This is a genomic window from Lutibacter litoralis, from assembly GCF_014646675.1.
Lineage (GTDB): Bacteria > Bacteroidota > Bacteroidia > Flavobacteriales > Flavobacteriaceae > Lutibacter > Lutibacter litoralis.
The window spans coordinates 115344-173014 of record NZ_BMNS01000007.1 but is presented as its reverse complement, the minus strand read 5'-3'; the positions used below and the strand labels follow the sequence as shown (position 1 = coordinate 173014).

The window sequence follows — 57671 nt, the reverse complement described above, 5'->3', positions numbered from 1 at the left end:
AAACAGGTCCCTTTTTTCTGGTTCTCGTTCTTCGTCAGATCCTTTCCAAGGCTCATTAAAAGTTTCAAAAACAAAAGTTAGTATTTAAGATTTTCATCTTTATCCCAAATCCCCCAATAGGCTCCAACATCTCCTTCTGCACCAGTTTTCCATGATTCATCAAACGATGAAAAGTAGAAAACATCAATATCCTCTGCTTCAGACCATTGTTGTGTATTTATAAAATATTTCATGGCATTTTCAAAAGAAGGCACTGCACCATAAAAAACTTGCCCTTTATTTGTCCAACCTGTCTCTGTGATAATTACTTTTTTTCCTTTTGCAGCACTCATGGCTCTACGGTACATATCTTTCATATATAATAATGAATACTCCAATTTACAGCCTTCCCAATAAGGATAACAATTGGCAAGTACCACATCACAAGTTGCTGTAATTTTTGGACGATGTTCAAACTCGTAATACGCATCAACATACCCTACAGGTACGTTTGGAATTGCTTCCTTCACTTCCAATATAAATGCCAATAACTCTCCTTCTGTTAAATCGCCTCTGTACATTACTTCATTTCCTACAGCCGCAATATCAACATATCCTTCTTTGGAAATTTTAATAAGATTGGTTATTTCCTTTTTGTTAATTTCATCATTATCACCTAACCAAGCGCCTACCAAAGTTTTAATGCCATATTCATGTGCTATTTTGGGAATTAATTCATTTCCATCAGTACAAGAAAAAGAGCGAATCCATTTTGTATATGGTTTAATAATCTCCATTCTTCTTCTAATTTGTTCTTCTGTAATAATATCACCTGGTTGTTGACCTTCTTCATATGGGCTAAAGCATAACCCATGCATCCCATTATTTAAAGCTTTTGAAAAATAACTTTGTAATTCTTCTTTCGATTTATTTTCGTGGTTAATTCCCGCTAACGATAATATTTTTTCTTTTCTAACTGACATATTTTATGTTTTAAATCCCTTAAACTGCTAATTTTGATCAGAAACACTTTTATAAATTTCTTTTACTACTTGATACGTTTCTTTCTTATTTCTATCTATATCTACAATACCCCAATATTCTTCATTTGGGGTGCCATCATAAGGTACACCACTACTATTTGGCGCCCAACCACCTGGATCTTGGGTGTCTGTATTTCCTGCTTTCCACCATCCATCGGTAAAAGAAAACAATGTAACACCCAAACAAATATCAGACGCTTTAAAAACAGCTTTTAAAATATTTTTATTCGCATCTGCTTGTACTTTTTCATTAATTCCTTGCTCGTAACCATCTTTTGGAATAGTCATATAACTATCTCCACCTGCTTCAGATAAATACATTGGTTTTGAACTAACAGTACTCCATTCTGAAAAAATTGTTGAAGGATCATCCCATCGGTACACATTCAATCCCCAAACATCAATATTAGGACTTAAAGAAAGTGCTAATGCGTCAGGTAATTCTCCATGAGCTGTTGTCACAGGGTGCGATGGATCATTTTCATGAATTAATTGAGCGGCATTATTCATAGCATTATACCAATTTTTTAAATCGCCATCAAACCATTCTGGGTGGTAGTTATACTCGTTACCAAGTTCCCACATTAAAATAGCACTATGACTTTTATATTTATTTACATAATTGATAAAAGTACCTGATAAAATATCATAGTTACCTCCTTGATTGTATCCAAACCCTATAATAACTTTTAAGCCTGCCTTATGAATTTGATCCAAAACAGCCTCATCATCAATTGGAGCATACACTCTTATTGTATTTATTCCGGCTTCCACCATTAAAGCTAAATCTTCCTCAAGATTGTTAAAATTTCTCTGATCACTTCCCTTTGGAACAGGATGGTAGCAAATCCCTTTAATTATATAAGGAATTTCATTTACCAATAATTGTCTGCCAGAAACAGCAATACCTTCTGTTTTACATGAATAGAATATCGAAGCTATCAGTATTAAAATACTTATAAAAGCTTTTCGTTTAAATTTATGCATCCTAATAATATTTATATAGTTAATAGACTATTTTATGGGGTATATGTTAGTCCTTTACATTTTTCAACCAACTCTTTTACTTGCTGATGGGTTATTTCACCATGTGTAATGTATGGATATTTAATTAAAGGATGTTCTACCATAAAACCCTGATACTCTCTTATTTCAGCTTCATCTCCCTCAGTTACAATACCTCTAATCCAATTTGGCATGTATTCCAATAAAATTTTACGTGTTTGTTTGTTGTTCCAGTATTCTAGAAAAAAGGTATATTCATCAAACATTAAAGGTACTTGCTGTGTTGATTGTAAGTTAATAGTTTCAGACAATTTAATAGCTCTTGAAGAAGTTGCTGCTGAAATAACATATTCGCCACTTTCAGCAATCCACAAATTTCTTTTAGCATCAAAATAAGAAAAATCACGACCTTCTAACTTAAAAGAAACTTCTTTTTCTTCACCTGGTGCTAACTCAATTTTCGCAAATTTCTTTAGTTCTTTTTTAGGACGTTGTAATGTGCTTTTTGTATCTGAAACATACAATTGAACAATTTCTTTTCCAGTAACTTTGCCTGTATTTTTAATGGTAACACTCACGGTTAAACCTTCTTTATCTGTGGTGTTTTTTGAAGACACTTTTAAATCGCTGTATTCAAAACTAGTATAAGACAATCCATAGCCAAAAGGAAATAATGGTTCAATTTTTTGTTCATCATAATAACGATAACCAACAAAAATACGTTCTCCATAAAGTACATCACCTTGTTCTCCTGGAAAGTTAAAAAAGGCAGGAGTATCTTCTAAACGCATTGGAAATGTTTCAGCTAATTTTCCTGAAGGATTTACTTTTCCAAATAACACATCTGCAATTCCACCAGCACCTGCTTGACCGCCTAACCAAGTTTCCAACACTCCTGAAACATTTTGAATCCACGGCATTGTAACCGCACTACCATTGGTAAGTACAACTACGGTATTTTTTTGAAGAGTACCAATTTCGTCAATTAATTTATTATGTGAAAGAGGCATATGAATATGCGTTCTATCAATTCCTTCTGATTCATATTGCAATGGTAAACCAGTAAATACCAACACAACATCTGCTTCAGAAGCGACTTTTTTAGCTTCTGAAATTAATGACGTATCGTTATCATCTGCTAAATTGTAACCTTGCGCATAGGTTATTTCAATACCTTCTCCATATTCATTTTTTATAATCTCCAAAACATTATCAAGTTTGGTTGGTTTTACTTGTGAACTTCCATTACCTTGGTAACGTGGCGCAATAGCAAACTCCCCAATAATAGCTACTTTTTTATATTTATCTTTTGAAATTGGCAATATTTCATTTTCGTTTTTCAATAACGTAGCAGCTTCAGAAGCCACTTTTCTTGCAAAAGCATGGTCTTTTTCTACATTTAATTCTACGCCTTCTTTTTGAAGTGCTTTAGCCTTAAAAACAACCGTTAATATTTCTTTTACCAATGCATCAACAACTGCGATATCCAATGCTCCATTTTTAATAGCTTCCACTGCAACAGCATTATTTACTGGACTTACTTTAGGCATTTCTAAATGCATTCCGGCTTTCATTGCTGCAACACGATCAATAACTGCAAACCAATCTGAGACTACAATTCCTTTAAAACCCCAATCTTTTTTTAAAATATCAGTTAGTAAAAATGAACTTTGAGTTCCGTATTCACCTTGAACTCTATTGTAACAAGCCATCACCGTCCAAGGTTGTGCTTTTTTTACTGCAATTTCAAAAGGTGTTAGGTATATTTCATGCAACGTACGTGAGTCAACATTTGAATTGTTAAACATACGCATGGTTTCAACATTATTAGCTGTAAAATGTTTTAATGAAGTTCCTACTCCCTGACTTTGAACTCCGTTTATATAAGCAGCACCCATTTCTCCAGATAAAATTGGATCTTCAGAAAAGTATTCGAAATTTCTACCACCCAATACAGAACGTTTAATATTTACTCCAGGGCCCAAAAGTACACTTACACCCTGCGCCTGTGCTTCATCCCCCAATGCTTGACCTACTTTATAAACTAAATCTACATCCCAAGTAGCTGCAAGTGCAGAAGCAGTAGGAAAACAAGTTGCTGGCAATTGATCACCATAACCTGGTTTATTAGTTGCTGGCGCCCGACGTAAGCCGTGGGGTCCATCCGCTAACCAAATCCAAGGAATATCTAAGCGTTCAATTGGCATTGTACTCCAGTCATCTCTTCCTGAACAAAGTGCTACTTTTTCTTCAATAGTTAATTCAGAAATTAGTTGTGTAATTTTTTTCTGAATATCAATTTCTTGTTGTGTTTGTGCTTTTAAATTCATAGTAATTAACACTAAGAATGAAATTAATACTGCTTTTTTCATGGATTGTTCTTTAAGCATTTATATGAAAAAGATAGCGGTAATCTATTTTTATAGCTATCGATAAAACCTCTGACTTAAAAAAATATTATGAGGCTTGCTTTCTGTTATTTTCATCTTCAATTGCAATTTCCGCACGACGCGTCACTAAAGCTTCTTTAATTTCATGCGCTCTTTCCTCCGTTATATTATATCTCCAAACTAAAACAATGGCAATTAAGGCCGCAACTATAGGTATAATAATATCTGCTAAACGTAAATTAGTTAGCGTATCAGCTGATTGTACTGTAATACTTTCATCAAAACCAACTAGTTGTAAAACAACACCACTAGTTAGCATTGCTAGAGCTGTTCCTAATTTTACCATCCACCAGTAAACAGCACCAAACATACCTTCACGGCGCTCTCCATTATTCAATTCATCTAAATCACAAACATCAGCGGTCATAGACATCATTAGCGTAAATAAACCTCCAATTCCGAAAGAAAGGAAAGGAATAGGCATAAACATTAACCAAGGGTTCCCCGGATCAAATCCCCACCATTTTAAAATATACCCAACAATTGAAAGTAATGTAGCAACTATAAAAGCTTTACGTTTTCCAATTTTGACTGAAATTTTGGTAACTACAGGAATTACTAAAAACATAGTAGCCAATGCACTTACGGTTCCAAACCAAGCTGGCCAAGACCCAGCAGCAGCGGTGTCACCTTGAAATAGATAATAAACAATTATAAAAAACGAAAATTGCGCAATTGTTTGAAATCCGTTAAAAATAAAAAACGTAGCTCCGCACAATTTCATAAACTGCTTGTTTTGGAGCGTTAACACAATTCCTCTAATAAATTCTTTTGTATTTGCCGCCAATTCGCTCATTGAAAGGTTTTTCAATTTACTTTTATCAACTTCCATTTCTTTATTGAAAAGCGCTGGTAAGATTCCTAAAACCATACACAAACCTCCAACCCAAATAGCCATAGTTTTAGCTCCTTCAGGTGCACTTTCAAACAAAGACTGGTCGTAAATAATAACCCAAAACCAAGGTGCAATTACCCAAGCCATTTGCCCCATAAATTGCGAAACCGCCATTAAACGAGTACGTTCATTATAGTCGGGTGTCATTTCATAACCTAATCCAATTAATGGCGTTGCAAAAATGGTGTAGCCTATGTAAAAGAATAATGAAACAATTAAAAAATAGAAAAAATTATACATTTCAGAATCTTCAGGATTTAACTGCCACATAATCATATACGCAACTCCTGAGATAACACTACCTATAAGTATATAAGGTTTTCTTCTTCCCCATTTTGATTTTGTATTATCTGAAATAAACCCCATAATTGGGTCGGTAAGTGCATCTAATAATCTAGGCAACGCACCCAATAAACCAGCTAAAACTGGATTCATTCCTAAAGACATCACCAATACAACCATAAAAACACCTAAAGCGGCAGGAAATAGTTGATTGGCTAAATGGCCAGATCCAAATGCTAATTTTTGTACTAAAGGAACAATATCCTGTGGTGCTGTTTTATGATGATTCATGTGGTTTGGTTTTAAGTTTAATTTGGTTTATTTAACATTTCTCACTTTACAATTTCATAGCGCATAAATGTATTTTATAAATAAATTTTCTTTATTTCCCCTCATTTTCAGTTGCTATAGGTGGCACTAATACATTGTTCATTAATGCTTCCTTATCTCCGTTATACGTTTTAGTAATTGGGTTTCCATTTCTTGTTAAGCCTTCAAAAGTTCCATTATTCACTAAATCCCAAATTGCATATTTAGCTTCTCCTTTTAAATTAATCAACCCAAAATGATTTTCAGAACCCAACGGATTTTGAGCGTCTTTCCATTGCTCGTCAAAGGCTTCAAAGTAAAACAATGAAATTTTTTCTTCATTAGTCCACTTTCTCATTAACTTATAATACGTTCCTGCTTTGTATTCATCGGCTGCTTTTGAGTTTTCACTTCCATAATGTCCATTTGAAACAGTTGCCCAGCCAGATTCTCCAATATGAATGGTTTTTGTTGAATCGACGCTCTTTATATAATTTAAAACATTTTTATATTGATTTTTAGCAAAATCAATAGAACGAAACATTGCTTTTTCAACTTTTTCTTCATCAGAAAGTTCTTGTTCATTTTCAGGAACTACCCAAAACTGTGGATTATAATATGAATTATGCATTGGATATGTATGCATCGAAACATAATCTACTGAATTTATTAAAGCTTCTAAATCTGGTGTACGATAACTTGGATCTCCACCTCCCCAAGATGCAAAATCATCAGAACTGGTTATCCATAAATCTTTTGATAATTCCCCTTGCTTTTTTAAATCTTGTAAATGGTTTACCCATTTTAAAATTACACTTGGCTGCACATAATAACTTGTTGCCCAACGCACCATTGCTTCGTTTCCAACTGCAATAATTTTAACTATCTCTGGATATTGTTTAGCCAATTCAACAGCTGTTGCAATTTCTTTCGCATTGCGTTCGCTTTCTTCATTATGATCTGGCTCTAATTCAGTCCAAGCATTTTTACAATCTATCCAAGCGCCTAACATTACAAACATTTCAAAGCTTGAATCTTCCTTTTTTAATTCAGAAATTGCCTTTAATAGGTTAGATGCTTGTGCTAAATGAACATTGTATGTGCGTAAAATTTTAACATTCATTGCTGCTAAAATTTTCATATCATCTTTTAATTCTTCAATTGTTGGCTGAACATCACGTGTGATTTCTCTATAACCTCCATATGAAATTGCTAAATATTCAGGATTTTCTAAAATATCTTTTGCTGTTATTTCAAATTTATTTTGACTTTCTGAACAACCCATAAAAAATGCTACACTTACTAATAATAAAAAGAATTTTAACCTTGTTTTCATAATTATATTTGCTTTAATTCCGTTTTATTGAAACTATTATTTTTTCAATTTCTCCAGTTCTACTAAAAATTTGATTACTACGCTCCACATCAAGACTTAATGCATCGAAAAGTACGCTTGGACCTTCATTAAAAACCACATCTATTCCACTTTCTGATGCCATTTTATAAATTATAGGAATTTGGCAATACGTAAAACAAAGTGACTTAGGTTCTAATTCAATTTCTTTTGCTTCATTATTAATGTTAAAATATTTAAACGTTTTTGATTGCTTTAAAAATTGCTCATCTCTTAATAATTTTGGATTAAAATGAAGAGTTCCTTGTTTAACAAAAACACCTAATTCACCAAATCTGCTTAAAACATCCTCTTTAACTTGCCCAGTCATTCCTGGTTGCTGAGCACCCTTTCCTCCCGGTGTATGTGAATAAGGATCGGTTGGGAAAGCACCGTATAATTTTGGAGATTTATGAACGCCAATACCCTCATAAATTTCAAAATAATGATCAAACATTTTACCAATTAAAACATCACTTTCCTTATTTTCAATTGCACTTATACAGCTTTCGTGAACTGACAACAATAATTTTGAAACCATATGCCAATAAATTGACCCTAACCCTTCATATCCGAAAAATGTACCTGATCTACCTGTAAATGCTTTATGATTAAATATTTTTTCAAAAACACCTAAAACTACCTCTTTATCTTTTTCAATAAGTGCTTGATATGATTCTGGAAGATTATTTAATGCTTCTTTCAAACTATTTGCATTGTTGAAATTTCCGTTGAAATGGCAATTTCCAAAGCAATCAACTTGTATAATTTGCGTGTTACCATCTTTAGTAAGCTGTTTTAACAATGTTGATTTTTGAACATCAGTTTTAGAAATATTATTTTTATCACTAAATCTTGGTAATTCTTTATTTGGATATAATATATAACTGTACTGATCTGCTCTAAACAAAGCGCTTGCCTTTAAAGCATCTAATACTTCTAAACTATTTTTAGAAGAAAGATACCCCGAACTTAAAACCGCTACTTGACCTTCTAACATTTCTGGCAAGTACGAAATTGATACCTCATCTTTGTTTTCAACAGTCATTAAATTATAAGCGTGGTATAAATTATCGGCTCTTTTATTTGCATCAATTGAATGATCTAGATATTGAAGTGTAACTTTGGTAAAGTGTATTAAATCAGATTTTGAAACCGTGTCTTTATTACTTGAAAAACCTTTTTCATAAACGGTTGCTCTATAATTACTTGCTGCAATTCCTAGTCCGTCTAACACTGTTTTTCTTTCCTTGTCTGAAACTTTTCCAGCTAAAATATTTTTGTTTTTGTTGAGTGTTGCTGTAACTTCATTAAAAAATAGTGCTAATTCACTAGAGATTTCAACAGTATCTAGATCGGACTTTGCAACTACCTCTTCTAAGAATTTTAAAAAGCGTCTTAGATAATACAAGGTTACCATTGAAACTCCATTACCAACCAAAGCATTGTTGGCGTCATTCCATTCTGGGCGTTGTGTATTCATCCAAATACCACCTTCAGGAATTAAATTTGATACTTTTGCCAATACTGTTACTAATAGTTTTTCAACAAGATTTACTTTATAAATAAAATAATTTTCATCGCGTAATAAAGCGCCATCAGCACCTAACTGCGTTTTCTTTTCATTTATAATTGCATCTAATTCTACATCAAATTCAATCGTATCTTTTGGATTTTTTAAAATATCCTCATAACTTTTGATTTTGTAAGGCACATTAGCATATACAAAGATTTCTTCATTAAAATAACTTGATAATTTAGTTGGATAATGATTTTCAATAAATTCTAAAAACTTTAATAAATAAATAATTTGATGATCGCCCCAATACCCAATATATGACCACGGGTTATCTGGCTCTACTGTTTCCCAATCGAAACCATCTTTTGTTACACGGTACGGATTATAACCTTCAAATGTTGTTGCATTTAAAAACTTATGAATCATACTTTCAATAAACGCTGGGTATGAATGCGCTAGAGCTTCCCAATTTTGAAAAATATCTCTCCAGTTTCCTTCATAATCCAATATTTTTGAACCATCAATTTCACTTTTTGTGTTAATAGAAAATTTGTTCCAAGGTCTACTTGGATCTCCATGTCTTCTACTAAATTTCAACGGCATATACTCAAAACAAAGTCTTTTAAAATTTTTATCAACTTGGTTATTTGCTAATTCTTTTAAAAATTCTAGAGAAAATATTTCAGGAAGATTTGTCAAATCATCTTCTTTCTTTTTTAGAACTTTTTTATTTGCATTTGCAATGTATTTTATAAAATCATCTTTTTCAATTTGATAGTTAAAATCAAAAATACCACCACGCATGATGTTGAAAAGTGTGTTTGAAAAATGTCTTGAATTAATTAAATTATCATTCGATAATTGAATTCCATCTGAAGCTCCAGCAAGCTGAATTAATTTAGTAGTACCTCGTTCAATATTTTCCTGAATTTTGGTTGCTAGATTCTTTTCATTTTTAATACTATTCTTAATTTCATTTATATCAACAATGCTTTGATTTACATTGGCAACAAACATCCAGTTTTTTTCTGAATTTGCATTCAAAGTTAGATCTGAACTTGTAAAATAAGCTCCTTTCTCTGCTTTTACATCAACTTCTTGCTGAATCTCTTTCCCTTTTCTGAAATTATTTAATTGAATTGACGATAATAAATAAGTAGGTTTTTCAACACCAACAGACCAAACAATATTCGCTTTTAGCGCTTCACTTGGCTCTGCTTTATCAACAATAATAGCACTTAATGCATAAATTCCTAAGCCTTCATTAACTTCTAATTCACATTTTTTATAGGCATCTACTAAGTTACTACTAGTATTTTGTAAATCGGATGGCACTCCGTAAGGTAAGATATTCTGAATCCCATCTAATACAGTAACTTTAAGTGTTTTGTTAGTATTATTAACTATGGTTGATTTTTTTACAAATCCGTATTTACTACTTGAGCACCATTCATATTTAAAGGTCACACCTAAATTGTGATTAATTTCTTCAAAAATTACTTTATTCCCGTAGCTATTTTTGTATAAATTTCTGCTAATTTTATAAACACCTTCATATCTATTTGAAAATGGTTCCCATAAATAGGTTCTTCCCTCTAAATGAATTTGAACAATGGTTTTACTTCCTGTAATTTCTGCACTTTCTGTAATTTTATCATCAGTATAATATGGGAATAATGCATAATTACTGTTCTTTCTTCCCGCAGTTAATCCACCATTACTAGAAATAAACATCCAATGGTTTGAATTACTTACAATACTCATAAAAAAAGGTCTCATTTCATTTACATTAGAAATTTTATAATAACTTTCCTTCCCAATGGTTACCATGTTTCCTTTTACTTCATTCACTTCATTAGAAGTTTTATTTTCACCTATATACATCACAATATTATTTTACTTATTTTATATAATCTCATTAAAAACCTCTTTCAAATTAGTATTTATAAGGAGGTCGTTTTTAATATGCTCTCTTTTTTTAATTCAATCTGAATGGAATATTAGATGTTGCAGCTTTTTCTTGTCCATCATCTACATATCCAAATAATCTATAAGCTCCCTTTTCAGCGGAAACTTTAAATTTTAATTCACCTTTTTTATCACTTATAACCGTAAAATCAACTACATCTGGTCTATTTTCAAAATCTCCACCATCTTTTAGGTCTGTGCTTTCTTTTAATATTTCCCAACGGTAATTTAATTGATCATCCTCAATATCATTTACTTTAATAATTGCCAAACTTTCTTCGTCTGCATTTAAAATTACATTTTCGTAAGCAGTTTTGTTATTAATTGTAAACGACTCTATTTGAGGCGCTCTATTTTCTGGCCAAGCTCCATTCCATAGATAATGCATTACATCGACAGATTCTGTTTCTTTACCATCTTCTAAAATCACCCCATACCAAGTTGGCGTGCGTTCTTGCTTTTGCCCCCATAAAAACACATACGAACCAACACATTGTAATGAATCAGCTTCAATTGCTTCTTTGTATCTTCTTAAGTAATTTGCTGCTTTCAAAGTGCTATTTTCTTCAATTGGTGCGCCCCACGATGTTTTTGGAACTTCCCAATGCCCAGTTGCACCCCATTCTGTAACCATATAAGGGCCTTTCCAACCAAATTCTTTAATTTGTTTAGGCAACTCAAGTATTTTAGCATACAGCTGTACAGAAAGCAAATCTAAATCTGTACATCGTTCTTTAATTAAATCAATTTCATGTTGAGAAATTCCAGCCAAAGTTGTAGTTGTTAAATGATTGGGATCGACCTCATGGATCATTTTTGAAATATCATTTACGGCATCCCACACCTTAGGGTTTTTTGCACGTAAATTTAGCTCGTTACCTATTGCCCAAATAAATAAAGCAGGATGGTCTTTTAAAGCTATTACCTCTTTTTTAATTCGTTCAAATTGTTCTTTTACAGCAACTTCATCATTATAATCAAAGCCGTGTCGTTCTCTTGCTACTTCAATCCCCATTGTTACCATCAACCCATTTTTAAGTGCTTCATCTAGTACTTCTTTTCCAGATTGCTGACCATTATCTGTTCTCCAAGTTCTAAAAGAATTACCTCCATGTTTAGCAACTGAAGCAATACTTCCAAATTCTAAACCAGCACCTTTAATGTAAAAAGGTTCATTATTTACATACAATTGAAATTGCCCATTATTGTTTTTCAATTCAACTTTTACAGCTTTGCTTTCTGTCATACTTTCCTTTTTAGATTGCTTTGTATTACAACCATAAAAAAGTGAAATGCAAAAAACAATTAGTACTATATTTTTCATACAATCTTATTATGATCTAATTAGTAATTCTTCTACTTCCTCTAATGTTTTTCCTTTTGTTTCAATAACATATTTTAAAACAAATACTAACGATAAAATTGCCATAACTGCATAAATTGCAAAAGTTATTGTTGGTCCTAAATTGGTGAGTTCCCAAGGGAAAAACTGTGTTACCGTATAACTTACCAATGAATTAAAGAAACCTACTACAGAAATTGCAATTCCTTTAACATTTCCTGGGAAAATTTCTGATAACATTGTCCACATTACTGGACCTAATGAAATTGCGAAAGCTGCAACATATAATAATATGGCAATTAGCACCAATGTTGCATTTATATTAATAAAACTTTTTATTTCATTTTGTTTAAATTCTGTAAATTGAGTTTCGTTTAATAAAGGTTGAGCGTTTTCAAATAGTTCATTTTGAGATACAAATGAACGTCCATTTAACGCTGTTAATGCAGTTTTAATTTCTGGGTTACTTATTTTTTCTATAGTAGTTTCATTAAAATTATAAGTAGCATTATTAAAAGCTAATGTTGCCATAGATAAAGCAATTGCCATTGCAGAAGTACCAATTATTAACAATGGTTTTCTTCCTAATTTATCAATTAAATAAATAGCTACAAAAGTAAAAACTAGGTTTGTTAAACCAACAACAATAGCTTGTAAAAAAGAAGCGTCTGTGCTACCTCCTGCTTGTTCAAAAATTGTTGGGGCGTAATAAAATATGGCGTTAATACCTGTAATTTGTTGAAAAAATGCCAAACCAAAAGCAATAATTACAATAACACGCATTCTTTTGCTGAAGAAATCTGCATAGGTTCCTTTTGCTTCTTTTTTGTCGATACCTCTTTGAATTTCACTTATTGTTTTTTCAGCAAATTCTTCACCACCAATTTTTTCCAATGTTTTTTCAGCTACATCAACCTTGCCTAATTTTTGAATTAACCAACGTGGACTTCTAGGAACTAAAAACAATGATAAAAAATAAATAATAGCAGGAATTGCTTCAACACCTAACATCCATCTCCAACTTTCTCCATCTAAATCTTTTAAAAAATAGTTAGAAAAATATGCTACCGAAATACCTAAAACAATGTTTAACTGGTTTAAAGAAACTAAACTACCTCTTAGTTTTGGTGGTGCAATTTCAGCAATATAAATTGGTGCAATTAAAATAGCTCCTCCAATACCAACACCTCCAATAATTCTTGCAATAACAAATGAAATGTAATTTGTTGCAAATGCAGACCAGAGTGCCGAAATTGTAAATAATAATGCTGTTAAAATTAGTATTTTCTTTCTACCGAATTTATCACTTAGCGGGCCTGCTGTTATGTTACCAGCCATGGCTCCAAAAATTACACACCCAACTGAAAAACCAAGTTCCCAATCAGACATTTCAAAATAACTTCTTATTCCGTTTACTGCACCTGATATAACAGCGCTATCGAAACCTAATAAAAAGCCTCCCATTGCTACAATTAAACTTATTGTAATAGTATATGATTTATTCATAATCTTTAGTTGGTTTCGGTTGTCTAAATTAATTCAAAAATTATTTTAATAATAGTGTTTGAATTGCATGGGCTGGCATTTCTACGGTTGCCGTTTTTGAACCTACTGTAACTGTATAAGACAATGCTTCACTACTTTGGTTCATTGCTACAATTACAACAGTATTATCCTCATTTACAAAAGCTGTAGTAATTAATTTATTCGAACTAGAAGCACTTGAAATTCGTTTTGCTCCCGGTCTAATAAATTTAGAAAAGTGCCCAATATAATAGTAAGAATTGGTAAATGTTAATTCACCCGTATTAGTATCTCCGTGCACTGGTGCAAAACATAAATTATTTACATGATTTGGCCCACCGGTTTCGTCCAGCAAAATATTCCAGTCAGTCCATGCAACAGTACCATTATTAAAATCATTTATCATAGATCTTCCGTAGCGTTCTGCTAATTTTGGGTCTTCATTTATAATTCTACTCAAATCATAACCTTCTGTACAACCTTCAGTAAACACTAAGTTTTTATCTGGAAAAGCTTCATAAACTTTAGCAACATTATTAAACATTGGCTCCCCATCTTTCCAATCTTCATACCAATGAAATCCAACACCCCAAACATATTTTGAAGCTTCTGGATCGTTTAATATAGTGCTTGCTCTCTGAAAAATTAAATCGCGATTGTGATCCCATACAATTATTTTTTTATCACCTAATCCTTCGTTTTCTAAAGTTGGACCTAAGTAATTTTTTAAGAAATCTCGCTCTTCTTCAGCTGTATAAATACAAGATTCCCATCGTTGGGTTGCCATTGGTTCATTTTGAATTGTCAATCCCCAAATTGGAACTCCTTCTTTTTCATAAGCTTTAATAAATTTGGCATAATATTTTGCCCAAGATGCAGCAAATTCAGGCTTTAGCTTTCCACCTTGTAACATATTATTGTTCGTTTTCATAAAAGCTGGTGGACTCCAAGGAGATACATACATTTTTAATGTTCCTCCAGCAGCTGCTATAGCTGATTTTATAAATGGCAATCTAAATTCTTTATCGCGATTTATATTGAATGTTTTTAATTCCACATCACCTTCTTCAATATAGGTAAAACTTTCACTTCCAAAGTCGCAACTATGAATGCTTGTTCTTGATAATGAATACCCAATTCCTTTGTCCTTACTGTAATAAGCTTCCAGAAATTTAGCTTGATTTTCTTTTGTAAGTTTATAAAATGTTTCAGCAGAAGCATCTGTTAATGAAGCTCCAATACCAACAAAAGTTTGAAATTTTTTAGTAGGATCTATTAAAATAGAAGCTTCGGTTTCTAAAGGTTGCTTATAATCTGAAAATTCAATAGTTCCTGTTGGTGTTAGCTTAAATTCAGAATTGTGAGCACTTGTAAACACCTGAAGTGTATTGCCATACTCATTTATTTTTTCAGTAGTAATTTCTTCTTCAGAAACAGTTTTTGTTTTATCATTTTGAACGCATGAAGTTAATGCTGTTATCAAAATCAGGACAATAAATAGATTTCTCATTATTCTAATTTTATTATAAATTATTTATTGATATACACGTACATAATCAATTTCCATAGTAGATTCAATAAAGTTGGGGTCAATTGTTCCTCCTAAATTTCCGCCCATAGCAATATTAAGAATAAAGAAAAAATCAGAATTAAAAGGCATGCTACTATTAGTTGTCATTACAAAATATTCTTGGTCATCAACAAAAATTCGAATAGTTCCTTGACTCCATTCCAACTTATAAATATGGAAATTACTAGAAGCATTTGTTATTGACGTTTCTAAACCATAACCCGCATAATTACCATTATTTGACCAATGGCAAGTACCTAAAACCGTGTTTTTATCCCAGCCTTTTTGTTCCATAATATCAATTTCTCCACAGACAGGCCATCCTACCTGATCAAAGTTTGCGCCTAACATCCAAATGGCTGGCCATGTACCTTGAGAAGATGGCAATTTTGCACGCACTTCAACAGTACCATATGTAAATTCGAATAAATTTTCTGATTTTATACGTGCAGAAGTATACCCTCCAGAACCATCATTTTTTGCTGTTATTTTAAGTAAACCATCTTCAACAGTAACATTTTCTGAATTATTTGTATAGGTTTGAAGTTCATTATTACCCCAGCCTCCAGCACCAAGATTATAGTTCCAATTTTTTGGATTTGGTGCTCCATCTTCAAAAAACTCATCTGCCCAAATGGGAGGTGTTCCATTATAAAATGAAACAGTAACTGTTTTAACTATATTTATTGAATTATTAGTACTAGAATAGGCTATAACTTTAATCTCATAAGTTTCAACTCCTTCAATATTATTAAATGTATATTGATGAGATCCATTTGTATTTTGTTCTTCTGATTGATTATCAATTATAAACCCATATTTTACTGCGTTAGTTGCTGTTGCTTTAAAATTTACAACACCAGATCCATCTCCGTAACTATTGCTATCATTTGCACCTTTAATACTTATATCTAGAGATAAATTTGCTGGAATTACATCATCATCACTATTATCAGAACAAGATAATACCAATGTTAAGAATAAAAAAGGTAATACAAGAAATCTTAAAACAGCATAATTTTTCATAAAAACGATTTTAAAGCTGAAGTATAACTTTTAAAAGAAAGGGCTGAATTTATCAACCCTTTCATATTTTATTTAGATTAGTATATTAATTTAAACTATTCTGGAATTAAAGTAAACCACCAATTAAATGCACCATTTCCATCTGTAGATGTGATTACCATTTCATTAGCAGAACGCATATGAATTCTATATTTGTGGTCACCGCCAATATAGTAACCTATAAAAGCAGTACCTGTTAGATTTATTGTCTCTGCGCCTCCTGGTGCAGTTAACGACCAATTAGCAGTATAAGAATCTAATAAATATTGTATAACATCAGCACCTTCTGCTTCTCCACCAGAACCTCCTAATTCGTTAATTAAAACCTCTCTACCAAATACAACCCCATCAGGACCAACATCGTGTGTAAAAGTTCCATCAACATTAAAAGTATATCTGTCATCATACATGCCTGTGTGAGATTTATCTCCAGGACCAGCACCATACCATTCCGCTTGAACTGCTCCACCAACTGGACCTAATCCAAAATGTTTAGCAGCATCAGATGCTATTTTCCAAGTTCTTGAACTATTCGCATGTAACATTTCCTTCAAATCTGCCGGAGCTTCATATAGTGCTAGCGCTTCAACTTCAATAGTTTTACTTGTAGAAATTCCTCCTGTACCATAAGCAATTACAGTAACTGCATATGTGTTATTTCCTAACGTTGTAAACGTATGTTCTAAATACCCATTAGTTTGCAGTTTAGTAGCATTTTGTATAACAAAATGGAAAGATGTTGCATTATTTGCAGTAGCTGATAATTTAACTAAACCACTACCTAATCCAGGTGCAACCGTTTCATCGGGAGATCCATCTCCATTGGTATCATCCAGATAAGTTACAGATATTTCAATATTACTAGGAGCTATAAGATCTCCTATTGTAAGGTCATCTTCCTGACAGCCATTCATTATTGCTAGCGTAAGAAAAATACCTAATATATATTTTATGTTTTTCATTTTATATAATTTTAAAATTAATATTCTCTTACGCTTTTTAATTAGTAAGGGTATAATCATCAAAGTAATATACTGAATCATCACCTACAACGCCAAAATCAAAGAATACTACAACTTTTACATAATCTGCGGCTGGTGCTCCACTAAAGTCATATTCTAAAACTTCCCAATCACCCGATATTGTAGTATTTACATCTACTTCATGCGTTATACTCGCATCAGCATTCTCTAGTTTAACTTTTACTACAGCACCAACTTTTGATGACCATGTTTTTAAACTTATTTTATTATAAGTATCTAAGTCTAATGCAGCGTCTAATTCTCTAGTAACTCCTGCCCATACTTCTGCTCCACTTGTTTTTGTAAATTGGGCTACATTAGCAGTTACAATTCCTAAACCAGAAGGTAAATCATCAAGAGTAATAACTCCTGCAGAGGCATTTCCAAAAGGAAGTAATTCTGCTGTACCTTCAAAATCTTCAAATACTGTTGGTGGAGTTCCGTTATTAAACAACTCTATATTATCATAATAATATACTGAATCATCTCCTGAAACACCAAAATCGAAGAATACTACAACTTTTACATAATCTGCAGCTGGCGCTCCACTAAAGTCATATTCTAAAACTTCCCAAGCATTTGATCTTGTTGTATTTACATCTATTTCATGTGTTATACTAGCATCTGCATTCTCTAATTTAACTTTAACTACAGCTCCAACTTTTGGAGACCAAGTTTTTAAACTAATATTAGTGTACGTAGCAAGATCTAGAGGCATATCTAGTTCTCTAGTAACTCCTGCCCAAACTTCTGCTCCATTTGTTTTAGTAAATTGGGCAACGTTATCTGTTACAATTCCTAAACCTGAAGGTAAATCATTTAATGTAATCACTTCTGCAGTCGCATTTCCAAAAGGAAATAATTCTGCAGCTCCTTCAAAATCTTCGACCGTTACTTTAGCAAAAGCTCCTTCAGAAAGAAAGTCTTGTTTAATGTTATCTATATAAAAAGTCCAATCTGCACTTCCATCTCCAGCTGTTCCTATATCAAAAAATAAAACTACTTTTTGATACGTATTAGAAAGGTCAATACCACTAACATCAAAAGTTACTGTTTCCCAAGCACTGTTTCCTAAGGTTGTTGCTTCTACTTCATAGAAAATACCACCATCATCAAGATTTTCTAATTTTAGCAATACTTTTCCTCCTGCTCTTGGTGACCAAACATCCATTTTAATAGCATTCTTAGTTGAAAAATCTATAGGTGCTGAAAGCGTAATGACATTACCTGCCCATACCTCTGGTGCACCTTTTACAATTTGGCCAACCTTACTTGAATTATTACCATTAGTATCTGGGTTATCAATTACAGCATTAGAAGCACCACCAAAACCTTGAAAAACACTTGCATCAAAAATTTCAAATTCAATAGGTAGTTCAACTGGTGACGATATTGTAACTGTTTGAGTTAATTCTGATGTTGCAGTTCCTCCACTTAAAGCTACCACTTTTATAGTAAAATCTCCTACACTTGGATATTCAAAACTAACTGTACCGTCTAACCCTAGAGGTGTCGGTTCTTCATCTACATTTGAAGTGTCAAAATACACTAAAAACGACGTTGCAAAATCAGCTGTAGCAGATACATTCATAACAAATGGATTAGCTCCATCTATGGCTGCTTTTATAACTATATTCTCTGGTGCTCTAAACGAAACTACTAAATCTTGTGTAGCAGCTGTTTTCAAACCAGTTATCCCTATTGCTTCTATACCAATTGGATAGGTACCTTCAGCATACGTGCGCTGAACACTTTCTCCTTGATTAAGGCTAACTACATCTGATGAACCATCACCAAATGTTACATCATAGGATACTCCTCCTTCAGAATTAGGTGATATTGTAACTAATCCTGTATTATCTTGTTTTATTAAAAACTGAGCAGATACATTTGCAGGTGCCTGAATGTTATCAACAAAGTTTACATCATTAAGATCGTCTGAGCAACTTATAAAGAAGATCAAAGCAAAACTTAATATATATTTTAATGTTTTCATATCTTAATATTTTATTTTAATATCCAGGATTATTTTCCCATTGATTTCCTGATAATAATATTTCTTCAATAGGAATTGGGAAAAGTTCATGTTTACCTACCTGAAATCTATCAATTTCTGCTGCAGCTCTCCCTGTTCTTACTAAATCGAAGAAACGATGACCTTCACCTACTAATTCAACACGACGTTCTTTCCAAATATCAGTAGTTAAATTAGTTCCTGTTGTTCCTACATTACCTAACATTGCTCTATCACGAACCTGATTTAAATATCCTTGTGCTTTTGAATCGCTAATTCCACCTCTATTCAAGGCTTCTGCTGCCATTAGTAACACATCAGCATATCTTATTGCTCTGTAATTATCTGGATTGGTAAGCGCGGCATCACCGTTATTTAAATCGCCTTTACGTGCCATAATTTTTCTATTGAAATAACCTGTTTGCTCGTAACCAGCATCTTCTAAATAACTTGATCCTGGATTTTCCTCTATCCATTTATTAATATCTAAAATTGAATATTCTAAACGAATATCTCCTTCTTCAAACGCATCAACAACTTCTTGAACTGGTACATTAAAACTGTAACCAGCATCAAAATGTCCAGTAGCATCAACAAAACCTCTTGGGCCATTAAAATAGGCAGCATAGTTACCTTCAAGACATTGGAAACAGTCATAGCTACCTCCATCAACATCTGAATACTGAATTTCAAAAACCGATTCTATATTATTTTCGTTATAGCGTTCAAACATATCAGGATATTCTTCTGTAGTTAATAATCTATGCGGTCCATTGTTTATTAAATCTTCTAGTACATTTGCAGATTCTGTAAATTTATCTTGATATAAATAAACTTTTCCTAATAGTGCTTGAGCAGCTCCTTTAGTTACGCGCCCAGTCTCATATCCTGTATAATTCAAATTGTTAGCCGCAAAAATTAAATCTTGTTCAATTAAAGCATAAACCTCTGATTTAGGGGTTCTAGGAATACTAAATTGATCTCCAAATTGTATTCTTTTATCAACTAACATTGGCACGTCCCCCCACCATTTTACTAAAATAAAATTATAGTAAGCTCTTAAAAATCTAGTTTGAGCAATAACATTTGTTTTATTTGAAAAATCAGTTTTATCTTGAAATTCCAAAATATAATTACAACGGTTTACAGCTTCATACATCCATTGCCACATAGTTCTTAATCCACCATCACTTTGACCAACTGCAGAATGAATCATATCATCTATTTGTTGAATATAAGGTGAATCTGTAGCGCTTTCTCCTCCACATAATGCATTGTCAGATGCTATTTCAGCAAATTGAACAAATTTAGATGTTGCTTGTAAGTAATCATAGGCAGCAACTAAAGCATCCTGGTAATCTTCTTCTGAATTAAAAAAGTCTTCAGAATTTGGGTCTAATGAATCCACATTTACAAAATCATCACTACAAGAATAGATGATAAAAACTGTAAAGAGGATATAAATGATTTTTAAATTTTTCATAATTCTTGAATTAAAATTTTAAGTTAACACCTAACAATAATGACGCAGCATTTGGATAAAACCCTTGATCTATTCCACCACCAATTGGTATACCTGTCCCTGCTGTTGGATCATAACCACTATATTCAGTCAAAGTAAGTAGGTTGCTTCCTGAAAGATATATACGTAACTTTTCAACACTAGAATCACTTGAATCTGTATTAAAAGTATATCCTAATTGTACATTTTGTAAACGAATGAATGAACCATCTTCAACATAAAAATCAGAAAAAACAGTATTTGAGGAAGCTCCAGTTGTAACTCTTGGTGAGCTATTACTTGTGCCTTCTCCAGTCCAACGATCTAAATAAAAATTAGGCTTATTAACTAATGCCTGGTTACGTTCGTAATTACGAACAATTTCATTTCCAACTGATGCAAAAGCATAAGCTGCAAAATCCCATTTTTTGTAATCAAATGAAATATTAAGTCCCATTGTAGCATCTGGTAACGGATTACCAAGATCTATTCTATCATCTAAATCTATAACGCCATCACCATTTTGATCTACAAATCTTAAATCTCCTGGCTGAGCTCCTAAATCTGTAACTGCCGTATTATCTATTTCACTTTGATTTTGGAAAATACCATTAGTTTCATACCCAACAAAATAACCTAAAGGATACCCTGCTTCCATTCTTGATATAGCTGGTTGCGATATTCCAAATTGACCTCCTTCAAGATATTCACCATCACCACTTACTGCTATAACCTTATTTTTTATTGCAGTAACATTGTATTTGATACTAAATTTAAAATCATCATTTAAAGTTTCTGAGAAACCAATTGCAAATTCTATCCCTTCATTTTCTACAATTCCTGCATTTACTACAGGAGCAGCACCAGTACCTAATAGTCCTGATACTTGAGGAGATACCAATAAATCTTCAGTTCTTCTTTTAAAGTAATCTGTAGTTATATCAATTTTATTATCTAGAAATCGTAAATCAAGCCCTATATCAAATGTTTTTTGTTTTTCCCATTTAATTTCTGGATTTGAGATTGGACCACTTGCAACACCATAATACTCATCCTCTAAGTCATTTCCTCCGAAGAAATAAGTTCCTTCACCAGTAAGTAGTGATGTAAATCTATAATCAGGAATTCTATCATTACCTAATATACCGTATGAAGCTCTCACTTTTAATAATTGAAAAAAGTTATTATCACTCATAAAATCTTCATCTGAAATAATCCATCCAATTGATCCAGAAGGGAAATATCCAAATTTGTTACCTGGTCCAAATCTTGTAGAACCATCTCTACGAACTACTGCAGATAATAAATATTTACCTTTATAGTCATATTGTAATCTTGTAAAATAGGACAATAATCTAGCGTCAAATGTTGGGTTTCTGCCTAACTCTGCGTAAATATTTTCTTTTTCTAAGGCTTTATCCACAAATGCATTGGCAACATTATTATCTGTAATATCACGACCTATCATGCCTGAGAATGAACCTGTTGTTTTGAAAACTGAAGTACCTAAAAGTACATTAACCTTATGCGTATCATTAAAAGTATTTTCATATTTAATAAAACCATCAAAAGTATAATCTCTATAAACATCAAATCCTTCAAAAACACTACTTCTAACTGTATTAAAAACCTTACCAACACCGTAAAAATCTACAGGATCAAAACTCTTTGATCTTACTTCAGCATAATTAAATTGATAATTAGCTTCAGCCGTAAAATGGTCTAAAAATGTATATTTTAATCCCGCAAAACCGTTATATTTAATTACTCTAGTTGTATTGTATGTATTCTCCATTTGAGCAATTGGATTAATTACTTCGCCCCCTAAACCGTCTGCTAAGGAAAATTCTCCATTTGAATCTCTCACTGGAAGATTAGGAGCCATATTTAATGCATTGAAAAGCACAGAACCTAAAGCATTTTCTGGTAGATTTTTTTTATTTGTTGAGGTTGCAGTAACTCCAGACTTAAATTTAAAATTCTCCAATAAATCCAAATTATAGCTTAAACTTGTAGTAAATCGTTTAAAGTTAGATTTATCTCCTCCAACAATACCATCTTGAGTTAAGTAAGAAGTACTATGAGAATAGGATGATTTTTTTCTACCCCCTTTTAATGAAACGTTGTGACTTTGAATTGGTGCTATTTCAAAAACTTTATTTTGCCAATTAGTTCCAGCCCCTATATCTGATATGTTTGTAAAAGGAGGTGTACTGCCGCCCGCTGCAAAAGCTTCATTAACTATTAAAGCATATTCTGAAGCATTAAGTACTGGCATTTTTCGGGTTGTACTTTGTAATCCTAAATAACCATTATATTCAACAGTTAATGGCATTTCTTTTCGCCCCGTTTTTGTTGTAATTAAAATAACTCCATTTGCAGCTCTAACACCGTAAATACCAGCTGTAGCATCTTTTAGTATATTTATACTTTCTATGTCGTTTGGGTTTACAACACTTAGATCTTCAACAACGTTTCCATCAACTAAAATTAAAGGTCTACTGTCTCCATTTGTAGAAACACCTCTAATACTAATTGTTGAACTTCCTCCAGGAGATCCTGAATTAGTAGTTACATTTACACCTGCAACTTGTCCTTGCAAAGCTTGCTCAACCTGAGTTGGCTTAAGCTTTTCAATAGTTTCAGAACCAACAACAGTTACGGCTCCAGTAATTTCTTTTTTAGTTTGTGTTCCATAACCAATAACAACCACCTCTTCAAGAGATTGTGTATTATCAGCTAAGACTACTTCTAAATAATTTGCATTGTTTATAACAACTTCTTTTGTTATAAACCCTAAATATGAGAAAACTAACACTTCCCCATTTTGTACTTCGATAATTGTAAAGTTACCATCAAAGTCTGTTGAAACACCTTTAGTAGTGTTTTTCACTACTATAGAAACTCCAGGTAAAGGGTTACCTCCTGAATCCGAAACGATACCATTTATTTCGTAGGTTTGTCCTGTGGCTATTAAGCCCATTAAACCAACAAAAATTGATAAAATAATTGACTTCATATATATTTGAATTAAGTTTCTATAAAATTACATTTAATTTTACTTGGCTTTTCAAAAACAACCTATACAATAAACATACAATAATGTAATTTCAAGATATTAATATAACATATTTTATGATTAAAATAGCATCAATAATGTGTAAGTTATAGGAAATACAACTATTTATAAGAAATTTAAAAGTCTTAAAAAAAAGTTAATATTTTTTTTACTAAAAGGTTGTAGTACACTAAATGTTGTGGTGATGTTGAGGTGATTATTTTATTTGTAGCAGTGATAAAACATTTTAAATACACTCAACAAGGCACTTTATATTATCTAAGTTCATTTTTTAACAAATTATACACTAAATAATATATTAGACTACGCAATATATTGAGTTATTCAGAACTCTAAAAAATAGTTAGAACAAAAAAATCTTAGAATCCGATATAACTTATAAATAAACCAAACATTTTAAGCGCTTTTTTAATGTTTTTTATAAACATATTTCCTAAAGAATTATTGGATTAGCAAGAGGCCCTAATTTAAGTATCGAAGTCGCTAATAGGATTGATCGAAAAAGGGTTGGCAGCAATGTACATTACTAAGAACTAATTTTCCCTTCCATATAAGCGCTCAACCTGGTAGTACGCTGAGCAGCACCCTAAAAAAAATGAATAATAATAAAACAACGCATTCTTGGCGCTTTTTAGCGCATCATACATTCTTTAATTTAAAATAAATGAGTAAAAGATAATGAAATATAACAACCAAATAAGACTGAATTATTTACTGCTACTTTCCTATGCTTCGAATAATAAATGAAATTGAGATGTCTATTTATGGTATAACACTATTAATAACCTTAAATTAGAAACGAACGAACAATAAGTAATTCCCCTAATAAAACTGTATCAATCCTGAGCTATTTAATTGATTTAGATTCTTCTTAGTTATTAAAGGTTGCATATTGACTTCAAAAAAATATAATTAAATTTCTAAAATATATTCTACAAGGCTCTTTTCGTGATCTAACTCCATTTTTTTACGAAGCCTATATCTTTTTATTTCAACACTTCTTGGAGAAATATTTAATAATGGTGCAATTTCTTTTGAAGATAAGTTTAAACGCAAATAGGCGCACAATCGTAAATCGTTAGGTGTTAAGTTTGGGTGAACGGTTTTTATCTTCTTTAAAAAATCACTATCCGCATTATTAAAAGCTTCTTCAAATAATTTCCAATCGCCTGTATTAGATAAATTTTTATTTATAATTTTAATTACTGGTTTTATTCTATCTTTTTCGTTAACAAGTGAAAGTTCATTTTTAATAGTATTTAATATTTCATTCTTTTTAATAATATTCATAGTAGAAGCAGAAAGCTCCCTAGTTTTACTATCAATTTCCTGTTGCAATTTTTCATTTTTCAATTTCATAATTACCTTTTCACTTTCTAACTGTGCCATAGAAAACTCTTGTTGCTTTTTATTTAATAATTTCTGTTTTTGATTTGAATAGTATTTTCTATACAGACTATGCACTAGGAAAATCAAACCAATAAATAAAATTGAGTATATAAGAATTAATTGATTAGAAAGATACCACGGTCTATCAATTACAAAAGAATAAGTTGCTGTATTATTTGCTGAATTATTTCCAATTTGAGCCTTTACATTAAAAGTGTAACTTCCATAAGGTAAATTTTTAAAAGACACCTCAGAATCTGTAGACCAAGCACTCCAATTATTATAAAAACCTTTTAATTGATATTGGAAATTAACTTGGCTAAATTTATCAAATTCTGGCACCCCATAACTAAAATATAAATTGTTTTCTTTTGAGCTAAATTTGCTTCCTTTATCCATTAAGGGAACAAACTTTTTTTCTTCATTTTGTGTACTTTTTTCTATTGAATTTATGGTTACTTCAAAGCTGTTATTACTAATCTTTTTTTTATCTAAAAGAAAATAGCCTCTTGAAGTACCGAACAAATACGAATGATTATTTAAATTAACCATACTTTCAAAACCCGGAAGACTACTTCTAAAAGATGCAGGTAAAAATATTTTTGTACTTTGTAGTGTATTGTCTATCTTACCATGAGAAAAATGGATAATACTTTTATTTGTAAAACCCCACAGTGTATTGGTTTTATCATCAAAAACGAGTCTACCAGACACAAATTCATCATTTTCTAAAAAACTATTCGATAAAATAGGATCTTTCTCAAATTCCTTTTTTTGGTCATTATATTTAAAAATCCCTTTATTTGAAGCATATAAAATTTCTCCGTTATATTTAGATATCGCTGACTTTAATGATTTTGGTGCGCTTTCTAATATTTTATAACTTTTAACTTGAGTAAAATCGCTATTAACATCAAGTTTAAACACCCCTTTGTATTCATGATTCACTAAAATACTTCCATCTTTAGTAAAATCAAAGAAACGGCTTGTTGGGCTAAAACCTTCAATTTTATTTCTTAGTTGCCAAGTATTATTAATTTTTTCAATAACATTTAAACCACTATAATAACCCTGAATTAAAATGTTTGGGTAGCCATCCACAGATTTAATTTCCATAGTACCCATAACGTCAGTTATAAGAGTTGCTTTGTTATTATTTACAATAAATGTCCCTTTGTTATGTCCACAAAAAAGTGTATTATCATACTCTTTAAAACACCAAACCTGACCATCAGTTCCTTCAATAAAATCAAAATCGGCATTAGCGTTTAGTACTTTATAAAATAATCCTTGATTAGTGCCTAGATAAAGGTTATTATTAAAAATTGCTGAAGTATATACAGAACCTAGTTTACCTCCAAAATCATTGTAAACCCTATATGGAGAATTCATATTTACAACACTAATGCCATTATCTAAACCAAGCCAAAGGTTTTGATCGACATCTTCAAACATAGATAAAACAGTGTTGTTATTTAAACCTGTTTCCTGATTTATATGCATTAACAAATTCCCTTCTTTATCAAGTTGGTAAATTCCATTTGATATAGTTCCTAAAATAAAACTACCATTTGCCAATTGCAAACTACTGTATACACTTAAAGTAGAAATTAACGAGTTCGATTTAATATCCCACTTTTTAATACCATTTGTTGTTAAGTAAAAGAAACCATTGTTTTGAGTTTGGTAGAGTATTTTTTCATCTGATCTAAAAATATTTACTAAAATCTTATTTTTTAATATGGTATCTTCTGAAACCAATACAGATTCACCATTTTCAATTTTAAAAACACCTTTACCCATTTTTTGAAAATAGATACCTTCATCTACCTTAAATGCTTTCGGAAGCTGCGTTTCTGAAGTTATAATTTTAAAAGTTTCATCTAAAGTATTATAAATATAAATTCTATTTAAAGATTGGAATAATATCCACTTATCAAAATCTATAATATTCCAAAAATCCTCCTCTATTAAAGATTCCTTTAGCTTCTCACTTAATGAAGTATATTCTAAATTTCCAAAATTATTCTTTTCCCAAAAGCCAAATTCCATATAGGCTCCAGTGTAAATCTTATTGTTAATGGCATTTACCGAACGTAAAATAGTATTATTTGGCGATGGATATAGGCGCCATTTTGAACCATTAAACTCTAATAAACCGCTGTTATTAGCTATATAAATAAATTTATGTTCTGATTGAGAAACTGACCAATTCTGATTTTCTCCATCATATATTTTTGATGAATAATTTTCTATAGGAGGCAATTCTTGACCCACTATAAAAAAAGTAGTTAAGAATAATAGAAAACAGAAAAAAAATGTTTTAATATTTCTCATGTACATATTTAATTAAACACTAACTTGTTTACCTTTTGTTACTACTTTTAATTAAAAACATAAAATTAAAAATAAATTATAGCTAAATACCCATAATTTACAAACAATAAATACAATTACAATTTTAAAGGTACTTATTTTAAAGTAACTCGTTTCATATGCTAAAATATATTATTTAAACTTAATTAATAATAAATTTGTAGTGAACTACAAAATAAATATATTTTTTGCGCCTAATTATCTTATTGCCTGAGATGGCTCATTTTCGAGGACTTCTAAAACGTGAAATCGCGGAATTTCGCTTTTTCAAATGCTTTTTACTTAGACACTATTTACTCTTTTTCGCCAATGTTTAAAACAAGCTTCTTTAAGATTGCCACGTATTAATTTAATTACTCCTTTTCTGGCAACATAAACTGAAAAAGTATTACTTCAAGAGGTGGGCGAATTTCTTAAGCCATTTTAATAATACGATCTAATTCTGTAACCGAAAATTTTATAAAATCTTTCAAACTAAAGTTCTATCTTGGAATATAGTGGTGATTATCTTGGAAATGATTGAAAAAGTGGCAACATAACTCGATTTCCTAAAAGTTTAATATTAAGGAAGGAAATTATAAATTACTCTAGTTCACAAATTCCTTTTAGTTGGAATAAAAACTATAATATTTAACAATGATGTTTAGAATAAAACAAAAGTTTACAAATGTATTTGAATTTAACTTTATTGCTCTTCTATTTCTAAATTGAAAGTAATTTCAATTTTATTGTCTACGGCAATGATTCCGAATAGTTTTTTGGGTGGATTTAAGTTAAAATCCGTTAGTTTTATTTTTAATTGTCCGTTTACAATTAAATTTTGATTCTTTATAATTTCTATTGGAATTCTATAATTATGAGATATTCCAGCAATTTTTATAGCTATTTCAGCATTTATTTTAGAAGGGTCTTCTGTTCTTTCAATTTCATTTAGAGTTAAAGCTATTTGAGGATAATCCTCTGTGTTTAACGTTTTTCTAAGATCTCTATTTATCCCATTCCCTCCACAATCGAAAAAAGTATTATTTAAAAGTAAAACTGTTTTATCAAATCTAATTTTATCACCTTCAACAGTGTATTTAATGGGAATAGTTTTTTTTATTTCATCATTATCATAAAGGCAAGAAAAGTTATTTATATTACTCTCTCCTTTTATTAACAAAGTACTTCTTTCTTTAATTATAACTGAAGAGGTCTCGAAAACAGCATTTTTTGATGTAAAAAAAGTTGTCATACCTAAAATAAAATAAACTAAGGTTTTATTGAGAAACATAAAAATTAAAATTTAGGTCTATTCATTATAAAACAAGTCTCACAGTGTCTAAAGTTTTATTAGGAAACTTTTTAGCGACAGTGAGACCTGTTTTTACTTATTCAATATTTTTTAGAAACTAATAACAGCTTCTACCACAAGTCCTTTAAATTTACCATCTTCAAGAAGGTTTCCTGTTGGGTAATCTTTATAAGACTGATTAACGTATTCTGCTTTCATTAATATATTTTTACTCATAAACCAACCTGCACCAGCTTGGAATCTATTAATGTTAACATCATCACCACCAGCTAACTCTGCATTTACTGTATTGTATCTAGTACCTATGTATAGGTTTTCAGACTCACCAAATCTATAAATAAGTTCACCAGCATATTGTTGCGTTTTTCTTCTATCCGTTTCAGCCATGCTTCTACCTGAAGTAATCTCAGCAGTTCCAAAGAACTCTAAACCTCCATATTTAACAAATGGGTTAATCATAATAGCTGTGATTTTGTTTTTAAATCCTGGGTCGAAACGTCCTGATCTAAAATTATCACCAGAAGCCGATGCATCCTGCATAATGCTATAATATCTAGAACCAGCTCTATCTGCTGTGTATAAGTATACATTTTGAGCGTAACCAGTATTGTATAAAGATCCTGTTAGTCTCAATCTTAAGTCATCAGAAAGTTGTTTGTCATATCCTAATTTTGCTAAGAATGCCGCTCCACCAGTTGAACCATCTGATTTTAGTACTTTTTGATTTAATTTACCATTAGAAAATCCTACCATTCCTAAAAACCCACTTTCAGTTTGGTAATATACTTCTGCACCAACTTCTGTAGTAAACGCATCCATAATTAAATTACCTACAAATGGGTTGAAAAGTGCTTGCGCATTATCAGTTCTCCTAAAGTGTGTATCTCCATAATTATTTTCCATATGTCCAATCTTAATCGTAGTATTTTTCATTAAGTCTTCCATAAAACCTTCGCTGACAAAATCTAATTTATCAATTTGTAGATACCCTCCTTTTACATAAGGTTCTGGGTGATGTCTAGAAGATAAATAGGTTCTTAAATGTAAATTAACACCATCATAAAGTGCTACGTCAAAATCTAAATTAGCTGTTGCTAAGTTAAAATTGTAACCAATTTCTTTTAAAGGTGTAATTCCAGAGTTCTCGTTATCTAAAGCTTGATACTGTAATGCAAAGGCACCACCAATTCTTACTTTTACACCATCGAAAGTAGATACAGTATCTTTAGGACTTTCAAATACATTAATACCCTTTTTATCAGGTTGTCTGTAGTTATCTAAATTTCTATTTTGCGCATATAAACCGCACCCTGTTATGAAGGCTAAAAATAAAATTATTGGCTTCATTGTTGTTTTAATTGTTGTTTTCATTGTTCTTCTAATATTAATTGTTTGTTTAATTATTTATTTAAATTTTGTATTAAATGAAATCGTAATGTCATTTCCAGTAGTAACAGTACCAAACAGTGCTTTTGGTGGGTCAATGTCAAAATCTGTCATTTTAATTTTCTTCTCACCTTTTAAAACTGCCTGTTCCCCTTCACTAATTAAAGTAAAGTTTAAAGTAATTTGTTTCTTTACACCAGCAATTATTAAATCACCTTTGGTCTTAATCAAAAAAGATTTGTCGCTTTGCTCTAGAGTTTCTAGAACTTCAACTAAATCAAATTTTATAGTTTTATGTGAATCATACTTTAGTGCTTTGTAGGTATTTTTATCCATTGCTCGCTTCCCACTTTCTAATCCTTCTACATCAACTGCTAAAGAACATTTTGTTATTTCTCCTTTTTGAAAATCTTGAAAAACTAAGATGCCTGATTGCTCGTTGGCTTCAATAGTCCAATCGTGCAAACTAGAGGTCCCTGACACGCTTAATGAAGACTCATTATTAACTAGATTATACTCTTGAGAAAAAGTAATCTGAGATGTTAACAGTAAAAGTGTAAAGAAGCTAATTGCTTTCAACCATATTTTTTTATTATAAATCATTTTAATGTTGTTTTAAATTCAGTACAAAAGTATATCAATAATCCCCAATCAAGAATGACAAAAATCATAATTTTATTAAAATATGACTTTTATCATGTTTTGAATATGGTAGGATATCCCCAAACAAAACAGTGAATAGAGATATATAATATAATTTATTCAATGCGTCTTTGCAAATTTTAATTCATAAAATGACTTTTATCATATTTTGAAATCTTTATAAAATATTCTATGCATTTTTTTATTAATTTATAAAAATTAGTTTTTTGAATTCTGGTGAAATTTTACAAAATGTTTTAATTTATGATATCAATCAATTCATAAAATGATAAAACTCATTGAATTATAAGAATTATTGGTCTTTTTTTGAAAATTAGTACTATCAATCTGAATTTTAATTTTTTAGTTCTAATAACACTTTTTCAACTATAAAATGAGACAGCTTAAAATTACAATACAGCCTACAACAAGAGAAGAAACTTCTTTAGAGAAATATTTTCAAGAAATCTCAAAAGTTGATATGATTTCAGCTGAAAAGGAAGTTGAATTAGCAAAAAGAATAAAATCTGGAGATAACATAGCCTTAGAAAAATTAGCCTTGAGCAACTTAAGATTTGTAGTTTCTGTAGCAAAACAATATCAAAATCAAGGTTTAGCGTTATCAGATTTAATAAATGAAGGAAATATTGGATTAATAAAAGCTGCAAAACGTTTTGATGAAACTCGTGGCTTTAAATTTATTTCTTATGCAGTTTGGTGGATTCGTCAATCAATTTTACAAGCCCTAGCAGAGCAATCTCGTATGATTCGATTACCATTAAATAAAATTGGCACTATTAATAAAATTAAAAAAATAGGTTCATTATTAGAACAAAAAAATGAAGTGACTCCTTCTATTGAAGAGATTTCCGAAACACTTAATATTTCAATAAGTGAAGTACAAACTGCATTAAAAAATTCAACCCGGCATATATCTATGGATACCCCTTTAATAGTAGGTGAAGGTTCAAATCTTTACGATAGTTTAAATTTTAAAAAATCATCAAACCCAGATAAAAAATTACTCTACGAATCTTTAAAAACAGACATTAAACGTGTTTTAAGAACTCTTAAACCAAGTGAGGCTATTATAATAGAGTTGAGCTTTGGATTAGGAAATATACCTTCCAAGAGTCTCGAAGAGATTGGAGAAATTCTACATTTATCTCGCGAACGCGTAAGGCAAATTAAAGAAAAATCTATTAGAAGATTAAAAAGTTTATCGAGAAGCGAAGTTTTAAAAAATTATGTGTAACTAATTTATTTGAATACGAGAATCTACTACTAGCTTGAAAATTCTAATAAATCTCTGGAATTTAATTTCCTCTCTCCTTTCGAAAATTTGAACTAATAACAATTTAAGTTTATAGCTTTAACAGTATTGTTAAATCGACCCTAAAAGACATTGATTTTGTTACAATTTTGCTTTAAAAACAAAAAAGCCCAGTAAAACTGGGCTATATAGTAGCGGGGACTGGACTCGAACCAGCGACCTTCGGGTTATGAGCCCGACGAGCTACCTACTGCTCTACCCCGCGATTTGGATTGCAAATGTACAACCTTTTTTTAAAAATACAAGAAGTTTTTTTCAGTTAAAAATATTAAAGAGTACCTTTGCCGCCTTAAACATTGAAAATGAAACACAAAGCAGGTTTTGTAAATATTATTGGAAATCCAAATGTTGGTAAATCAACCTTAATGAATGCCCTTGTAGGTGAAAAATTGTCTATTATCACTTCAAAAGCACAAACAACGCGTCATAGAATTTTAGGCATTGTAAATGGTGAAGATTTTCAAATATTATTTTCTGATACACCGGGAATTATAAAACCAGCATACGAATTACAAGAATCTATGATGGGTTTTGTAAAATCGGCTTTTGAAGATGCAGATGTACTTATTTATATGGTTGAAATTGGTGAAAAGGAATTAAAAGATGAAGCCTTTTTCAATAAAATCACAAACTCAAAAATACCCGTATTATTGCTAATCAATAAAATTGACACTTCTTCTCAAGAACAAGTAGAAGAAAAATTATTGTATTGGAAAGAGAAAGTACCAAATGCCGAAGTAACTTTAATCTCTGCTTTAGAAAATTTTAATGTAGATGGTGTTTTTACTAGAATTGTTGAACTGTTACCAGAATCTCCGCCGTTTTATCCAAAAGATCAATTAACAGATAAACCTGAACGTTTTTTTATTAATGAAGCCATTCGCGAAAAAATATTACTGCACTATAAAAAAGAAATTCCGTATGCGGTTGAAGTAGAAACTGAAGAGTTTTTTGAAAGTGATAAAATAATTAAAATTCGTTCTGTAATAATGGTAGAACGCGAGACTCAGAAAGGGATTATTATTGGCCATAAAGGCTCCGCATTAAAGCGTGTTGGAGTTGAAGCTAGAAAAGATTTAGAAAAGTTTTTCGGTAAAAAAATTCATTTAGAATTGTACGTAAAGGTGAATAAGAATTGGCGAAGTGATAAACGTCAATTACGTAGATTTGGATATAACGATTAATCCGAATTCATAATTATTAGCTATGGAATTAATACAATAGTTAAGGATTTATTTGATTTTTTAAAAAATCCTCAAGATAATTTTAACGAAACCCTTTCTACAAAACAAAAATGGAAAATTTTATTTTCTATTTTGCTTTTAGATTTTATATTGGTCATTTTTGCTTCAGGAATTACATCATTTATTGATTCTTTTTTGTTTGAATTAGAATCAGACCCTATAGAAGATATTTTTTCTATTAAAAATGCAGTCTCAATTATTTTATTGGCTGCAGTAATTGTTCCATTTATTGAAGAACTAATTTTTCGATTTCCTTTAAAATATGAACGAAATTTAGTATTCCACTTCTTTGATTTTCTTACTAAAAACAAAGCAAAAACCTTCTGGTTTAAGCATTTTAGAATATTCTTCTATTTATTTGCCATTGCATTTGCCTTAATGCATCTTACAAATTATAGCAACACAAATAGTTTATTCTATATTTTAGCGCCACTTATTGTTTTACCTCAAATTATTGCTGGCATTACTTTGGGTTATGTAAGACTTAAACTTGGCTTTTTTTGGGGAGTTTTACAACATGGATTGTATAATTTAATCCTATTTTCTGTGGCTTTATTATTTTTCAATTCAAACCAACTAACAAAAATAAATAATATTGATTATTCACTAGAAATCAACATAGTAGAATTTGGTCTAAATAATCCTATAACATTAGAAACCTACAAATCTGAAGATCGCATAGATTCTATAATTGGAAACAATACAACAGTTAAAGAACTTGCTGAAATTCTAGATTCTACAGACACCATTTTACTTAAAAAATCAAAAAGATTAAATATTCGTTTCATTAATAAAACCAATTCTAAAAACCCGGAAACTATTATTTTAGATGAATTAATAAAAGAGTTTAAATAGAAATTTATATTTTAAACCTTTGAATCTTCAATACTTTACAACTTTCAAACTTTTAAACTTTCTAACCCTAAACCTCCAAGGTTTTCATCATAAATCCATATAATTCATCCATTTGTTTGTGTCCTTTTCTTCTTCCAATTCTTCCTAAAAAATACATAACAATCCACAGAATAGGTAAACCAATCACTATTATTAAAGCCATACTATTATCTTCTTTTAAAGTCCACTGTACGTAGGTCATAATAGAAAAACCAATAAAAGCAGCTGCCATGGCGAAATGAAAAAACATAAATAATGTCCATAGTTGTGGTTTTGGCCCAAACAATCCTTTTACAATTGTTTCATCTCCATTCATTTTTTCAATCTCAATATTTAACTGAGGGGACCAAAAGTGATTTTCATCAACTGGAACATCTATAACTATATGGCCATCAACAATTTTACTACAATAATTACAATTTTCAGATTTTAAATTTTTTTTGAATTTTGAAATTAAAACATCCTGACTTTCACTAAAATTCATTTTAAATCTTGGACGCAAATGAATATCACTATTTAAATAATCTTTCATAAAGTTTGGTTTATTGGTTTTGAAATATAGTAAATTTAATTAAATGTCTAATTTTGAATTGATAATACATCAAATTTCAAATTTAAATTGTTTACTTTTGCAAAAAATTTCAAGACGAATTTTATGAGCAATATTGTAGCCATAGTAGGAAGACCTAATGTTGGAAAATCAACGTTATTTAACCGTTTAGTACAACGTAGAGAAGCTATTGTAGATTCTGTAAGTGGTGTAACACGTGATAGACATTACGGAAAAAGTGACTGGAACGGAAAAGAATTTTCGGTTATTGATACTGGTGGATATGCTGTTGGCTCTGATGATGTTTTTGAAGAAGAAATTAGAAAACAAGTACAATTAGCTATTGAAGAAGCCGATATTATAATTTTTGTAGTTGATGTTGAGCAAGGTATTACTCCAATGGATTCTGAAGTTGCCAAGCTTCTTCGTAAAGTAAAAAAACCAATATTAATGGCTGTTAATAAAGTTGACAATGCCATGCGAGATGCTGATGCTGTTGAATTTTACAACCTCGGATTGGGAGATTATTTTACCATCTCTTCTATTAATGGAAGTGGAACTGGTGAACTGTTAGATGCTTTAGCTGAAAAACTAGAAGATGCTCCTGAAGAAAAAGATGAATTACCAAGATTTGCCGTTGTTGGTCGTCCAAATGCCGGAAAATCGTCTTTTATAAATGCTTTAATTGGTCAAGAAAGATTTGTGGTTACAGATATTGCTGGCACAACAAGAGATTCTATCGATACAAAATACAACCGTTTTGGGTTTGATTTTAACTTAGTAGACACTGCTGGAATTCGAAAAAAGTCTAAAGTTAAAGAAGATCTAGAATTTTATACGGTAATGAGAGCAGTTAGAGCCATTGAGCATTGTGATGTTGCGATTTTAGTTTTGGATGCTACACGTGGTTTTGAAGGTCAGGATGAAAACATTTTTTGGCTGGCAGAAAAAAATAAAAAAGGAATTATAATTTTAGTAAACAAATGGGATCTTATTGAAAAAGAAACCAACACCATGCGCGATTTTGAAGCTCAAGTAAGAAAAGAAATTGCTCCGTTTACAGATGTTCCAATTTTATTTATAAGCGCATTAACAAAGCAACGTATATTTAAAGCAATTGAAACCGCAGTTGAAGTTTTTGAAAACAGAAAAAAACGAATTCCTACTAGTAAGTTAAACGATACTATGTTAGAAATTGTAAAACAATATTCTCCTCCTGCTTATAAAGGTAAATTTGTTAAAATTAAGTATTGCATGCAGTTGCCAACGCCAACACCACAATTTGTGTTTTTCTGTAATTTACCTCAATACATTAGAGATCCGTACAAACGTTTTGTAGAAAACAAATTACGCGAATTGTTTGACTTAAAAGGAGTGCCAATTGTAATTTATTTTAGACAGAAATAACATTCATTTTAATATACAAAAACAGCCTTAACTTTATAAAGTTAAGGCTGTTTTTGTTTTGAACGTAAATACTAATACAAACGCAATTTTATTAAGGATTTGTTGACCATAACGAAGCATTTGCCATCATAGCTCTTCTTGGTAATTTCAATCCTGCTAAAATTAACTGCGCAAAATCTTCTGGCTGTAGCACTTTTTCGACATTTCCATCTGTAATTCCTAATTCCAATGCCATATCTGTAGCTATAGTACTTGGTGTTAAGGTATTTACTCTAATATTATTTTTACGGACTTCTTTCATTAAAGATTGTGACAAGCCAATAACTGCAAATTTAGATGCTGAATAAGCAGAAGTTGATGCATTTCCATTTAAACCAGCAGTTGATGAAACATTTATAATATCTCCTTCGTTTTTTTCAATTAAGTACGGAAGCACTTCTTTAGTAACATAGTACATTCCTAAAACGTTGGTTTTAATAATGTTTTCCCACAAATTAGCATCCATTTCATTTAAAGTTCCGAAAGCTGCAATACCAGCATTGTTTACCAAAATATCAACAGAACCCAATGTCTTAATAATATTTTTGATACCAATTTTAACTTCATCATAATTAGCAACATCAAAAACTTGATAAGTTGCTGTAACGCCAAAAGCTTTTAGTTCAGAAACGGTTTCTTTCAATTTTTCTTCATTTCTGCCTGTAATTGCAATAGCCATTCCTTCTTTTGCAAATGCAATAGCTGTAGCTTTTCCTAAACCTCTACTTCCACCTGTTATAATAGCTTTTTTACTTTTTAATTCCATTATTGTTTTGTTTTTATATTGGTATAAATTAATGTATTCTATTGTTTTTAAAATTCTAATTCAACATTTATTAGGCAAAGTTAAAATTTAAAGGCTTATTAAGAAATAAACTCCACATTTATGCTTGTTTGTTTACACAGAGTTTTCTTTTAATTTGTAATTTTACAACTTTAAATTACCTATTCAACTATAATTTTTTCATAAATGGAAGATATGATTTTCTACGATAGATTGCAATTTGCATTTACTATCACGTTCCACTATATATTTCCACAATTAACAATGGGATTATCTTTAATGATAGTTTATTTTAAATGGAAATTTTTAAGAACTAAGATTCAAAAGTACAACGATGCTGCATTGTTTTTTATGAAAATATTTGCTATTAATTTTACAATGGGCGTTGTAACTGGAATTCCTATGGAGTTTCAATTTGGTACAAATTGGGCTAAATTTTCGGAATTAACAGGTGGGATAATTGGTCAAACTTTGGCCATGGAAGGAATGTTTTCTTTCTTTCTAGAGTCTTCATTCTTAGCACTTTTTATTTTTGGAGAAAAATTAATGGGTCAAAAACTACATTTTTTAACTGGTTTTTTAGTTTTTTTAGGCTCTTGGGCAAGCGGTTGGTTTATATTAGCAACCAACGCTTGGATGCAACATCCAGTTGGTTATGAAATTTTAGATAACGGTAAATTTGTACTTGAAAATTTTTCAGCATTATTCACTAATCCATGGCTGATTCCTGCTTTTTTACACAATCAGTTTGCTTCTGTGGTTACTTCTGCTTTTGTTGTAGCAAGTATTGGAGCATTTTATATCTTAAGAAATAAAAATTTAGAACACGGTAAATTATTTTTAAAAACTGGTGTAATTTTCGGTTTAGTATCAAGTTTATTAGTTGCTTTTCCAACAGGAGATTGGAATGCTAAAAATGTAGCCAAATATCAACCAGCAACTTTTGCTGCAATGGAAGGTATTTTTGAAACTGAGGAAGCCGGAGCTGAAATTGTACTTATTGGACAGCCAAATATGGTCGAAAAAAAATTGGACAATAAAATTGCTGTCCCAAATATTTTAAGCTTTTTAACCTATCAAGATTGGAACAAACAAATTGTTGGAATGGACCAATTTAAAAAAGAAGAATTACCAGATAATATTCCTGCATTATACTACTCTTACCATATTATGGTTGGTTTAGGTACTATTTTTATTGGTATTATGCTATTAGCGGCCTTCTTTCTTTGGAAAAAAAGATTACACACTATAAAACCAATACTTTGGACAATTATGTTTTTAGTGCCGTTTCCTTATATAGCTAACATTACCGGTTGGTATGTTGCAGAGTTAGGCAGGCAACCTTACTTGGTTTATGGATTGTTAAAAACTAGTGAAGGTGTTTCTCCTACAGTTTCTTCAGGAAACACTTTATTTACACTCCTTGGTTTTGTGGGACTTTATATGCTTCTTGGATTGTTATTTTTAATATTGGTTGGTAAAACTATTCATCAAGGCCCTAAACCTATAAAACATTAAATTATGGAACTATTTTGGTATATTATTATTGCACTTGTATTGACCATTTTCTTTATTTTAGATGGTTATAATTTTGGTACGGGTATTATTCATTTATTTTTTGCAAAAAAAGAAAAAGACAAAAAAGTAGTAGCAAAAGCTGCGGGTCTATTTTGGGATTTTAACGAAGTTTGGCTTGTAGCCGGAGGCGGAATGTTATTTATGGCTTTTCCAACATTTTATGCGTCTGTATTTAGCGGCTTTTATTTACCACTAATTATTGTGCTTTGGTTAATTGTTTTTAGAGCTATTGGTTTAGAATTTAGAAGTCAGTTTAACAATACAATGTGGACTGCGATTTGGGATACTTCTTTTGGAATTTCTAGTTTACTATTGGCATTATTTTTTGGAATTGCTTTAGGAAATATTGTTAGAGGTGTAAATTTAGGTGGTGTTGAAAATGAAATATCTCTTTATGAACCACATTACTTTTTTCTTCCTTTATGGGATAGTAGTTTTAGCCCACTAACCGAACACCCAGGTGTAATTGACTATTTTACAATAATTATTGGAATTATTGCCGTAGTAACTTTAGCCATTCACGGAGCCACATGGATACGATTAAAAACAAACGCATCTATTAATAAAAAGCTAAAAAATGTTATTTTTAATTTAAATATTGTGTTACTAGTACTAACCATATTTTCAATAGTTGTTTGGCAGATTGTCAATCCAAATTCATTGGATAATTTTGCTAAAAGACCTTATTTAATTATTTTTCCGATTATTTATTTTACTGGATTATTTGGACTATTTTTTATTAAGAAAATTAAGAAGGATAGTTATAATTTTGCACTTTCAACATTATTAATAATTGGAGGTATTACATCTTCATTGGCTTCTATATTTCCAGTAATTTTACCATCAACAAATTCAATAAATGAATCGCTAACAATTTATAACACAGCAACAACTGACTATGGATTATCAGTTGCTTTTAATTGGGTAATTATAGGTGTTATTTTACTTGTAATTTATATTATTATTCAAAAAAGGCTATTAAAAGGAAAAATTGACAAAATGGATTACGGACATTAATTAAGCAATTATGACCGCAACTTTAATTTCATTAATAAGTATTTTATCAGGTATTATAGGAGCAAATTTAATGGCTGTTGTATTTAAAAAATATTCTTTAGGTAGTATTGGAAATACAATTGCAGGTGTGTTTGGCAGTATTCTTTTTATGAAATCTTTTGGACGATTGGGTTTTGATCCTTTTACAATAGTAGAATCAGGAAACATAAATTTTAACCTCCTTATTTTAAATTTATTAATTTCATTTTTAGGAGGTTTAGTCGCTTTAATTTTAATAAAAAAACTAAAAATTTTACTAAATAAAAATTAATAATTATTCTAATTTGATACTTTGGTTTTATTAAAATAGCCCAAAATAACACCTAAAACCAAGGACCAAATAGCTGCTAAGCCAATTTGATATGGTTTATCTAACATAAATGTTATCGTGTGAGCAGGAATCCAAAACCAAATTAAAGAAAACATTCCTTTATCAATGTTTTCCCAATTATTTTCCTGTGAAATTAAATTATCTAAAAACCTATGAAGAATTACCAACAATAAACCAAATTGTAGATTCATAGCTACAGAAACCGAAAACGCTCTTCCAAACAAATTGAGTTCTGGTAAAAACCCTTGAGCTATTACAACATCAATAAAACCTTGAAAACCTACAAATGCATACTTTATTACTATGGCTAAAAATGCCCATTCCAACATTTTTAAAAAAACAATTCTTAATTTATAAGGCATAAAAATTGTGCCTCGTTGCATCCATTTAGAAAATATGTCGCCCAAAGTTCCTAATACTGTAAATTGAATCATTACACTATAAATAGGATACGTTTTTACTAGTTCAATATAAGTATTCATAATTTTTTAACTCTATTTTGAAGTTATAAACTTACATACTTAATCTCAATAAAAGATAATAATTAATAAATATCCAACTCAACAGGTTCAATACGCTTAATACCTTTTCTATTCATAATTACAAGGTAGCGCTTAAATTCTACTCCTTTTTCAGTATAAAATTTTTGAATTAAATTAATATGGTAAATTCTATTTCCAACTCTGTTGATGATTTTACCTTTTTTTAATAATGAATATTCCTTTTTAGGATCATCCATTTGAGTAGTAAAACGATACAAATTAACACGAGTTATATCCACCATACTATTAAGTCTATTGTCTGAAATTTCTTCACCAAATTTTTTAGGATAAATAACAATTTTCTTTTTGTATTGGATAATTTTCTCTCCCAAAAAGTTATAATCCGCATCTATAAACCTATTTTTTAAACGATGCCTTTTAACTTTTGGCCCCAATTTATTAAAAGGAACAAACGTAAAGTTTTCTCTTACAACTCCTATTAAGTTAGTTCCAGAATCTCTAATTTTTATTTTAAAATCGTGAAATAATGAATTTGCTTTACTTACAAACAATAAGCCTATAGAGGCTTTTATTCTATCTTTAAACATATAACCAACAACCAACGCTATAAAAAATGGTAATGTAAAATTTCCATATACTTGTTGGTAATAAAAAGCAATTCCCGTAGAAAAAACCATTGCTAAACCCGCAGCAATTGCAAATATAGATTGTTCGAAAAATGCACCGTCTTTTCTAACATCTCTATTTAAAAACAATACACCTTCTACATACTTTTTTAATTGACTTCTTTTATGCAATAATGTTTCGTCAAAATAATCTTCTTCACTTGTAAGATCGTAATTTTGTATTTTACGATACGCTTGTTCTTCTTTAAGAAAGGAAATTATTATTTTTAAAATTTCTTTTTCAACATTTATAATTTTGTAATAATCTAATAATACAATAAGATAATAGTTGATACTATTACTCATGTATTCATCTCCGTATTTAATGGTCTTTTTTAATTCTTCTTCAATTTTTAAATGTTCAATGATGCCAACTAAACCTCTATAAAAGCTTAAAAAATTTTTAAGTTTGGTAAAATAATCAATAGAAATAGCAACATTAGATTTTCCAAAATCCTTTAAAGATGGAATTGCAATTTTAAGAGTATTATTTAAAATAACACCCAACATTTTCACTCTAGATTCAAATTCTAATTTATTTTTTTTTGAAACTTTTTTCCCAGATATTTTTTTTACAATTTTAATTAATTGATGTAATGGACCTGTTTTTAAATTAAGAATTTCGTCTAGAGTATATTCGGAAGCATTGTATCTAATATATACTTTAACATCATTATAAAATTTAGATTTTGAATACGTTTGATTATTAATATTTAAACCGTTTGGTATAAAAAGATACGTAAGTGTATTGTATTTAGTTTTCTTCTTTTCTGAAATGTTTTCGTAAATTGATTTTACTTCTAAAGAAAAATTATCGTGAATCTTTACACTGTCTTGAATCATCTAATTCTAGTATTTGCTATTTGCCTGTTCTGTATCTTCAATTTTATATTTTTTTATATTAAAACAAGCCATCTGGTGTAATGTCAAGCCATTTAAAATAAGTCATTGCCATTATTATAGACATAATCCACGCAATAATTTGCATCGTAATTCCATACCTAAACGTATCATTCCAACTGTAATGGTTAGTTGAATACAATAACAATGCTGGTTTACTATTAAATGGCAACGTATATACATGTTCAATTAAAAAAGCAACGGGTAAAGCTAAACTTACAATATCAAAACCAAAACGGGTTGCAATACCAATTGCAATTGGAATAAAAATCATAGCACGCATAGTTTTACTTTGAAAAAATAATGCACTAAATATCATTGCAAATGTTAAAATAAGATACAACACCCAAAAAGGTGTATTATCTCCAATACCTAAACCATCAAAAAGTGCATTTATAGAAATACTTGGTAAATCTGTAACATTAAAACCTGCTCCTAAAGTATAAGCTCCTGCAGAGAACAATAATAAATGCCAAGGAATATCAACATCGTTCCAAGCTACAATACCAATTTTTGGTAACAGTGCAACAATTGCACCTAAAAATGCAACTGCTGTAGGACTTATACCGTGGTATTTATCCGTTACCCATAAACCCAAAATTGAAACAAATATTACAATAGATTTTATTTCATTAAAAGAAACTTTACCCATTTTATGCAACTCTTTTTTTAAAGTTTCCATACCACCTTCAATTGAAGGTTTTTTATCTCCCTCTTTAAGAGGAAATATAATCTTAGTACCAATAACCCAACCTATAATCATTAAAATAAGTGCCCCTGGAAAAGCTGCTACCATCCAATCTGAAAAGAAAATATCACTTCCAATGGCTCCAGCAATTAGTGAAGCTGCTAATAAATTTGCTCCTGAACCTGTTAAAAAGGCACTTGCTCCCATATTTATTTGAAACAAGTTTTGCAATATAATATTACGTCCAAAATTATTTCTATTTCCATTTGAAGCTCCATAAACTGCAGCAATTACCATAAAAATAGGCAATAATATTGCAGCTTTTGCAGTGGTTGCAGAAATAAAAATTGACAATACAATATTAATTAATATGAAACTAAAAAATATAGAAGTTGCATTTTTACCAAATCTTAAAATAAACCATAATGCAAAACGTTTTGCAACTCCCGTGGCAACTAACATGCTTGCTAAAATAAAAGACAATATATTTAACCACATTACTTGGTGCCCTAATTGTGCATATGCTACTTTTTCAGGTAAAACACCTGTTAAAACAAGTGCTATAATTAAAATTAATGATGTTAAATAATTTGGAATTGCTTCCGTAATCCACAAAATTAGCGATGCTACAAAAATTGCTAACATTGCTTTATTAGATTGTACAAAGTTTAACAATCCAATAGTATCAAAATTGCTACTTGCACTCTTACTTAAAGTTTCTAGGTTAAAATTTTTTAAAAAAGGTATATCTATATACATTATTAGTAGAAAAGCTATAATAGCTAAAGGTCCTCCAATTATTCTAAATGTTTTTTCTACTTTGGTAAGCTTCCGAACGGGTAATTTTTCCATTCGGTAGTTACTCATATCTAGTACATTTTTATACATAGTTGTTTATAATTATATAAAACTTTAGCTCCCTTTTTCTACCAGTTTTTATAAGGGTTTTTCATTAACATTGAATTGTAATATTTTACTTGTCCAGTAACTTCTTCTCCAAGCCACTTTGGTTTTATAAAATCTTCACCTTCTGCATCTAATTCAACTTCTGCAACAGTTAAACCTTCGTTCTCTCCATAAAATTCATCTACTTCAAAAGTATGACCGCCAGATTTTACATTAAAACGTGTTTTATCAATTATGCCAGGTTCGCTAATTTTTAATAAATCCGTAGCATCTTCAACAGAAATTTCTTTTTCCCATTCAAAACGTGACGTGCCAGACTTGTTTCCAATTCCTTTTACTGTGATAAATCCTTGATCGCCTTTAATTCTAATTCTTACCGTTCTTTCTGGAACAGTTGATAAAAACCCTTGTACAATTTTAGTTTCTTTAAATGATTCCTGTTTAAAATCGTCGTTTTTTACTAAAAACTTTCTTTCTATTTCTTGTGCCATAATTAATTTGCTAATGGTTTATTAATCCAACCTATTACTCTTTTTATTGCTTGTAAATAATTGATATTTTCTACACCCTCTAACTTACAGTCTGCAATAGTTTTTTTAATATCATCTAACTCTGTAGATTCAGAATTAATGGTAACTACTTTTGCTCCATTAATTAAAACATTTCCTACTTCACAAAGCGTGTTATTTACCATATAACCAAAACGTTGTTTGTAAACTTTTACACCTTGTAGATCTTTGTTAGCATCAATCATCGCTAAAAATTCTTCTAAGGTATATGTGTCTTTAGTTAATGTTGGCAGTGCTACTTGAAATGCTGGAAAGACATCATTTTCTAATACTTGTTTTGCAATAGGAAATTCGCCTTTCATCAAAGGATTCCATTGTTCTAAATCATCTACAGTCTGTACAAAGGTTTTAATATCCATTTTACCATCGCGTATTTTAGTATTATTAATATCGTTGGTTTTAGATAGAATATATATTTCTTCTGAAGTTCTTTCCCAAACTTTTTCTGGAATTGGAACTGATAAGCGTGCCATATATTTTGCAGGAATATCAAAGTTTTGACCGAAAGCTCTAAACTCGAAACGCGGTTTAGAGATTTCTCCTACTTTCATTGATGGTTTTGTCATAATTATATTTTTAGTTGGTTTTTTATTCGATTGGTTTTTTAAACTTAAATAATTTAGAATTTGAATCGCTTACAATATAAATGTTAGAATTTGTAACTGCGATACCTTCTGCTTTAATTACATCTATTGCGTAACTTTTAATTAACGCTCCTTTTAAGCTACATTTATTCACTGTTTTACTTTGATCACTCAAAATCCATAAAATATTTAATTCTTTATCATGAAATATCCCTGAATAGTCTGATGCAAAATCTAAGTCGTAAGATTCAATAATTGAAAAATCACTTTTTAAACGCATTAAAATACCCGGATCTTTTTCATTTAGTACAAAAATGGTGTTATCATTTAAATTAAATGCTATTCCCTCAAGACCACTATTGAAATCTTTATTACTATAATCTACTTTGTGTTTCTTGTAATTTTTTGAATTTAAATCGTATTCAACAATTTCCTTGGTTCTTTCTTCAACTAACAATACTTTAGTACTTGAAACCATAGAAATTCCTTCAACATCATCACCGCCATAAACAAATTCTTTTAAAACAGTTCCGTCTGTAGTAAGTTTATAAATATTTCCAGTATAATCACTTACTGTATATAAATTTGAACCCGAAGTATTAATTGCTAAACCTGAAGCCTCTGATACATTAATTTTTTCACTAGAAATTAATTCGAGCTCATTTTTAGTTTCTTCAATAGTATTTGGGCTATTTTTACATGCTTGAAAAAAGACCATAAAGATTACGGTAAAACTTATTATTTTACTTAAATGTATCATATTTTAAATGTACCAGCTTGTAACTATTCACAAGCTGGTTTTTATTATTTATTGAGCTGTAAATACATTCCACCCTGTTGGGTCACCTTTAAAGGCATCGGACTCATCAATATCATTAAAGTTATCTAAAGCCATTCCATTCGGATTATTACCATAATAATATTCACCACTAGCTGTGGCTATACGCGCATAAAATGAAGTTTTAACTCCGGATTGTGATTGATTAATCATATTAATTGTAACACCAGTTTGTGTAAATGAGGCATCATCTTCACCTGAAATTTTATTTGCCTTAACATACACAGGACTATCTCCTGTAGCAAAATAAATTCTTGCTTCTAAAATTGTTTCAGTACTTGAATACTTTAATTCAACATTTACATCCTCTCCAGGTATTGGATTATTAGGAAATTTAACTGATTGTAATGGACCTTCAGTATAGTTTACAGTAGTAGTTTCAACATCTACCCAAGGGCTAGGTTCAATATACATGTTTTCATCTTCAACACAACTAACTGTAAATATTAGCGTTAGAAGCATTATTAAGAAATATTTAAAATTTTTCATCTTATTTAATTTTTTATTGTTTTTATTAAAAATTCACTTCCAATCTTATTGAAAATTGACCATAATCATCACCACCCTTTCCATCTGCATCGTACACATTAGACCAATCTTTAGTTAAGTTGCCATCTGCATCTTTACCTACAAATAATTTACCTTTTCCGTCAGCATAGCGGTCATGATTGTGGTAAACATAGTTTGCCATAAATTTAATATTTGGGTTTACATAATAGTTTAAACCAACTGAATATCCTTCAGCAGAACCACCATAAATACTAGCATCAAAATCATTTAAATCTATATAGTCATACCTTAAAGCAAGTTCAACATCTCCTTTATCAGATCCAGGAGTAATTCTTGTAAATTCCCCTTCTTTTGTGTTATAATTGTGATTTCCTCCTCTTAACAAGTAGGCCGCTTGAGCATAATATCCTTTAAAGGAAGCATCTACACCCTCAATCATATTAACATTGTGTTCTTTATATTCTCCTTGGAACATAAAACCATTATATTTTCCTGCCAGTTCAAAAGTATATCCAAATACATTGTCAACACCTGAAATATCATCTGTATCTAAGAATTTTTTTCTATTAACTGCAGAATGTGATCGTGTGCTAATTCTATAGGCTCCATCTTCCCAATGTGTTTTTGGAGTTCTATATGTTGCTGCAGCACCGACATGTAACAATCTAGTAGTATTATTAATTGGTGTCCAAACAGCTCTACCAGTTAAAGAATAGCCTTCGTCTTTCCCATTATCTTTATTAGCGTCTTTAGTAAACTCTACTTCTTCAGCGTCTCCAACAGTATTAAAATGAACACCCCCAATTAATAATAGTTTTTTTCCATAAGAATTTACTTGAAAACCTAAATGACGTGAAGGATCGAAAGTAGATGCGAAAGAACGTTCCATAAATAATAAATATCTTGAAGTAGTCGTAGTTTCCATACCATAACCTTCCTTAAAATGACCAGCTTTAAAATCCCACTTTTTCGAATCTGGTGTGTACTTTAAATAAGCATCTTTTATTTCAGTTGCAGAACTTTCAAAATCTAAATCAATTTCTCCATACCAGTTTTTCCAAAACTCAGCTTTAATAGCGAAACGCATTCTACGAATCATGAATCCATTTCCCAATTCATTTAAAGCATCATTTGAGAACATATAACCATCAAGCTGTACCCTATTATCCATCCACATTTTATAGTTTCCATCTTCAGAAAACCATTTTATAAAGCCATCTTGTGCTTCCGTTTTTAGTGGAACAGCGTCCACTTCTTGCCCGTATTGATTTATACGAGTGGTTTCCTTTTTAATTTCTTGAGCATGTAACCCTATTCCAAATAGAAATAATGCCACTACTAGTGTACTTAGTTTATTTTTCATTGTTTTACAGTTTAAATTATATTTAAAGTTTACTTATTAATTCGGTTAAATTATCTTCTCGTTTTAAGTGCATTTTTTTACGTAATCTATGTCTATTTACCTCTACACTTTTTGTTGAAATATTTAAAATTGATGCCATATCTTTTGAACTTAAATTTAAACGAACCAATGCACATAAACGTTGTTCATTTTCAGTTAAATTTGGATATCTATTTAACAATCTGAAATAAAAATCTCTATTTAACTCGTTGATATAAATATTGAAGCGCTGTCTATCTTTATCTACACTTAAATTTTCTACAATTAACTTTTTTAATTTTGAAAGCTCCACCTGATCCGTATCAGATTTCTCAATTATTTTATCAATTTTTGTGCGTAGTTTTTCTAAAAACCGATTCTTTTGAATGATATTTAAAGCAATACTCATTTGCTCTTTTCGTTTAAAATCAATTTCCTTTTCTAACTCAGCATTTTCTGTATTAGCTTTTGCCAATTCCGTTTTTAAAAAGGCCTCCTGTGCCTTATATTTTCGAGAAATATCAGAAGATTCTTCATCTTTAGATTTTAATGTTTTATTTGTTAGTTTTAATGCTAAAACAATTATTACAATAGTTAATATAATAATAATAGTGTATAATAAAGGCTGAAATAAATTAACATTAACAGAAATATCGGTAGGTTTTGGAAAACTATTAAACTCGCTTTTCATTGATTTTAAGGCAGTATTTGTAGTATCATAAACTTGTAATTTAAAAACGTTATCCATAAAAAACAACGACATAAATGAGACAATACCAGCAATTACAGGCGTGGTTATCCAACCTACTGAAATTCTTCCCAAAACATTAAATTTAATTCCTCTACCTCCTTTTAACAAACCAATTCCCATTATTGCTCCAACAATAGCTTGAGAACTTGAAACTGGTACTAACGGAATTGCCGGTAAGCCAAGACTTTGTATGGCATTTGATAAAGATGAAGAAGAAAATATAAACAACACCATAGCATGTGCCAACACAATTACCAAAGCAGCCTCTGCAGACAATTTCATTAAATCGTTACCAACAGTCATCATCACTTTTTTAGAATAAGTTACAATTCCCATTGCTATAGAAATACCACCTATTAAAAACAATAACTGTACGCTATCAAAAATAAAAAAACCAAAATCTAATTGAATATCCGGTACCGAAGGTATAAATACACCCACAACATTGGCTACATTATTTGCACCCAAACTAAAAGCTCCAAAACCACCAATTATTAAAAGAGCATATTTTAAATGGGCATCTAACTTTATTAAATGAATTTTACTTTTTGCTAAAATAAACTTTAGAAGTTTATACATTAAAACAGCAAAAATGGCTCCTAAGATAGGACCTGCAACCCAAGTACTAACAATTTTTCCTAAAACAACCACGTCGGTTACATTACCTGAATAAAAATTCCAACCAATAATAGCTCCAATAATAGCTTGTGAGGTTGAGACTGGCAATTTCAATCGAGTCATCCAAAAAACAGTAAAGCCTGCACAAAGTGCAACTGTAAATGCACCCCCAATAGCATCTACAGATCCCAATTTACCAAGTGTAAGCGATGCTCCAGACCCCTGTAGTACAGCGCCCAAAACAACAAAAATAGAGGCAACCACAACAGCCACACTAAATTTAACCATTCTAGAACCAACAGCAGAACCAAATATATTGGCTGCATCATTGGCTCCTAAAGACCAACCTAAAAATAAACCACTTGATAAAAAGAAAAAAAACATAGGCTACTTTTTATGTACTACATTTTTATTTTAATTACTAATGAAGATAGCATCTTTGCGACTACCTTTGAAGCTTCTGCTACCTGCTCTACGTGCAATGTAAAATAGCGTAAATGAATTTTTTCGCTCAATTTTAAAAAAGGCATTTCTTTAAACAATGTTCTTTTTATTTTTATAGCTAATTTCTCTGTTTCACGTTCGTAAAATATTACTTTTTGTAATTTGTCTTTCACTAAACTAGGCGCGGTAAAAAAAACTCTCGCTGCAGGAATTACATTTTCAGCAGACTCTACAGATAAAGAAACTAATCTTGCAAAATCATTCTTTATATCTTCTGGAAAATAAGGGTCTTCTACATCAAACTGACTTAAATTATCTTTTATCTTATCAATAATATCATCGGTTTTTTCTAATAGGTTCAAAATATCACTAGAATAGTTTGGCATTAAAGAATGCACATAGAAGTCGTTTTCAATTTTTCTAATAATAGCATCTGCAACTTCTTCCTGTTTTTTAACTATATTTAAGTTGTTTTCAAATTCCGAAATATTTCCTTCTAAATAATTATTAACACCTTCTTTAAAATTCAATATTCCTAATTCAATATTATCAAAATACTCATCGATATTAAGTATAACGTTTTTTGAAGTTTTAAATATTTTAATCATCTTTTATATCTTTAAAACAAAGTTAAATTTGCATTCACGCATTATAGATGATATATATCATTTTTGAAGTTTACAAACCGTAGTTGTAGTTTATTATAATAGCTATTTTATTGATATATATCATTTTAATATATATATGTAGTGTTTATTATAAACTTTAAAATCACATTGTAGTGTTTTTTTATGGTTTTATCTTGTCTTTAAAATAGTATGTATATGGCAAATTTTCTTAACAAGGGTTAAAAAAAAGTTTTACTATTTTTAAACCTTTTAAGAGTATAGCGAAATTTTGTTTATAAAATATTTTAAAAGGAAGTTGTAAAGTTATTTTTTTGAAAAATCAAATCATTTTAAGTTACTGTTTAACAAAAAAATGATTAGCATAATTATCATTAAATAGCAACCAATAAATATATTTAGAACTGTTTTTAAACTGGATTTTAAGCTGGATTATGCTCACCATCTTCTAGTTCATGCAATTCATCAAGTTGTTTCAAAAGATCAAAAGTTTTTTTAGCTTCCTCTTCATCAATAGTAGAAATTGCTGCACCAACATGCACAAGCACATAATCTCCAATAGTGGCTTCTGGAACCAATGTTAAGCTTACCTCTTTTATAATTCCATCAAAAGATACTTTTCCTACTCTAAAGGTTTCATCTAATTGCGAAGTAACTTCAATTAATTTTCCAGGTATTGATAAACACATAATTTAGTTTTTGACTATTGAAAATTAAACTTTCTAACTATTGATCCTATTTTCCTTCAACCATTTATACCATTTTTCCATTCCTTGACCAGTAGTTGCAGAAACTTCAAAAAACAGTAACTTAGGATTAACTTGCAACGCATAATTTTTAAGTTTGTCCACATCAATATTTACATATGGTAACAAATCTATTTTATTAATAATGCATATATCTGATGTGTGAAACATATCAGGATATTTAATTGGCTTGTCTTCACCTTCAGTAGTACTTATTATTACAACACGTTTACTTTCACCTAAATCAAACATTGAAGGGCAAACAAGATTTCCAACATTTTCTATCATTAAAATAGCATCATTTTTGATCTCGAGCTTTTTAACTGCGTCATACACCATATCACTTTCTAAATGACAACCTTTTCCTGTATTTATCTGAATTACGGGTATATCAAGCGCATCAATTCTATTGGCATCATTTAAGGTTTGCTGATCACCTTCAATTACATAAAAAGGAATTTCATCTTTCAAATCGGTCAATGTACGTTCTAAAATAGATGTTTTTCCTGAACCTGGTGAACTAACTAAGTTTAAAGCAAAAATATTTTTCGCTTCAAAATAACCTCTGTTTCTCGCAGCTAGAACTGCATTATTTTGAAGAATATCTTGTTCAATCTCCAAAACTTTATGTTTGTGCTCATGTGAATGATCATGAGAATGGTTATCATGATGATGGTGATGATGTTCAGCTTGGTGAGTATGTTCTCCTGGTTTCAAAATTGTAGGACCGTTTCCATCGGTTCCACATCCGCAAGTTCCACACATAATTTTTAAATTTAAATTACTTCTAATGCTTTAACTTTTAATTCTTTTCCTTTTAAAATACCTTTAAAATTACTATTGCATTTCGGGCAGCAATCATAAATGTTTTCCATATCAAACTCTGTATTACAATCAATACATTTGCCACGCCCCTCAATAACAGTAATTTCTTTTTCGGCCCTTTCAAGCACCGTATCTTGAACTACAGATTCCCAAACAAAATTTAAAGATTCTATTTCAATACCAGACAAAACACCTATTTCAAGCTCAATTTTTGTAACCTTGGCTGCATTAACTTTCGCTGTTTCATCTTCAGCAATTTTAACAATTCCTAATGCTATTGATAGTTCATGCATCTTCAAAAACAGATTTAAAACCAAAGTTACAAATTATCTATACGGAAACCTATTCAAAAATATAGCTAAATAAACAATATGATAATTGTCATAAATTGAAGATTAAATAGTCTTATTTTAAAGCGTTCTAAATTAGTGTGTTACATTTGCCTTATTCATTTTTTATTGTAAATTAGATAAATGCTTTTTCCCTCAAAAGCAACAAGATAAATAAGTCTCTTTTTACTTAAAACTTAATCTATGTCTACCAATAATGAAAAACGAAACACATACTATGAAAGTATCATAAAGCAAGGTTATAGCCGTAGAGATTTTATGAAATTCTCTACATACATGGCCGCTTTTATGGGATTAGAATCAAGTATGGTTGGGCAAATTGCACAATCATTAGAAAATACGCCTAGATTGCCCGTTATTTGGGAACACTATCAAGAATGCACTTGCTGTAGCGAATCTTTTATTAGATCCAATCATCCAATAGTTGCAGATATTATTTTAGACCGGATATCATTAGATTATTCCTTAACATTAATGGCTGCGTCTGGGTATCAAGCAGAAACAGCAAAGCATGAAACCATGAAAAAATACAAAGGAGAATACATTCTTTGTGTTGAAGGATCTATACCTCTAGGTGATGACGGAAATTACTGCTGTATTGCTGGTAAATCTGCAAAAGACACTTTTTTAGAAGCCGCAGAAGGTGCTAAAGCAATAATTGCTTGGGGAAGTTGTGCTTCAAATGGATGTGTACAGGCTGCAAAGCCCAACCCTACAGAAGCAACACCTATACATAAATTAGTGAAAAACAAACCAATTATCAGAGTACCGGGTTGTCCACCAATAGGTGAAGTTATGGCTGGCGTAATTATGCACGTAGTTGCATTTGGTCGTTTACCAAAATTAGATCGTTTGGGAAGACCAAAAGCTTTTTATGGTAAAAGAGTTCATGATACTTGTTACAGACGTCCTTATTACGATGCTGGTTTGTTTGCTGAAACTTTTGATGATGAAAACTCAAAAAAAGGATACTGTTTATATAAACTGGGCTGTAAAGGTCCTTTAACATATAATGCCTGTGCAAGTATGAGATGGAATAATGGAATAAGCTTCCCTATTCAATCAGGTCATGGTTGTATTGGTTGTAGTGAGGAAGAATTTTGGGACAATGGGCCTTTTTATGAAAGAACCACAAAAGTACCTGGTTTTCCAGTTGAAAGCAATGCTGATACTGTTGGTAAAGTTACTGCAGGAGTTTTAGCTGGAGGCATTGCTTTACACGCAGTTGGTGCAAATATTTCAAAAAGAAAAGAGCTAATGGATAGAGTAAAGAGAGGAAAAAGTAATGAAAAAAATATTGACTCTTAAAACGTATAATAATGGCAAATAGAATAGTAGTAGACCCAATTACACGAATTGAGGGTCATTTAAGAATAGAAGCAGAAATTAAGGATGGCGTAATTGTAGATGCTTTTAGTTCAAGTACAATGGTTAGAGGGATTGAAAGTATTGTTAAAGGTCGAGATCCAAGAGATGTCTGGGCTTTTGTACAACGTACTTGCGGTGTATGTACTACAGTACATGCATTAACATCTGTAAGAGCCGTTGAAGATGCTTTAGGAATAGCAGTGCCGCCTAATGCTGAAATGGTTCGTAATATAATGGAGGGTGCTTTATACATGCATGACCATGCAGTACATTTTTATCATTTACACGCATTGGATTGGGTTGATATTGTAAATACCTTAAAAGCTGATCCAAAAAAGACTTCTGAAATTGCACAAAGCATCTCTAGTTGGCCAAAAAGCTCACCTGGCTATTTTTCTGATGTACAAAAAAGAGTTCAAAAATTTGTTGAAAGCGGTCAACTAGGAATTTTTGCAAATGGTTATTGGGGGCATTCTCAAATGAAATTGCCTGCAGAAGTGAATCTATTAGCTGTGGCTCATTATCTAGAAGCTTTAGAATGGCAAAAAGAAATCGTAAAAGTTCATACCATATTTGGAGGTAAAAATCCACATCCAAACTACTTAGTTGGAGGTATGGCTTGTGCAATAAACTCGGACGGTGCAGGTGGATTAAATGCAGAACGTCTAATGCACGTTCAGAAATTATTAAAAGAAGGAAAAGAATTTATTGATAAAGTTTATATTCCAGATTTATTAGCTATTGCTTCTTTTTATAAAGATTGGGGAGCTATAGGTAAAGGATTTGGAAATTATATGTCTTATGGAGATTTCCCTACAAATGGATATGCAGATTTATCAAGTTTCAAATTTCAACAAGGAGTTATTTTGAATAATGATTTATCTAAAGTACATGATGTAGATCATAGAAGTACCAATGAAATAGAAGAGTTTGTAAATAATTCTTGGTATGATAATTATTCAGAAGGAAAAGACAAAGGAAGACACCCTTGGGAAGGAGAAACAAATATTAAATATACAGGTCCTAAACCACCTTACAATCACTTAAATGTTGAAGAGGCATATAGCTTTATAAAAACACCTCGTTGGAAAGGAAAACCAATGGAAGTGGGTCCACTTGCACGTTTATTAGTAGGATATGGAAGAGGAAATGAAGAAATTAAAGATGCTGTAAATGGCGCACTTTCTCATTTAAATGTTCCTGTAGACGCGCTATTCTCTACATTAGGTAGAACTGCAGCCCGCGGAATTGAAACTCAATTAGTGGCGAATTGGACTTTAGAATTTTTTGATACTTTAATGAATAACATCAAAAATGGTGATGAACGGATGGCAAATACAGATAGTTGGGAGCCTTCATCTTGGCCAAAAGAAGCAAAAGGTGTAGGGTTTTGTGAAGCGCCAAGAGGAGCGTTGGCACATTGGATTAAAATTAAAGATGAAAAAACAGAAAACTATCAATTAGTTGTTCCATCTACTTGGAATGCATCTCCACGTGATCCTAAAGGACAGCGGTCAGCTTATGAAGCAGCTCTTATTGGAACGCCTGTTGCAGACCCTAATTTACCATTAGAAATTATAAGGACAATTCATTCATTTGACCCTTGTATAGCTTGTGCTGTTCATTTATATGATGAACATGGAAAACACATTTCTCAGGTTCAAAATATTGCTAGTTGTGACAGTTAAAATTTAAATTATGGAAACTAAAAACTTTAAACGAGTCATGGTTTGGGAATTACCAGTTCGGTTTTTCCATTGGTTAAATGTGCTAACAATTACAATTCTTGCAATTACAGGGTTTATAATTGCCAATCCACCAGCTTTACAGTCAAGTGCCGAAGCAACAAATTTACATTCTTTTGGAATTGTAAGATTTATTCATTTTGGTGCAGCTTATATTTTCTTTTTCAATATGATTTTTAGATTATATTGGTCTATTGTGGGAAACAAATACGCTAGTTGGAGAGCTTTTTGGCCATTTAGCAAAAAAACATGGAACAATTTTTGGCATGTGTTAAAAATTGATATTATGCTTTTAAACGAAGATCACCCTGATGTAAAAAATATAAGTATTGGACATAATAGTGTAGCAACATTATCATATTTAGCCTTATTTTTTATAGCGCTTATTCAAGTTTTTACAGGATTTGCTCTATACGCTGATACATCTGGTTGGTGGCTCCCAAAACTTTTTGATTGGGTAAGCCCATTATTGGGCGGTGATTTTGTAACACGAACAATTCATCATATTTCAACTTGGATATTTATATTATTTAGTATAGTACACGTTTATTTGGTTTTTTACCATGATTGGTTAGAAGGTCGTGGAGAGGTTTCTTCTATGTTTGGAGGCTATAAATTTGTTCGAGAAGATAGAGTAAAAAAGGCTATTAAAAAAGAAAACGAAGAATAATAAGACCACAAAGACATTAATAAATTCATCCTGTCACTGCATTTTAAATAGGATGAATTTATTTTTTAAATTTTAAAAAATGAAAATAAAAGAAAGAACACCCATTGCTATTAGTAGTGATTCCTATTTTTTCGAGAAAGATAAAACCAATAGTATTTTAATAATGGGCGTTGGAAATTATTTAATGGGAGATGAAGGAATTGGCGTTCATGTGATTCAAGAAATGTCTAAAAATATAGTACCTGATTACATTGATATTTTAGATGGTGGAACAGGTGGCTTTTTACTGTTAAATTGTTTTGAAGCATATTCTACAGTAATTTTTATTGATGCTACTATGGATGGAAAACCCGCAGGAACTATTTCATTAATTCGCCCGAAATTCGCCTCAGATTTCCCATCAGCATTAAGTGTTCATGATGTTGGATTAAAAGACATGATTGAAGCGGTTTATCTTATGGAAAAAATCCCTGATATTCATTTATTTACAGTTTCTATTGAAGAATTGAATCCAATGACTGTAGAATTAAATGATAAAGTTAAAGCAATAATCCCTAAAATTATTGATAATATTTTAAGCCATTCTGAAGAACTTCACCTAAAAAAATCGTAAATTTATAGTCTAATTTTTATCCTTTAAATTGAATGATAAAATCCTATAAAATTTCCTTTTCTGGTCAAGTCCAAGGTGTAGGTTTTCGTCCGTATGTATATAATTTAGCACTTGAATTCAATTTAAAAGGAACCGTTTCAAACAATGAAGATGGTGTACTAATTTTTGCAAGTGGAGATTCACAAAATATTACTACTTTTTATCAAAAATTAATTAAATTTCCTCCGCCAATTTCAAAAATAAAAAATAGTTCAATCATAGAAATTGAGAATGTACTATTTGATTATTTTAAAATTATTCCTTCAACTAAAAATGGACAATTAAACTTACCATTAACTCCTGATTTTGCTATTTGCAACAATTGTAAAAACGATGTTGAAAATACTGAAAACAGACGTTATAATTACCCTTTTACAACCTGTGTAAATTGCGGTCCGCGTTGGGCAATTACGCAAACTTTTCCTTTTGAAAGAAACAACACAAGTATAGCTAAATTTCCAATGTGTCCCAAATGCGAAAAAGAATATAACTCACCTCCAGATAGACGATTTCATTCGCAAACTAATACTTGTTCAGCGTGTGGAATTCAACTAAAATTGATTAATAATTTAGGCAAAACCATAGTAATTGAGCAATCTAATCTTTTTAAAAAAATAGCTATTTTACTTTCAGAAGGAAATATAATTGCCATAAAAAACACAAGTGGTTATTTGTTATGTTGTAATGCCGAAGACCCAAAAGTTATTCAAAAACTAAGAGACAAAAAACATCGACCACATAAACCTTTTGCTGTACTATATCCGTCTTTAGAAGTACTTCAGAAAGAAGTAATTTTAAATGAAAATCAATTAAAATCCTTAACTTCTGCTGAGTTACCAATTAATATCGTTTCATTAGAAAATTACAATGGAAAAATTGCTTTAAAAGAAGTTGCTCCTGGTCTAAATCAGCTTGGAATTATGTTGCCTTATACAGGTATTTTAAAATTATTAGCTAATGAATTAAGTTTTCCAATTGTTGCAACTAGTGGAAATATTCATGGCTCTCCAATTATTAACACAAATGCAGATGCTCTTAAAAAATTAGAGAATATAGCAGATTATTTTTT

46 protein-coding genes and 1 tRNA gene (1 of these 47 only partly in view) are annotated in these 57671 nt (G+C 30.8%); 12 read left to right on the top strand and 35 right to left on the bottom strand.

Translation table 11 applies throughout. The annotated features are described in order from the left end of the window. Positions 1–77: 77 nt before the first annotated feature. The 19 genes from IEW75_RS12295 to IEW75_RS12205 form a co-directional block, all read right to left on the bottom strand. Entirely contained in the window at positions 78–962 is an 885-nt protein-coding gene (locus tag IEW75_RS12295) for a glycoside hydrolase family 17 protein (protein WP_134248933.1), read from the bottom strand. 27 nt (positions 963–989) lie between these two features. Beyond that, positions 990–2009, bottom strand: coding sequence for a glycoside hydrolase 5 family protein (locus IEW75_RS12290; protein ID WP_134248934.1), 1020 nt, complete (start codon positions 2007–2009; stop codon positions 990–992). Positions 2010–2041: 32 nt separating this feature from the next. Then, positions 2042–4399 (bottom strand): glycoside hydrolase family 3 C-terminal domain-containing protein, encoded by a 2358-nt coding sequence (locus IEW75_RS12285; protein WP_204744224.1) that lies wholly within the window; start codon positions 4397–4399, stop codon positions 2042–2044. An 85-nt stretch (positions 4400–4484) separates the two neighbouring features. Then, positions 4485–5945, bottom strand: coding sequence for an MFS transporter (locus IEW75_RS12280; RefSeq protein WP_134248936.1), 1461 nt, complete (start codon positions 5943–5945; stop codon positions 4485–4487). A 91-nt stretch (positions 5946–6036) separates the two neighbouring features. After that, positions 6037–7299 (bottom strand): glycoside hydrolase family 17 protein, encoded by a 1263-nt coding sequence (locus IEW75_RS12275; RefSeq protein WP_134248937.1) that lies wholly within the window; start codon positions 7297–7299, stop codon positions 6037–6039. A gap of 13 nt (positions 7300–7312) precedes the next feature. Continuing rightward, positions 7313–10759, bottom strand: a complete 3447-nt coding sequence (locus IEW75_RS12270) for a 1,3-beta-D-glucan phosphorylase, GH149 family (RefSeq protein ID WP_134248938.1) — start codon at positions 10757–10759, stop codon at positions 7313–7315. A gap of 94 nt (positions 10760–10853) precedes the next feature. Next, complete coding sequence (locus tag IEW75_RS12265) at positions 10854–12167, bottom strand: glycoside hydrolase family 2 TIM barrel-domain containing protein (RefSeq protein ID WP_134248939.1); 1314 nt, start codon at positions 12165–12167, stop codon at positions 10854–10856. A 9-nt stretch (positions 12168–12176) separates the two neighbouring features. Beyond that, entirely contained in the window at positions 12177–13691 is a 1515-nt protein-coding gene (locus IEW75_RS12260; RefSeq protein WP_134248940.1) for a sugar porter family MFS transporter, read from the bottom strand. Between the two features lie 40 nt (positions 13692–13731). Next, complete coding sequence (locus IEW75_RS12255) at positions 13732–15219, bottom strand: glycoside hydrolase family 30 protein (protein ID WP_134248941.1); 1488 nt, start codon at positions 15217–15219, stop codon at positions 13732–13734. A gap of 24 nt (positions 15220–15243) precedes the next feature. Beyond that, positions 15244–16305 (bottom strand): glycoside hydrolase family 16 protein, encoded by a 1062-nt coding sequence (locus IEW75_RS12250; protein ID WP_134248942.1) that lies wholly within the window; start codon positions 16303–16305, stop codon positions 15244–15246. A 95-nt stretch (positions 16306–16400) separates the two neighbouring features. Then, entirely contained in the window at positions 16401–17306 is a 906-nt protein-coding gene (locus tag IEW75_RS12245) for a glucan endo-1,3-beta-D-glucosidase (protein ID WP_134248943.1), read from the bottom strand. A gap of 37 nt (positions 17307–17343) precedes the next feature. Further along, a complete protein-coding gene (locus IEW75_RS12240; RefSeq protein ID WP_134248944.1) occupies positions 17344–19362 on the bottom strand; it encodes a hypothetical protein in 2019 nt (672 codons plus the stop codon). A 16-nt stretch (positions 19363–19378) separates the two neighbouring features. After that, positions 19379–20863, bottom strand: a complete 1485-nt coding sequence (locus IEW75_RS12235) for a RagB/SusD family nutrient uptake outer membrane protein (protein ID WP_134248945.1) — start codon at positions 20861–20863, stop codon at positions 19379–19381. Between the two features lie 10 nt (positions 20864–20873). After that, positions 20874–23900 (bottom strand): SusC/RagA family TonB-linked outer membrane protein, encoded by a 3027-nt coding sequence (locus IEW75_RS12230; protein WP_134248946.1) that lies wholly within the window; start codon positions 23898–23900, stop codon positions 20874–20876. 972 nt (positions 23901–24872) lie between these two features. Continuing rightward, entirely contained in the window at positions 24873–27686 is a 2814-nt protein-coding gene (locus IEW75_RS12225; protein ID WP_134248947.1) for a helix-turn-helix and ligand-binding sensor domain-containing protein, read from the bottom strand. Positions 27687–28007: 321 nt separating this feature from the next. Continuing rightward, positions 28008–28070, bottom strand: a complete 63-nt coding sequence (locus IEW75_RS15820; RefSeq protein ID WP_229714455.1) for a hypothetical protein — start codon at positions 28068–28070, stop codon at positions 28008–28010. 340 nt (positions 28071–28410) lie between these two features. Then, positions 28411–28998, bottom strand: coding sequence for a YceI family protein (locus IEW75_RS12215; protein WP_134248948.1), 588 nt, complete (start codon positions 28996–28998; stop codon positions 28411–28413). A gap of 111 nt (positions 28999–29109) precedes the next feature. Continuing rightward, positions 29110–30390: a hypothetical protein gene (locus IEW75_RS12210; protein ID WP_204744226.1), complete on the bottom strand. Its 1281-nt coding sequence runs from the start codon at positions 30388–30390 to the stop codon at positions 29110–29112. A 33-nt stretch (positions 30391–30423) separates the two neighbouring features. Further along, positions 30424–31008, bottom strand: a complete 585-nt coding sequence (locus IEW75_RS12205; protein ID WP_134248949.1) for a YceI family protein — start codon at positions 31006–31008, stop codon at positions 30424–30426. Between the two features lie 433 nt (positions 31009–31441). Between IEW75_RS12205 and IEW75_RS12200 the strand changes: the two genes are divergently transcribed. After that, a complete protein-coding gene (locus IEW75_RS12200; RefSeq protein ID WP_134248950.1) occupies positions 31442–32302 on the top strand; it encodes a sigma-70 family RNA polymerase sigma factor in 861 nt (286 codons plus the stop codon). Between the two features lie 210 nt (positions 32303–32512). On the opposite strand, the gene IEW75_RS12195 is transcribed toward IEW75_RS12200, so the two are convergent. After that, positions 32513–32585 (bottom strand) — tRNA-Met (locus tag IEW75_RS12195). A gap of 97 nt (positions 32586–32682) precedes the next feature. Between IEW75_RS12195 and era the strand changes: the two genes are divergently transcribed. Together era and IEW75_RS12185 are read left to right on the top strand one after the other, a co-directional pair. Beyond that, the gene (gene era / locus IEW75_RS12190) at positions 32683–33564 is read left to right on the top strand and encodes a GTPase Era (protein WP_134248951.1); all 882 of its coding nucleotides are present in this window, start codon (positions 32683–32685) and stop codon (positions 33562–33564) included. 132 nt (positions 33565–33696) lie between these two features. After that, complete coding sequence (locus IEW75_RS12185) at positions 33697–34479, top strand: CPBP family intramembrane glutamic endopeptidase (RefSeq protein WP_158283806.1); 783 nt, start codon at positions 33697–33699, stop codon at positions 34477–34479. 67 nt (positions 34480–34546) lie between these two features. Here the strand turns inward: IEW75_RS12185 and IEW75_RS12180 are convergent, their stop codons facing one another. Then, positions 34547–35050 carry an ABC transporter ATP-binding protein gene (locus IEW75_RS12180; RefSeq protein ID WP_134248953.1) on the bottom strand — a complete coding sequence of 168 codons (504 nt, stop codon included), beginning with the start codon at positions 35048–35050 and terminating at the stop codon, positions 34547–34549. Positions 35051–35173: 123 nt separating this feature from the next. Here IEW75_RS12180 and der point away from each other — a divergent pair, with 123 nt between their 5' ends. Beyond that, positions 35174–36475, top strand: a complete 1302-nt coding sequence (gene der, locus IEW75_RS12175) for a ribosome biogenesis GTPase Der (protein WP_134248954.1) — start codon at positions 35174–35176, stop codon at positions 36473–36475. Between the two features lie 91 nt (positions 36476–36566). Here der and IEW75_RS12170 read toward each other — a convergent pair whose 3' ends face one another. Further along, on the bottom strand, positions 36567–37283 hold the full coding sequence (locus tag IEW75_RS12170) for a 3-ketoacyl-ACP reductase (RefSeq protein WP_134248955.1): 717 nt from the start codon (positions 37281–37283) through the stop codon (positions 36567–36569). A gap of 201 nt (positions 37284–37484) precedes the next feature. Here IEW75_RS12170 and IEW75_RS12165 point away from each other — a divergent pair, with 201 nt between their 5' ends. The 3 genes from IEW75_RS12165 to IEW75_RS12155 are packed head-to-tail and all read left to right on the top strand — an operon-like array spanning position 37485 to position 40203. Further along, positions 37485–38816 (top strand): cytochrome ubiquinol oxidase subunit I, encoded by a 1332-nt coding sequence (locus tag IEW75_RS12165; protein ID WP_134248956.1) that lies wholly within the window; start codon positions 37485–37487, stop codon positions 38814–38816. A 3-nt stretch (positions 38817–38819) separates the two neighbouring features. Beyond that, positions 38820–39893 carry a cytochrome d ubiquinol oxidase subunit II gene (cydB, locus tag IEW75_RS12160; RefSeq protein WP_134248957.1) on the top strand — a complete coding sequence of 358 codons (1074 nt, stop codon included), beginning with the start codon at positions 38820–38822 and terminating at the stop codon, positions 39891–39893. 10 nt (positions 39894–39903) lie between these two features. Further along, positions 39904–40203 carry a hypothetical protein gene (locus IEW75_RS12155; RefSeq protein ID WP_134248958.1) on the top strand — a complete coding sequence of 100 codons (300 nt, stop codon included), beginning with the start codon at positions 39904–39906 and terminating at the stop codon, positions 40201–40203. Positions 40204–40211: 8 nt separating this feature from the next. Here the strand turns inward: IEW75_RS12155 and IEW75_RS12150 are convergent, their stop codons facing one another. The 13 genes from IEW75_RS12150 to hypA all read right to left on the bottom strand — a co-directional run bounded on the left by IEW75_RS12150 (position 40212) and on the right by hypA (position 52110). Further along, on the bottom strand, positions 40212–40745 hold the full coding sequence (locus IEW75_RS12150) for a hypothetical protein (RefSeq protein WP_134248959.1): 534 nt from the start codon (positions 40743–40745) through the stop codon (positions 40212–40214). 62 nt (positions 40746–40807) lie between these two features. After that, positions 40808–42274 carry a hypothetical protein gene (locus IEW75_RS12145; RefSeq protein ID WP_134248960.1) on the bottom strand — a complete coding sequence of 489 codons (1467 nt, stop codon included), beginning with the start codon at positions 42272–42274 and terminating at the stop codon, positions 40808–40810. Between the two features lie 58 nt (positions 42275–42332). Beyond that, positions 42333–43886: an SLC13 family permease gene (locus tag IEW75_RS12140; protein ID WP_229714451.1), complete on the bottom strand. Its 1554-nt coding sequence runs from the start codon at positions 43884–43886 to the stop codon at positions 42333–42335. A gap of 59 nt (positions 43887–43945) precedes the next feature. Continuing rightward, positions 43946–44416 (bottom strand): CYTH domain-containing protein, encoded by a 471-nt coding sequence (locus IEW75_RS12135; protein WP_134248962.1) that lies wholly within the window; start codon positions 44414–44416, stop codon positions 43946–43948. A gap of 2 nt (positions 44417–44418) precedes the next feature. Then, on the bottom strand, positions 44419–45060 hold the full coding sequence (locus IEW75_RS12130) for a hypothetical protein (RefSeq protein ID WP_134248963.1): 642 nt from the start codon (positions 45058–45060) through the stop codon (positions 44419–44421). A 22-nt stretch (positions 45061–45082) separates the two neighbouring features. After that, a complete protein-coding gene (locus tag IEW75_RS12125; protein ID WP_134248964.1) occupies positions 45083–45838 on the bottom strand; it encodes an SdiA-regulated domain-containing protein in 756 nt (251 codons plus the stop codon). 48 nt (positions 45839–45886) lie between these two features. Beyond that, entirely contained in the window at positions 45887–46405 is a 519-nt protein-coding gene (locus IEW75_RS12120; protein WP_134248965.1) for a hypothetical protein, read from the bottom strand. A gap of 25 nt (positions 46406–46430) precedes the next feature. Next, positions 46431–47789: an OprO/OprP family phosphate-selective porin gene (locus tag IEW75_RS12115; protein ID WP_134248966.1), complete on the bottom strand. Its 1359-nt coding sequence runs from the start codon at positions 47787–47789 to the stop codon at positions 46431–46433. 22 nt (positions 47790–47811) lie between these two features. Next, complete coding sequence (locus IEW75_RS12110; RefSeq protein WP_134248967.1) at positions 47812–49560, bottom strand: inorganic phosphate transporter; 1749 nt, start codon at positions 49558–49560, stop codon at positions 47812–47814. Between the two features lie 17 nt (positions 49561–49577). Beyond that, positions 49578–50228, bottom strand: a complete 651-nt coding sequence (locus IEW75_RS12105) for a DUF47 domain-containing protein (RefSeq protein WP_134248968.1) — start codon at positions 50226–50228, stop codon at positions 49578–49580. A gap of 440 nt (positions 50229–50668) precedes the next feature. Further along, the gene (locus IEW75_RS12100; protein WP_134248969.1) at positions 50669–50935 is read right to left on the bottom strand and encodes a HypC/HybG/HupF family hydrogenase formation chaperone; all 267 of its coding nucleotides are present in this window, start codon (positions 50933–50935) and stop codon (positions 50669–50671) included. Between the two features lie 33 nt (positions 50936–50968). Then, on the bottom strand, positions 50969–51757 hold the full coding sequence (hypB, locus tag IEW75_RS12095) for a hydrogenase nickel incorporation protein HypB (protein WP_134248970.1): 789 nt from the start codon (positions 51755–51757) through the stop codon (positions 50969–50971). 11 nt (positions 51758–51768) lie between these two features. After that, entirely contained in the window at positions 51769–52110 is a 342-nt protein-coding gene (gene hypA / locus IEW75_RS12090; protein ID WP_134248971.1) for a hydrogenase maturation nickel metallochaperone HypA, read from the bottom strand. 240 nt (positions 52111–52350) lie between these two features. Between hypA and IEW75_RS12085 the strand changes: the two genes are divergently transcribed. The 5 genes from IEW75_RS12085 to hypF all read left to right on the top strand — a co-directional run. Next, a complete protein-coding gene (locus tag IEW75_RS12085) occupies positions 52351–53475 on the top strand; it encodes a hydrogenase small subunit (protein ID WP_134248972.1) in 1125 nt (374 codons plus the stop codon). Positions 53476–53486: 11 nt separating this feature from the next. Beyond that, the gene (locus IEW75_RS12080; RefSeq protein ID WP_134248973.1) at positions 53487–55223 is read left to right on the top strand and encodes a nickel-dependent hydrogenase large subunit; all 1737 of its coding nucleotides are present in this window, start codon (positions 53487–53489) and stop codon (positions 55221–55223) included. 10 nt (positions 55224–55233) lie between these two features. Beyond that, positions 55234–55950, top strand: a complete 717-nt coding sequence (cybH, locus tag IEW75_RS12075; protein ID WP_134248974.1) for a Ni/Fe-hydrogenase, b-type cytochrome subunit — start codon at positions 55234–55236, stop codon at positions 55948–55950. Between the two features lie 79 nt (positions 55951–56029). Continuing rightward, entirely contained in the window at positions 56030–56563 is a 534-nt protein-coding gene (locus tag IEW75_RS12070) for a hydrogenase maturation protease (protein ID WP_134248975.1), read from the top strand. A 32-nt stretch (positions 56564–56595) separates the two neighbouring features. Then, positions 56596–57671: the 5' end (the start) of a carbamoyltransferase HypF gene (gene hypF / locus IEW75_RS12065; protein ID WP_134248976.1), read on the top strand. Its footprint extends 1180 nt past the window's final position; the window shows 1076 of its 2256 coding nt (coding positions 1–1076); its start codon is at positions 56596–56598; its stop codon lies off the right edge, out of view.

Bases quoted from the DNA above. Each gene is read 5' to 3' on its own strand.
- IEW75_RS12200 (WP_134248950.1), top strand. From the start codon at position 31,442: ATGAGACAGCTTAAAATTACAATACAGCCTACAACAAGAGAAGAAACT.
- IEW75_RS12215 (WP_134248948.1), bottom strand. From the start codon at position 28,998: ATGTTTCTCAATAAAACCTTAGTTTATTTTATTTTAGGTATGACAACT.
- IEW75_RS12135 (WP_134248962.1), bottom strand. From the start codon at position 44,416: ATGGCACAAGAAATAGAAAGAAAGTTTTTAGTAAAAAACGACGATTTT.
- IEW75_RS12275 (WP_134248937.1), bottom strand. From the start codon at position 7,299: ATGAAAACAAGGTTAAAATTCTTTTTATTATTAGTAAGTGTAGCATTT.
- IEW75_RS12225 (WP_134248947.1), bottom strand. From the start codon at position 27,686: ATGAGAAATATTAAAACATTTTTTTTCTGTTTTCTATTATTCTTAACT.
- IEW75_RS12240 (WP_134248944.1), bottom strand. From the start codon at position 19,362: ATGAAAACATTAAAATATATATTAAGTTTTGCTTTGATCTTCTTTATA.
- hypA (WP_134248971.1), bottom strand. From the start codon at position 52,110: ATGCATGAACTATCAATAGCATTAGGAATTGTTAAAATTGCTGAAGAT.
- IEW75_RS12155 (WP_134248958.1), top strand. From the start codon at position 39,904: ATGACCGCAACTTTAATTTCATTAATAAGTATTTTATCAGGTATTATA.
- IEW75_RS12245 (WP_134248943.1), bottom strand. From the start codon at position 17,306: ATGAAAAACATAAAATATATATTAGGTATTTTTCTTACGCTAGCAATA.
- IEW75_RS12105 (WP_134248968.1), bottom strand. From the start codon at position 50,228: ATGATTAAAATATTTAAAACTTCAAAAAACGTTATACTTAATATCGAT.
- IEW75_RS12285 (WP_204744224.1), bottom strand. From the start codon at position 4,399: ATGAAAAAAGCAGTATTAATTTCATTCTTAGTGTTAATTACTATGAAT.
- IEW75_RS12130 (WP_134248963.1), bottom strand. From the start codon at position 45,060: ATGACAAAACCATCAATGAAAGTAGGAGAAATCTCTAAACCGCGTTTC.
- IEW75_RS12110 (WP_134248967.1), bottom strand. From the start codon at position 49,560: ATGTTTTTTTTCTTTTTATCAAGTGGTTTATTTTTAGGTTGGTCTTTA.
- IEW75_RS12100 (WP_134248969.1), bottom strand. From the start codon at position 50,935: ATGTGTTTATCAATACCTGGAAAATTAATTGAAGTTACTTCGCAATTA.
- IEW75_RS12260 (WP_134248940.1), bottom strand. From the start codon at position 13,691: ATGAATAAATCATATACTATTACAATAAGTTTAATTGTAGCAATGGGA.
- IEW75_RS12145 (WP_134248960.1), bottom strand. From the start codon at position 42,274: ATGATTCAAGACAGTGTAAAGATTCACGATAATTTTTCTTTAGAAGTA.
- IEW75_RS12230 (WP_134248946.1), bottom strand. From the start codon at position 23,900: ATGAAGTCAATTATTTTATCAATTTTTGTTGGTTTAATGGGCTTAATA.
- IEW75_RS12150 (WP_134248959.1), bottom strand. From the start codon at position 40,745: ATGAATACTTATATTGAACTAGTAAAAACGTATCCTATTTATAGTGTA.
- era (WP_134248951.1), top strand. From the start codon at position 32,683: ATGAAACACAAAGCAGGTTTTGTAAATATTATTGGAAATCCAAATGTT.
- IEW75_RS12255 (WP_134248941.1), bottom strand. From the start codon at position 15,219: ATGAGAAATCTATTTATTGTCCTGATTTTGATAACAGCATTAACTTCA.
- cybH (WP_134248974.1), top strand. From the start codon at position 55,234: ATGGAAACTAAAAACTTTAAACGAGTCATGGTTTGGGAATTACCAGTT.
- IEW75_RS12270 (WP_134248938.1), bottom strand. From the start codon at position 10,759: ATGTATATAGGTGAAAATAAAACTTCTAATGAAGTGAATGAAGTAAAA.
- IEW75_RS12265 (WP_134248939.1), bottom strand. From the start codon at position 12,167: ATGAAAAATATAGTACTAATTGTTTTTTGCATTTCACTTTTTTATGGT.
- IEW75_RS12070 (WP_134248975.1), top strand. From the start codon at position 56,030: ATGAAAATAAAAGAAAGAACACCCATTGCTATTAGTAGTGATTCCTAT.
- IEW75_RS12115 (WP_134248966.1), bottom strand. From the start codon at position 47,789: ATGAAAAATAAACTAAGTACACTAGTAGTGGCATTATTTCTATTTGGA.
- IEW75_RS12295 (WP_134248933.1), bottom strand. From the start codon at position 962: ATGTCAGTTAGAAAAGAAAAAATATTATCGTTAGCGGGAATTAACCAC.
- IEW75_RS12205 (WP_134248949.1), bottom strand. From the start codon at position 31,008: ATGATTTATAATAAAAAAATATGGTTGAAAGCAATTAGCTTCTTTACA.
- IEW75_RS12140 (WP_229714451.1), bottom strand. From the start codon at position 43,886: ATGAGTAACTACCGAATGGAAAAATTACCCGTTCGGAAGCTTACCAAA.
- IEW75_RS12165 (WP_134248956.1), top strand. From the start codon at position 37,485: ATGGAAGATATGATTTTCTACGATAGATTGCAATTTGCATTTACTATC.
- cydB (WP_134248957.1), top strand. From the start codon at position 38,820: ATGGAACTATTTTGGTATATTATTATTGCACTTGTATTGACCATTTTC.
- IEW75_RS12250 (WP_134248942.1), bottom strand. From the start codon at position 16,305: ATGAAAAATTATGCTGTTTTAAGATTTCTTGTATTACCTTTTTTATTC.
- IEW75_RS12280 (WP_134248936.1), bottom strand. From the start codon at position 5,945: ATGAATCATCATAAAACAGCACCACAGGATATTGTTCCTTTAGTACAA.
- IEW75_RS12210 (WP_204744226.1), bottom strand. From the start codon at position 30,390: ATGAAAACAACAATTAAAACAACAATGAAGCCAATAATTTTATTTTTA.
- hypB (WP_134248970.1), bottom strand. From the start codon at position 51,757: ATGTGTGGAACTTGCGGATGTGGAACCGATGGAAACGGTCCTACAATT.
- IEW75_RS12085 (WP_134248972.1), top strand. From the start codon at position 52,351: ATGTCTACCAATAATGAAAAACGAAACACATACTATGAAAGTATCATA.
- IEW75_RS12120 (WP_134248965.1), bottom strand. From the start codon at position 46,405: ATGAAAAATTTTAAATATTTCTTAATAATGCTTCTAACGCTAATATTT.
- IEW75_RS12235 (WP_134248945.1), bottom strand. From the start codon at position 20,863: ATGAAAAATTTAAAAATCATTTATATCCTCTTTACAGTTTTTATCATC.
- IEW75_RS12125 (WP_134248964.1), bottom strand. From the start codon at position 45,838: ATGATACATTTAAGTAAAATAATAAGTTTTACCGTAATCTTTATGGTC.
- IEW75_RS12080 (WP_134248973.1), top strand. From the start codon at position 53,487: ATGGCAAATAGAATAGTAGTAGACCCAATTACACGAATTGAGGGTCAT.
- der (WP_134248954.1), top strand. From the start codon at position 35,174: ATGAGCAATATTGTAGCCATAGTAGGAAGACCTAATGTTGGAAAATCA.
- IEW75_RS12290 (WP_134248934.1), bottom strand. From the start codon at position 2,009: ATGCATAAATTTAAACGAAAAGCTTTTATAAGTATTTTAATACTGATA.
- IEW75_RS12180 (WP_134248953.1), bottom strand. From the start codon at position 35,050: ATGAAAGATTATTTAAATAGTGATATTCATTTGCGTCCAAGATTTAAA.